The organism is Comamonas thiooxydans, from assembly GCF_002157685.2.
GTDB lineage: Bacteria > Pseudomonadota > Gammaproteobacteria > Burkholderiales > Burkholderiaceae_C > Comamonas > Comamonas testosteroni_H.
The window spans coordinates 229,078-285,416 of record NZ_AP026738.1 but is presented as its reverse complement, the minus strand read 5'-3'; the positions used below and the strand labels follow the sequence as shown (position 1 = coordinate 285,416).

The 56,339-nt window shown below is 65.0% G+C and carries 51 protein-coding genes and 1 pseudogene (2 of these 52 only partly in view); 23 read left to right on the top strand and 29 right to left on the bottom strand.

Annotated features, from left to right (window positions below; translation table 11 throughout):
• Both pntB and CTR2_RS01240 read right to left on the bottom strand, forming a co-directional pair.
• A protein-coding gene (pntB, locus tag CTR2_RS01245; RefSeq protein WP_087085396.1) for a Re/Si-specific NAD(P)(+) transhydrogenase subunit beta crosses the window boundary here: on the bottom strand, positions 1–1,308 show its 5' portion. 108 nt of this gene lie to the left of the window's left edge; only the first 1,308 of its 1,416 coding nucleotides appear in the window; the start codon lies at positions 1,306–1,308; the stop codon falls past the left edge of the window.
• 27 nt (positions 1,309–1,335) lie between these two features.
• Positions 1,336–3,000, bottom strand: coding sequence for a Re/Si-specific NAD(P)(+) transhydrogenase subunit alpha (locus CTR2_RS01240; RefSeq protein WP_254913475.1), 1,665 nt, complete (start codon positions 2,998–3,000; stop codon positions 1,336–1,338).
• Positions 3,001–3,342: 342 nt separating this feature from the next.
• Here CTR2_RS01240 and CTR2_RS01235 point away from each other — a divergent pair, with 342 nt between their 5' ends.
• From CTR2_RS01235 to CTR2_RS01225, 3 genes are all read left to right on the top strand, one after another.
• Positions 3,343–3,981, top strand: coding sequence for an MBL fold metallo-hydrolase (locus CTR2_RS01235; protein WP_087085397.1), 639 nt, complete (start codon positions 3,343–3,345; stop codon positions 3,979–3,981).
• A 92-nt stretch (positions 3,982–4,073) separates the two neighbouring features.
• Positions 4,074–4,556 carry a hypothetical protein gene (locus tag CTR2_RS01230; protein ID WP_238707615.1) on the top strand — a complete coding sequence of 161 codons (483 nt, stop codon included), beginning with the start codon at positions 4,074–4,076 and terminating at the stop codon, positions 4,554–4,556.
• A 125-nt stretch (positions 4,557–4,681) separates the two neighbouring features.
• On the top strand, positions 4,682–5,767 hold the full coding sequence (locus CTR2_RS01225) for a hypothetical protein (protein WP_087085398.1): 1,086 nt from the start codon (positions 4,682–4,684) through the stop codon (positions 5,765–5,767).
• Here CTR2_RS01225 and CTR2_RS01220 read toward each other — a convergent pair.
• Positions 5,764–6,435 (bottom strand): pseudouridine synthase, encoded by a 672-nt coding sequence (locus tag CTR2_RS01220; protein WP_140401086.1) that lies wholly within the window; start codon positions 6,433–6,435, stop codon positions 5,764–5,766. The two genes, CTR2_RS01225 and CTR2_RS01220, sit on opposite strands and share 4 nt — an antisense overlap.
• Before the next feature lie 49 nt (positions 6,436–6,484).
• Entirely contained in the window at positions 6,485–7,399 is a 915-nt protein-coding gene (locus tag CTR2_RS01215; RefSeq protein ID WP_087085399.1) for a LysR family transcriptional regulator, read from the bottom strand.
• A 77-nt stretch (positions 7,400–7,476) separates the two neighbouring features.
• Between CTR2_RS01215 and CTR2_RS01210 the strand changes: the two genes are divergently transcribed.
• Positions 7,477–7,944, top strand: a complete 468-nt coding sequence (locus CTR2_RS01210; RefSeq protein ID WP_087085400.1) for a CidA/LrgA family protein — start codon at positions 7,477–7,479, stop codon at positions 7,942–7,944.
• A gap of 3 nt (positions 7,945–7,947) precedes the next feature.
• Entirely contained in the window at positions 7,948–8,643 is a 696-nt protein-coding gene (locus CTR2_RS01205) for an LrgB family protein (RefSeq protein ID WP_087085401.1), read from the top strand.
• A 95-nt stretch (positions 8,644–8,738) separates the two neighbouring features.
• Here the strand turns inward: CTR2_RS01205 and CTR2_RS01200 are convergent, their stop codons facing one another.
• From CTR2_RS01200 to CTR2_RS01155, 10 genes are all read right to left on the bottom strand, one after another.
• A complete protein-coding gene (locus CTR2_RS01200; protein WP_087085402.1) occupies positions 8,739–9,767 on the bottom strand; it encodes a cyclase family protein in 1,029 nt (342 codons plus the stop codon).
• Positions 9,768–9,827: 60 nt separating this feature from the next.
• The gene (locus CTR2_RS01195; RefSeq protein ID WP_087085403.1) at positions 9,828–10,538 is read right to left on the bottom strand and encodes a DsbA family oxidoreductase; all 711 of its coding nucleotides are present in this window, start codon (positions 10,536–10,538) and stop codon (positions 9,828–9,830) included.
• A gap of 92 nt (positions 10,539–10,630) precedes the next feature.
• Positions 10,631–11,512, bottom strand: coding sequence for a LysR family transcriptional regulator (locus tag CTR2_RS01190; RefSeq protein ID WP_087085404.1), 882 nt, complete (start codon positions 11,510–11,512; stop codon positions 10,631–10,633).
• A 131-nt stretch (positions 11,513–11,643) separates the two neighbouring features.
• The gene (locus tag CTR2_RS01185) at positions 11,644–13,092 is read right to left on the bottom strand and encodes an aldehyde dehydrogenase family protein (RefSeq protein WP_087085405.1); all 1,449 of its coding nucleotides are present in this window, start codon (positions 13,090–13,092) and stop codon (positions 11,644–11,646) included.
• Positions 13,093–13,284: 192 nt separating this feature from the next.
• Positions 13,285–14,622 (bottom strand): enolase C-terminal domain-like protein, encoded by a 1,338-nt coding sequence (locus CTR2_RS01180; RefSeq protein WP_087085406.1) that lies wholly within the window; start codon positions 14,620–14,622, stop codon positions 13,285–13,287.
• Positions 14,623–14,670: 48 nt separating this feature from the next.
• Positions 14,671–15,636 carry a 2-hydroxyacid dehydrogenase gene (locus CTR2_RS01175; protein ID WP_087085407.1) on the bottom strand — a complete coding sequence of 322 codons (966 nt, stop codon included), beginning with the start codon at positions 15,634–15,636 and terminating at the stop codon, positions 14,671–14,673.
• Positions 15,637–15,899: 263 nt separating this feature from the next.
• Positions 15,900–16,859: a Bug family tripartite tricarboxylate transporter substrate binding protein gene (locus CTR2_RS01170; protein ID WP_087085408.1), complete on the bottom strand. Its 960-nt coding sequence runs from the start codon at positions 16,857–16,859 to the stop codon at positions 15,900–15,902.
• 56 nt (positions 16,860–16,915) lie between these two features.
• Positions 16,916–17,827, bottom strand: coding sequence for a 5-dehydro-4-deoxyglucarate dehydratase (gene kdgD, locus CTR2_RS01165; protein ID WP_087085409.1), 912 nt, complete (start codon positions 17,825–17,827; stop codon positions 16,916–16,918).
• Positions 17,828–17,868: 41 nt separating this feature from the next.
• Positions 17,869–18,846 (bottom strand): Bug family tripartite tricarboxylate transporter substrate binding protein, encoded by a 978-nt coding sequence (locus tag CTR2_RS01160; RefSeq protein WP_087085410.1) that lies wholly within the window; start codon positions 18,844–18,846, stop codon positions 17,869–17,871.
• A gap of 306 nt (positions 18,847–19,152) precedes the next feature.
• The gene (locus CTR2_RS01155) at positions 19,153–19,908 is read right to left on the bottom strand and encodes a FadR/GntR family transcriptional regulator (RefSeq protein WP_081034063.1); all 756 of its coding nucleotides are present in this window, start codon (positions 19,906–19,908) and stop codon (positions 19,153–19,155) included.
• A gap of 143 nt (positions 19,909–20,051) precedes the next feature.
• Between CTR2_RS01155 and CTR2_RS01150 the strand changes: the two genes are divergently transcribed.
• The 3 genes from CTR2_RS01150 (at position 20,052) to garD (ending at position 24,150) form a co-directional block, all read left to right on the top strand.
• Positions 20,052–21,347 (top strand): glucarate dehydratase family protein, encoded by a 1,296-nt coding sequence (locus tag CTR2_RS01150; RefSeq protein WP_087085411.1) that lies wholly within the window; start codon positions 20,052–20,054, stop codon positions 21,345–21,347.
• Between the two features lie 50 nt (positions 21,348–21,397).
• Positions 21,398–22,396 carry a Bug family tripartite tricarboxylate transporter substrate binding protein gene (locus tag CTR2_RS01145; protein WP_087085412.1) on the top strand — a complete coding sequence of 333 codons (999 nt, stop codon included), beginning with the start codon at positions 21,398–21,400 and terminating at the stop codon, positions 22,394–22,396.
• Between the two features lie 188 nt (positions 22,397–22,584).
• A complete protein-coding gene (garD, locus tag CTR2_RS01140) occupies positions 22,585–24,150 on the top strand; it encodes a galactarate dehydratase (protein WP_087085413.1) in 1,566 nt (521 codons plus the stop codon).
• A 125-nt stretch (positions 24,151–24,275) separates the two neighbouring features.
• Here garD and CTR2_RS01135 read toward each other — a convergent pair whose 3' ends face one another.
• Positions 24,276–25,814 carry an acetyl-CoA hydrolase/transferase family protein gene (locus CTR2_RS01135; RefSeq protein WP_087085414.1) on the bottom strand — a complete coding sequence of 513 codons (1,539 nt, stop codon included), beginning with the start codon at positions 25,812–25,814 and terminating at the stop codon, positions 24,276–24,278.
• A gap of 362 nt (positions 25,815–26,176) precedes the next feature.
• Here CTR2_RS01135 and CTR2_RS01130 point away from each other — a divergent pair, with 362 nt between their 5' ends.
• From CTR2_RS01130 to CTR2_RS01105, 6 genes are all read left to right on the top strand, one after another.
• Positions 26,177–27,157 carry a YihY/virulence factor BrkB family protein gene (locus CTR2_RS01130; protein ID WP_087085415.1) on the top strand — a complete coding sequence of 327 codons (981 nt, stop codon included), beginning with the start codon at positions 26,177–26,179 and terminating at the stop codon, positions 27,155–27,157.
• Between the two features lie 529 nt (positions 27,158–27,686).
• The gene (locus tag CTR2_RS01125; protein ID WP_087085767.1) at positions 27,687–28,550 is read left to right on the top strand and encodes a branched-chain amino acid ABC transporter permease; all 864 of its coding nucleotides are present in this window, start codon (positions 27,687–27,689) and stop codon (positions 28,548–28,550) included.
• A complete protein-coding gene (locus tag CTR2_RS01120) occupies positions 28,551–29,525 on the top strand; it encodes a branched-chain amino acid ABC transporter permease (RefSeq protein WP_087085416.1) in 975 nt (324 codons plus the stop codon).
• Positions 29,512–30,276: an ABC transporter ATP-binding protein gene (locus tag CTR2_RS01115; RefSeq protein ID WP_087085768.1), complete on the top strand. Its 765-nt coding sequence runs from the start codon at positions 29,512–29,514 to the stop codon at positions 30,274–30,276. Before CTR2_RS01120 ends, CTR2_RS01115 begins: the two co-directional genes overlap by 14 nt.
• Positions 30,263–30,970: an ABC transporter ATP-binding protein gene (locus CTR2_RS01110; RefSeq protein WP_087085417.1), complete on the top strand. Its 708-nt coding sequence runs from the start codon at positions 30,263–30,265 to the stop codon at positions 30,968–30,970. Before CTR2_RS01115 ends, CTR2_RS01110 begins: the two co-directional genes overlap by 14 nt.
• A gap of 55 nt (positions 30,971–31,025) precedes the next feature.
• The gene (locus tag CTR2_RS01105) at positions 31,026–32,201 is read left to right on the top strand and encodes an ABC transporter substrate-binding protein (protein WP_087085418.1); all 1,176 of its coding nucleotides are present in this window, start codon (positions 31,026–31,028) and stop codon (positions 32,199–32,201) included.
• A 63-nt stretch (positions 32,202–32,264) separates the two neighbouring features.
• On the opposite strand, the pseudogene CTR2_RS01100 reads toward CTR2_RS01105, so the two are convergent.
• From CTR2_RS01100 to CTR2_RS01090, 3 genes and pseudogenes are all read right to left on the bottom strand, one after another.
• Positions 32,265–33,028 (bottom strand): annotated as a pseudogene (locus CTR2_RS01100) (SDR family NAD(P)-dependent oxidoreductase).
• Between the two features lie 132 nt (positions 33,029–33,160).
• Positions 33,161–33,967, bottom strand: a complete 807-nt coding sequence (locus CTR2_RS01095; RefSeq protein WP_087085419.1) for an IclR family transcriptional regulator — start codon at positions 33,965–33,967, stop codon at positions 33,161–33,163.
• A 44-nt stretch (positions 33,968–34,011) separates the two neighbouring features.
• On the bottom strand, positions 34,012–34,785 hold the full coding sequence (locus tag CTR2_RS01090; RefSeq protein WP_003059561.1) for a ferredoxin--NADP reductase: 774 nt from the start codon (positions 34,783–34,785) through the stop codon (positions 34,012–34,014).
• Positions 34,786–35,183: 398 nt separating this feature from the next.
• Here CTR2_RS01090 and CTR2_RS01085 point away from each other — a divergent pair, with 398 nt between their 5' ends.
• The 4 genes from CTR2_RS01085 to CTR2_RS01070 all read left to right on the top strand — a co-directional run bounded on the left by CTR2_RS01085 (position 35,184) and on the right by CTR2_RS01070 (position 39,919).
• Positions 35,184–36,386: an ABC transporter substrate-binding protein gene (locus CTR2_RS01085; protein ID WP_087085420.1), complete on the top strand. Its 1,203-nt coding sequence runs from the start codon at positions 35,184–35,186 to the stop codon at positions 36,384–36,386.
• Positions 36,387–36,480: 94 nt separating this feature from the next.
• On the top strand, positions 36,481–38,394 hold the full coding sequence (locus CTR2_RS01080; RefSeq protein ID WP_087085421.1) for an ABC transporter permease: 1,914 nt from the start codon (positions 36,481–36,483) through the stop codon (positions 38,392–38,394).
• The gene (locus tag CTR2_RS01075) at positions 38,391–39,152 is read left to right on the top strand and encodes an ABC transporter ATP-binding protein (RefSeq protein ID WP_087085422.1); all 762 of its coding nucleotides are present in this window, start codon (positions 38,391–38,393) and stop codon (positions 39,150–39,152) included. Before CTR2_RS01080 ends, CTR2_RS01075 begins: the two co-directional genes overlap by 4 nt.
• Positions 39,149–39,919: an ABC transporter ATP-binding protein gene (locus CTR2_RS01070; protein ID WP_087085423.1), complete on the top strand. Its 771-nt coding sequence runs from the start codon at positions 39,149–39,151 to the stop codon at positions 39,917–39,919. The genes CTR2_RS01075 and CTR2_RS01070 overlap by 4 nt, the downstream gene beginning before the upstream one ends.
• 9 nt (positions 39,920–39,928) lie before the next feature.
• Here CTR2_RS01070 and CTR2_RS01065 read toward each other — a convergent pair whose 3' ends face one another.
• The 10 genes from CTR2_RS01065 to CTR2_RS01020 form a co-directional block, all read right to left on the bottom strand.
• Entirely contained in the window at positions 39,929–40,447 is a 519-nt protein-coding gene (locus CTR2_RS01065; RefSeq protein WP_254913477.1) for a YiiX/YebB-like N1pC/P60 family cysteine hydrolase, read from the bottom strand.
• A 68-nt stretch (positions 40,448–40,515) separates the two neighbouring features.
• Positions 40,516–40,944 (bottom strand): DUF4878 domain-containing protein, encoded by a 429-nt coding sequence (locus CTR2_RS01060; RefSeq protein ID WP_087085425.1) that lies wholly within the window; start codon positions 40,942–40,944, stop codon positions 40,516–40,518.
• An 83-nt stretch (positions 40,945–41,027) separates the two neighbouring features.
• Positions 41,028–41,885, bottom strand: a complete 858-nt coding sequence (locus CTR2_RS01055; RefSeq protein ID WP_087085426.1) for an SDR family NAD(P)-dependent oxidoreductase — start codon at positions 41,883–41,885, stop codon at positions 41,028–41,030.
• A gap of 71 nt (positions 41,886–41,956) precedes the next feature.
• Positions 41,957–42,829 carry an HpcH/HpaI aldolase/citrate lyase family protein gene (locus CTR2_RS01050; RefSeq protein ID WP_087085427.1) on the bottom strand — a complete coding sequence of 291 codons (873 nt, stop codon included), beginning with the start codon at positions 42,827–42,829 and terminating at the stop codon, positions 41,957–41,959.
• A 23-nt stretch (positions 42,830–42,852) separates the two neighbouring features.
• Entirely contained in the window at positions 42,853–43,851 is a 999-nt protein-coding gene (locus CTR2_RS01045; RefSeq protein ID WP_087085428.1) for a tripartite tricarboxylate transporter substrate binding protein BugD, read from the bottom strand.
• A 103-nt stretch (positions 43,852–43,954) separates the two neighbouring features.
• On the bottom strand, positions 43,955–45,319 hold the full coding sequence (locus CTR2_RS01040) for an MmgE/PrpD family protein (RefSeq protein WP_087085429.1): 1,365 nt from the start codon (positions 45,317–45,319) through the stop codon (positions 43,955–43,957).
• A gap of 34 nt (positions 45,320–45,353) precedes the next feature.
• Complete coding sequence (locus CTR2_RS01035; protein WP_087085430.1) at positions 45,354–46,550, bottom strand: CaiB/BaiF CoA transferase family protein; 1,197 nt, start codon at positions 46,548–46,550, stop codon at positions 45,354–45,356.
• 171 nt (positions 46,551–46,721) lie between these two features.
• Positions 46,722–47,888, bottom strand: a complete 1,167-nt coding sequence (locus CTR2_RS01030; protein WP_087085431.1) for an acyl-CoA dehydrogenase family protein — start codon at positions 47,886–47,888, stop codon at positions 46,722–46,724.
• 61 nt (positions 47,889–47,949) lie between these two features.
• Positions 47,950–48,840: an HTD2 family dehydratase gene (locus tag CTR2_RS01025; RefSeq protein ID WP_087085432.1), complete on the bottom strand. Its 891-nt coding sequence runs from the start codon at positions 48,838–48,840 to the stop codon at positions 47,950–47,952.
• Between the two features lie 22 nt (positions 48,841–48,862).
• Positions 48,863–49,876: a Bug family tripartite tricarboxylate transporter substrate binding protein gene (locus tag CTR2_RS01020; RefSeq protein WP_087085433.1), complete on the bottom strand. Its 1,014-nt coding sequence runs from the start codon at positions 49,874–49,876 to the stop codon at positions 48,863–48,865.
• Between the two features lie 134 nt (positions 49,877–50,010).
• Between CTR2_RS01020 and CTR2_RS01015 the strand changes: the two genes are divergently transcribed.
• Entirely contained in the window at positions 50,011–50,916 is a 906-nt protein-coding gene (locus tag CTR2_RS01015; protein ID WP_087085434.1) for a LysR substrate-binding domain-containing protein, read from the top strand.
• A 19-nt stretch (positions 50,917–50,935) separates the two neighbouring features.
• Here the strand turns inward: CTR2_RS01015 and CTR2_RS01010 are convergent, their stop codons facing one another.
• Positions 50,936–51,658 carry a Crp/Fnr family transcriptional regulator gene (locus tag CTR2_RS01010; RefSeq protein ID WP_087085435.1) on the bottom strand — a complete coding sequence of 241 codons (723 nt, stop codon included), beginning with the start codon at positions 51,656–51,658 and terminating at the stop codon, positions 50,936–50,938.
• Positions 51,659–51,771: 113 nt separating this feature from the next.
• Between CTR2_RS01010 and CTR2_RS01005 the strand changes: the two genes are divergently transcribed.
• The 4 genes in view from CTR2_RS01005 to CTR2_RS00990 are tightly spaced (at most 48 nt apart) and all read left to right on the top strand, a layout consistent with a single transcriptional unit that may run on beyond the window.
• Positions 51,772–52,710 carry a beta-keto acid cleavage family enzyme gene (locus CTR2_RS01005; protein ID WP_087085436.1) on the top strand — a complete coding sequence of 313 codons (939 nt, stop codon included), beginning with the start codon at positions 51,772–51,774 and terminating at the stop codon, positions 52,708–52,710.
• Positions 52,711–52,758: 48 nt separating this feature from the next.
• A complete protein-coding gene (locus tag CTR2_RS01000; RefSeq protein ID WP_087085437.1) occupies positions 52,759–53,967 on the top strand; it encodes an ABC transporter substrate-binding protein in 1,209 nt (402 codons plus the stop codon).
• On the top strand, positions 53,964–54,911 hold the full coding sequence (locus CTR2_RS00995; protein WP_087085438.1) for a 3-hydroxyacyl-CoA dehydrogenase NAD-binding domain-containing protein: 948 nt from the start codon (positions 53,964–53,966) through the stop codon (positions 54,909–54,911). The genes CTR2_RS01000 and CTR2_RS00995 overlap by 4 nt, the downstream gene beginning before the upstream one ends.
• Positions 54,912–54,931: 20 nt before the next feature.
• On the top strand, positions 54,932–56,339 hold the 5' portion of the coding sequence (locus CTR2_RS00990; protein WP_087085439.1) for a feruloyl-CoA synthase. Its footprint extends 398 nt past the window's final position; the window shows 1,408 of its 1,806 coding nt (coding positions 1–1,408); it begins with the start codon at positions 54,932–54,934; its stop codon lies beyond the right edge, outside the window.

Sequence of the window (56,339 nt, the reverse complement as noted above, 5' to 3'; positions counted from 1 at the left end):
GGAGGCCATGGAGCGCTTCATCACGATGGAGGTCTTGGCCTTCCAGACTTCCAGCACCGGCATGCCGGCGATGGGGCTCTCGGGATCGTCCTGAGCCGCGGGGTTCACGATGTCGTTCGCGCCGATGACGATGGCCACATCGGTCTCGGGGAAGTCTTCGTTGATCTCGTCCATCTCCATCACGATGTCGTAAGGCACCTTGGCCTCGGCCAGCAGCACGTTCATGTGACCGGGCATGCGTCCTGCCACCGGATGGATGGCAAAGCGCACAGCGACGCCTTTTTCGCGCAGGGTTCGGGTGATTTCGTTGACCGTGTGCTGGGCCTGGGCCACGGCCATGCCGTAGCCGGGCACGATGATGGCGCTCTTGGCTTCGCGCAGCATCTCGGCCGTCTCGGCGGCGCTGACCGGTGCCACTTCACCCTGGGGCTCAGCAGCCGCAGCGGCACCGCCCTTCTTGGCGGGAGCGCCGGAACCAAAGCCTCCGGCAATCACGCTGATGAAGTTGCGGTTCATGGCCTGGCACATGATGTAGCTCAGGATGGCGCCCGAAGAGCCCACCAGCGCGCCGGTGACGATCAGCAGGTCATTGCCCAGCATGAAGCCGGTCGCCGCAGCAGCCCAGCCCGAGTAGCTGTTGAGCATGGACACCACCACGGGCATGTCGGCGCCACCGATGGCCATGACCATGTGCACCCCGAACAGCAGCGCAATGGCGGTCATCACGACCAGCGGCAACATGCCGTCCGCCACGGTTTCGGCATGCAAAAACTCGCGGCCGAACCAGATCACCACCAGCAGCGCGATCAGATTGAGCCAGTGACGTGCGGGCAGCAGCAGCGGCTTGCCGCCGATTCTGCCGTTGAGCTTGCCAAAGGCAATCAGCGAGCCCGAGAAGGTGACCGCGCCGATCAGGATGCCCACGTAGATTTCCACCTCGTGAATGGCTTTTTCTGCGCCGGCGAGCTGGATGGAGGTATCGACATAGCTGGCAAAGCCCACCAGACAGGCGGCCAGACCGACCAGGCTGTGCATGAGGGCGACCAGCTCGGGCATCTGGGTCATCTTGACGACCTTGGCCGCATACAGGCCGATACCGCCGCCGACCACCAGCGCGCCGACGATCCAGGCGATGCCGCCGGCATCGACACGCGGGCCGAACACGGTGGCCAGCACGGCCAGCGCCATGCCGATCATGCCGAACAGATTGCCGCGGCGCGAGGTTTCGGGATTGGACAGCCCGCCGAGGCTGAGGATGAACAGGATGGCAGCCCCCAGATAGGCCACCGTTGCGAGACTTTGGGACATGGTGTTTCTCTCTTGTGCTCGTTCTTCTTATTTGCGGAACATGGCCAGCATGCGACGTGTCACGGCAAAGCCGCCAAACATATTGATAGCAGTCAGCACAAGCCCAGCAAAGGCCAGCCAGCGGATCAGTTCATCCGGACGGCCCGTGCCCGCCGTTCCCGGCGGTGCAATCTGTACCAGAGCGCCAATGGCGATGATGCTGGAGATGGCGTTGGTCACGCTCATCAGCGGCGTGTGCAAGGCAGGCGTCACATTCCACACCACCATGTAGCCGATGAAGCAGGCCAGCACGAACACCGTGAAATGGCCCAGGAAGGCCGCTGGCGCGTAGGCGCCGATGAACCAGAAGGCCACGGCGGCAATCGCAAAAATAATGGCCAAGGTCTTGGCCGGCAGCGGGCCGGCAGCGCCATGGCCGTGGCCGCCTTTCTTCTGCTCCACCACGGCCGCGGCCGGCTTGGGGGCTGGCTTGGGCGCCTGGGCAAGGGGCGGGGCAGGCCAGGTGATCTCGCCGTCCTTGACAACCGTCAGGCCGCGAATCGCATCGTCTTCCATATTCACCACGGCCACGCCATCCTTGGCCTTGCACAGCTCTTCGGTCAGGCGCAGCAGGTTGGTGGCGTACAGCGTGGACGATTGCTTGGCCAGGCGCGATGCGAGGTCGGTGTAGCCGATGATGGTCACGCCGTGGCGCACCACGGCCTCATTGGGCACGGTCAGCTCGCAGTTGCCGCCCTGCTCGGCCGCCATGTCGACGATCACGCTGCCGGGCTTCATGCTCTGCACCATCTCGGCCGTGATCAGCTTGGGCGCCGGTTTGCCGGGGATCAGCGCGGTGGTGATGATGATGTCCACATCTTTGGCCTGCTGGGCATACATCTGGCGCTGCGCGGCCTGGAAGCCCTCGCTCATCACCTTGGCATAGCCGCCGCCGCCGGCACCGTCCTCTTCGTAGTCGACCTTGACGAACTCACCACCCAGCGATGTGACCTGATCGGCCACTTCGGCCCGCGTGTCGTTGGCACGCACGATGGCGCCCAGATTGGCAGCCGTGCCAATGGCCGACAGACCGGCCACGCCAGCGCCAGCGATGAAGACCTTGGCTGGCGGCACCTTGCCTGCAGCCGTGATCTGGCCGTTGAAATAGCGGCCAAAGGCGTTGGCGGCCTCGATCACCGCGCGGTAGCCCGAGACACCGGCCATGGAGGTCAGTGCATCCATCTTCTGCGCACGGCTCAGCGTGCGGGGCAGCGAGTCGATCGCCAGCACCGTCACCTTCCTGGCGGCCAGTTGCTGCATCAGATCGGGGTTCTGGGCAGGCCAGATGAAGTCGATCAGGATCTGGCCTTCGCGCATCAGCGCGACTTCCTCCGAGGTGGGCGGGCGCACCTTGAAGAGGATGTCGGCAGCAGCCCAGACCGCAGCAGCGTTGGGCAGCACCTCGGCACCCACTGCGCGATAAGCGTCATCGCTGAAGTTGGCGGCATCGCCGGCGCCCGATTCGATGGCGACCGAAAAGCCCAGCTTGATGAGTTTTTCGACCACATCGGGCACGGTGGCCACGCGCTTTTCCAACGGGAAGGTTTCCCGCGGGATGCCGATGCGTTGGGCGCCAGAGCGTTGGGCGCCAGAGCGTTGGGCGTCACCACGTTGGGCGCCAGCGCCGCTCGGCTGGTTGGAAGAGGTAGACATGCAGAGTCTCCTGGAGTTTAAAAACGGTTTTCCTCCAGACCGACCCGTCCCCTGCCATTCCTGCCCGTGGGAGGAACTTGTATTGCATGGGCATTGGCACGGCCTGAACGATCTTGAAACTGTGTCGGGCCGCTTCCCATGAAGCGACTGCCCGCTGCCTTGCAGCACAAATACGTTTTAGCAGCCCGCACCAAAATGGGGCACTCGCATCCATGCTAGCTCAAATGAGGGATGACGCCAGAATCTGAGCGGGCATTTTTGATGCGCGTGTCATGCCGTGTCATGCTTGCGGGGTTCGCTGACCGCGAGACTACGCAAACGCCCGAAAAATACAAGTCACCCATGTTGCAATATCACACCGTCCCCGTCACCGCCTTTCAACAGAACTGCTCTCTCGTCTGGTGCGACCAGACCATGGATGCGGCCGTCATCGACCCCGGCGGTGATATCGAGCAGATCGAGTGGGAGGTGGAGCGCCTGGGCCTGAATCTCAAGGCCATCTGGATCACCCACGCCCATATCGACCATGCCGGAGGCACCAGCGAGCTCGCGGCCAAGCACGCCTTGCCCATCATCGGCCCGCATGAAGGCGACCAGTTCTGGATCGACGGCCTGCCCCAACAGGGCGCCATGTTCGGCTTTCCCCACTCAGACCCCTTTGTGCCCACGCGCTGGCTGCATGACGGCGACACCGTGACCATCGGCCAGGAAACGCTGAACGTGCGCCACTGCCCCGGCCACACGCCCGGCCATGTGGTCTTCCACTCGCCGCAGATCGACCGCGCCTTTGTCGGCGATGTGCTGTTTGCCGGCAGCATAGGCCGCACGGACTTCCCTCAGGGCAATCATCAGCAGCTGATCGACTCCATCGTGCAGCGGCTGTGGCCCATGGGCGATCAGACGATCTTCATCCCCGGGCATGGCCCGGAAAGCAGCTTCGGCCGCGAGCGCAAGCTGAACCCCTATGTCAGCGGGACCTGAAGCCTGACGACCGAGACTTGCGGAATCAGGTCTTCCGTAGCAGCATGCGCCTGTCACGCCTTGTGACATCACATCTGTTGGAGGGAGTTCGTATGCGCAATTTATGGAAGATTTGCCTGGTTTCAGCCCTGGTCAGCAGCTCATTGCCTAGCCTGGCCCAGGCTCCGGCAGCGGCGCCTGCCGCACCGGCCGCCAAAACAGCCCCCATGCCCGCCAAGCCGGCGGCAGAACCCGCAGCAAAGGCAGCGCCGGCCCCTGCCGCTGCCAAGGCGGACATGCAGACCTTTGTCTGCAAGGATGGCTCCACCATGAGCGCGGCGTCCTCCAAGGGAGCTTGCTCGGGCCGCAAGGGCATTGATCAGCAGGCCACTGCCAAGGCTGCTGCAGGCGCCAAACCGGCCGCGACCGCCGCGCCTGGCGGCGGTGCAGGCAAGGTCTGGGCCAATGAGGACAGCAAGATCTACCACTGCCCCGGCACCCGCTTTTACGGTACGACCAAGAACGGCAAATACATGAGCGAGGCCGATGCCAAAGCAGCCGGCATGCATGGCGCCAACAACAAGAGCTGCAGCTGAACCTGTAGCATCAGACCATCGCGCTGACCTGCGATTGCAGGCAGCGCGATTTTTCATTCACAACAGGCTAGATTGCTTGTCCATCAAACACAAGCAGCTATCAATTCAAAAGGACAATCGCGGGAATGAACTGGTTGGCCGGACTGTGTATCTTGCTGATGGCAGCCTTGCTGCTATGGGCTTTTTCGGCGCTGTTCATCAGCATGCTCGCCGGCCTGGCGGTCAGCGCCCTGCTCTGGCAGCCGCTGCGCTGGTGGCGCCGCAGGCAGTTGCTGCGCGAGCTGGAGCAGAACCCGGCTCTCGATGTCCCGCAGCAGGCCCCTTGCGCCCTGTTCTATCTGCTGTCCGCAGCCGTGGCTCTGCTGGGATGTACCGCCGCACTGGCCACACTGATTCATCTGCCCGATAGCCTTTATTCGCCCGAGCAGCTTTCTCTGATCTGTGGCCTGGTCTTTGCCATCAGTCTTGCCACCCTCATCAAGCTGAGCGGCAATCTCGTCAGCCTGGGTGAGGAGGCCTCTGCCGCTGCCGAGATCAGGGCGGCCTGGTCGCTGGCAGCGGGCATTGTGCCCATGCTGTCCCTTATCACCCTGATTTTCTTCGTACCGCATACGGCGGGCTGGATGGTCTGGCGCGAGCAATGGCGGGGCTATGACAGCACGCAGTTGCGCATCCCCCTGAAGCACAACGATGCCGAGCACCAGCAGGCCTTGTTGCAGTTGGTCCGCCCGATGCTGGAGCAAGGCAGCCGCATCCTGAGTCACCGTGCCCGCTCGCGCAGTGGCGGCAGCTATACCCTGAGCGCCGCCCTGCCCGCACGCTATCGTTTTCATAAAGATGCGCTGGAGTTGCAACTGGCGGGTCTGATGCCGCAGGAGCAACTCAACATGCATCTGCAGGCCCTGATTTCCGTGGTGGAAGGAGAGGTCAGCAGCCTGCCACTGGCCTATGCCCAATGCCAGCCGTCCCCCGATTGGTTGGGCAGACAGCGCTTTTTCGGGCGTGGCCAGCAAGCCATGCAATCGCTGCGCGAATGCGTGCGGACTCGCCAATCCGAGCTGACGACCGCTATTCCATTGCTGCGGGGCAATCTGCAGGAGGTGCAAGTGGGATGGAGTCGCTTTCGCCCCTGGCCGGCTCTGCCGCGCTGGCAGGCAGCGACCTTGCCGGAGGATGAAGATGAGCTGCTGCGGCTCGATACTTTGCGCTAAGAACCACTGAGCGGCAACACATCCAGCCACTGGCCGGGCTCCACCCCTTCAATCGAATAAGGCCCCACGGCCATGCGCACCAGGCGCAGCGTGGGGTGGCCGACGGCTGCCGTCATGCGACGCACCTGGCGGTTCCTGCCCTCGCGGATGATGAGCTCGATCCAGCAATCGGGAATGTTCTGGCGCACGCGAATCGGCGGGTTGCGCGGCCACATCAGGGGCTGGGGCTCTATCAGGCGGGCCTTGGCGGGCAGTGTCTTGCCGTCGCTCAACTCCACGCCCTCGCGCAGGCGCTGCAAAGCAGCCTCGTCGGGCATGCCTTCGACCTGCACCCAGTAGGTCTTCTCCATCTTGTGGCGCGGATCGGCAATGCGGGCCTGCAACTGGCCGTCATTGGTCAGCAGCAGCAGGCCTTCACTGTCGGCATCGAGCCGGCCCGCCACATAGACACCAGGCACATCGATCCAGTCCTTGAGGCCCTGCCACTTGCCCTCGGGCGTGAACTGGCTGAGCACTCCATAGGGCTTGTGAAAGCACAGCAGACGCGTGACCTCGGGCCGGGGCGCGGGCTGGCGCACCACGGTGCTGCGGCGCAAGTTGCTGGAGCGATTGGAAGAGAACGGGCGGGGCATGGCAACGAGCTTAGCAACAAAGACCAGAACTGACATCAAGCATAAAAAAGCCTTGTATCGCTTACCGGACAATGGAAAACAGCTATCAGTTTTGAAAATTCGGAAAAGCAGCACCGAGGAGCGGCTGTGGATAAACCTCACGCACGCAGTTCAGCCAGGCCTGGGCCGCACGCGACAGGTAGCCGGGCCGCCACATCAGCGCCACATCCCAGGGGATCTCGGGTTCCACCAGCGGGCGGCTGGCCACGCGCTGCGGGTCATAGCGGGCAATGACATGCTCGAACATCACGGCCACGCCCACCTGGGCCGCGACCAGATGGCCTATGAAATCCCAGTAGCGTGTCTGCAGCTTGACCTGTGGCGTGAAGCCAGCCGCCTGGCATTGCTGCAGCACATGCTCGTGCAGAGCAAAGTCCGAGGTGTAGAGCACAAACGGCAGGTCGCGCAGATCGCTCCAGCGCATGGGCTGGTCGGAGTCTGGCACCTGCCGGGCCGACAGCACCACGCGCGTCTTCTGGCGTGCCACGGTGTAGCGCTCCAGCGCAGGATCGGGGGCTGAGAACAGGCCCAGCGCCATATCCAGCTGGCCTTCCTGGATCAGCTGGTACTGGGCACGTGCCCCCTGCTCGTTGACCTGCAGGTTCACACCCGGATAGCGCTGCTGGAACAGCGCGATCACCGGCGCCATGTAATGGCCCGTGGTGGGCATGATGCCCAGGGACAGTTCGCCGCGTGTAATGTGATCCACCTCGGCCACCTGGCGGCGCAGCAGCTGGGCCTGTTCAAGAATGTCCAGTCCGCGGTCATAGACCACCTGGCCGGCATCGGTGAGCTGTACGCCCCGCCCCTCGCGCAGCAGCAAACGGCCACCGAACTCATCTTCCAGCGCCTTGACCATCTTGCTGATAGTGGGCTGGGTCACATGCAGGGTTTCGGCCGCGCGGGTAAAGCCATTCTGGCGCACCACCTCAATGAAATAGCGCAGGGCGCGCAAGTCCATGACAATTCCTTTTACGCATGGAAAAAATGAAAATAAGTCATTTTATGAATATAGGTGAAAACCCTAGAATTTCACCCATGTCACAGATTACGGAAGCTGTAGCCCCTCGCGCCCAGGGCTACAGCCATTCTCTTGTCCAAACACTCTGGCAACTGCTCAAGGCCGTGCTGCAAGTGTGCCTGCTCAGCGCCATCTGGATTGCCATGGATGTGCTGCGTCAGCATTTCGGCTGGAGCATGCCGGCCGGCCTGATCGGTTTCGGCCTGCTGGCCGTGGGCCTTTTTTCGGGCCTGGTCAAGGCACGCTGGCTGCAAAGCGGCACCAACTGGCTGCTGGCCGAGATGCTGCTGTTCTTTGTGCCCGCCATGCTGGTGGTCACCGAATACCCTGATCTGATACGCCACCAGGGCCTGCGCATTCTGGCCGTCATCGTGGCCAGCACAGCCTGCGTGATGGCTGTGACTGCACTGGCAGTCGATCGTGTCTATCGCTTCGAGCTGTGGCTGGCAAGGCGCAAGTCCAGCCGCGAAGCCGGCAAGGAGTAAGCCATGCTGTCGAATGAAGTCATCGGCCTGCTGTCGCTGCTGGCCACCGTGGCCTGCTACTGGGTCAACAAGCGCCTGTATCGCAAGCATCCCCACCCGTTGCTGATGCCCATCGTTGCCACTCCCATGGTGCTGATCGGCCTGTCGCTGCTGACCCATGTCAGCTACCCCCAATACATTGCCCAGACACACTGGCTGGTCTGGCTGCTGGGCCCCACCACGGTGGCATTTGCACTGCCGCTGTACGAGAACCGCAAGCTGCTGCGCAAGCACTGGATGTCGATTGCCACCGGAGTGGTCATGGCCAGCCTGGTCTCCATCTCCACCACCATTGCGTTTGCCGATATGTTCGGCCTGTCCGAGGCGCTGCAAAAAGGCCTGGCCGTGCGCAGCATCACGACACCGTTTGCGATCGAGGCCGAGAAAGTGCTGGGCGGCCCCACCGATCTGGCGGCGCTGTTCGTGCTGCTGACCGGGGTCAGTGCCATGCTGCTGGGCGAGACCGTGCTGCGTGTGCTGCCCCGCATCCGCAGCAAGCTGGCCACGGGCGCCAGCTGGGGCGGCGCCGCCCATGGCAGCGGCGTGGCCAGGGCGCGCCAGGCCGGCGAGGTACAGGCCGTGATGGCATCGCTGGTGATGATGATTGCCGGTGCCGTCAACGTGCTGGCCGCGCCCTGGGTACGAACACTGTTTTTCTGACCCTCTGAAACACCGGGTGCCTGCGCCGCTCCCGCATCGCTGCGCGACTAGCACTGCAGGTGCGGGTGCGGCACAGGCCGCGTGGAGTGCAGCACTCAGTGCACCGGAATGGCAATCGGGCGCAGCGGCGCGGCGTCGCCGCCTCGGATCTTCAACGGGTTTCCGATGAATACGAACTCATAAACCTTGTCTCGCGAGAGCCCGTCCAGGGCCACCAACTCCATGATGGGAATGCCTTGCTGCGCCAGCAGGTAGCTGTGCAACGGCACATAGTCATCGTCCACTTCTGAGGGGAAAGTCTCCAGGCTCAGGTTGTCGGCGCCGACAATCATGGCGCCGGCATCCTCTGCCAGAAAGCGCGCGGCATCCAGGCCCAGCCCCGGGGGTTTGGCCATATAGGCCTGGGGTTGGTCGTAGAGCTTCATGCGACCCGTGCGAATCAGCACGACATCGCCCTCCTGCAGCGTCACGTTCTGGCGTGCCAGCGCGTCCTTGAGGTCCTGGCGCGTGATCCGGTACTGGTCGGGAAGCATGTCGACGCCCTTGGCGGCCGCCACATCAATCAGCACGCCGCGCGCCACCAGCGGCGGGAATTTCTCTATGCCCGTGCGCTGCCAGCCCCGGTCGCCCAGGTGCTGGTCGGCGCTGAAGCCGTTCCAGATCCTGCCGCGTATGCCGAAGTGGTTGAGCGCGTCGATGTGCGTGCCCGTGTGGCTGTACATGGAGAACGCCGTGCCCGTGTAGCTGCGCGTGGCGTTCATGTCCTTGCCTACGTTCATGGGGTCGTCCACCACGGTGCCGCGCGGCGTGTGCGTCATCCAGAACTGGTAGTGCGGATCGCCTGCGTCCTGCCAGCTGGGCATTCCCACGTAGTACTCGGTGGCCAGGTCATAGACCTGGCCGCCCGTGATGCGCTGCAGGATGGCAGCGCGCGAGGCGGGCGTGATCAGGTTCAGGCGGCCGATCTCGTCGGCCGGCCCCCAGGGGCTGGTGCCCACGTCCTGGCGGGCGCCGGCCGGGAGCGTGTGGCCACCGTGGGCATGAGCCAGGCCGGAGAACACTGCTGCCATCGCGAGCAACAGGGTGGGCAAGCGCCGGACACGGGCGCGGAAAGAGAAGTTCATGAGTGTTTCCTAGGAGGCGGTGCGCCTTTCGGCGCGAGTGAAAAAGTGAGAGGAAATGGCTTAGCCCACCAGGGCGCGCAGCCGTTCACGCAGCATGTTCAGGGGCTGGGTCTGCAGCGGTGGCAGGCCCTGGGCGATCAAGGTGGGAATGCTGCGCAGGCCCAGGTGCTGAGCCAGTGCGAGGTCCTGGTGAACCATGTTCAAGGCCTCGGCACTTTCCATGCAGCGTGCAAAAGCATTGCGCTCGAAGCCGGTGTGCGTGGCGATGTCCAGCAGCACCTCGGCGTCGCCTATGTTGCGATGGGCACTCATATGGGCGTGCTGTATGGCATCGAACAGATTCCAGTGGGCCTCGTCGCCCTCCAGGATCTGGGCGGCCTGGCAGGCCAGTGCGCCGGCCAGGCCGCTGGGGTACTCAAAGGCTTCGCGGCGCATGCCTTCGATGTCGATGCGCTGTGTGTCGTCATGCCGTGCGCAGGCCTCCCAGTGCCCGAGAATGGTCTGCTTGGCCTGCACCATGGAGCCAAACCTTGCCACCATCTCGGCACGAGAGGCTTGCAGCACAAAGCTGCGCTGACGTACGCGCAGGCCCAGCTCGCCAGCCACCTGGCGCAGGCGCGGCGACATCACATAGCACCAGCCGCAAACCACGTCGTGGAAGAAATCGATGGTGGGAGCTGCCTGCGCTGCCGCGGACAGGACCGGGTCAGAGGCTGGATGGGGTGCGGCCTGCGCGGGCAGAGCGCAGGAAAAATCATGGCATTGCGTCATGCTTGTGTCCTTCATGGCTGATGGACAGCAAGCGTAGGGCGCAGGCCTCGCAGGAGTAAGAGGCCTGCGCTTGAGAAACTCTTAATCCAGCGTCAAGAATCCCCACTCATGGCCACAGGCAGGGCCTCGGCCAGAAAGTCCACAAAGGCGCGCACCTTGGGCTGCAGGTGGCGTTGCGTGGGGTAGACCACGTAGACATGGCGCGGCTGCTCGGCCCAGTCTTGCAGGTCTAACGCCTCCAGCTGGCCCTTGGCGATGGCTGGCCGGGCCAGAAAAGACGGCAGTGCACCAATGCCCATGCCAGCCACCAGCAGCTCTCGCAACATCAGGCTGTTGTTGACGCTGGCTCGTGCTTCGCTCGGAACTTGCAGGCCGTCGTCAGCCTGTGCCAGGCTGTAGTTCAGCAGCGCATGGCCACGCAGCGCGGCCACGCTGGTCGGGCGGCCGTGTTGCTGCAAATAGGCCGGCGAAGCGCACAGCATTTGCGACAGCGAGGCCAGGCGCCGCGCAATCAGCGATGAATCCGCCAGTTCGGCGCTCAGGCGTATGGAGACATCGAATCCCTGGCCCACGGCGTCCACCAGCCGGTCTTCCATGGACAGATCGAGCTGCAATTGCGGATGGCGCTGCATGAAGTGCGCCAGCAGCGGCGCCAGCGTGCTCAGCGCAAACGACAGCGGCGCGTTCACGCGCAGCCGCCCGGTCACCTGCTGAGACTGCGCCCGCACCGATTGCTCCAGCATGTCAAAGCCATCCAGCAGCCGACAGCATTCGGCGTAATAGGCCCGGCCGGTATCGGTCAGACTCATGCGGCGTGTGGTGCGCTGGATCAGCACCGCTCCCAGCTGTGCCTCCAGCGCGCGCAACTGCTTGCTGAGAGCCGCCGAGGAAAGATCGAGTGCGTCGGCTGCCCTGGCAATGCTGCCCAGTTCAACAATGCGCCGAAAGGCGCGCAAAGGGGTGAGCGAATCCATGGAAGAGAAGAGCGAAAACCTGAGCCGAAGCCTAGCAGCTTTCGCAGGGCCGACGCGACCGGCGTGGGCTCGCTCTTCTTCTGAAACGTGGACTGCTCAAGCCCTGCCGCAGGCTCGAACAGCCCCAAGCATCAGGCCAGCGTATAGGCCGTCTTCACCGTGGTGTAGAACTCCTGGGCATAGCGGCCCTGCTCGCGCGGGCCGTAGCTGCTGCCCTTGCGACCGCCAAACGGCACGTGGTAGTCCACGCCCGCCGTGGGCAGGTTGACCATGACCATGCCGGCCTGGCTGTGGCGCTTGAAGTGGGTGGCGTACTTGAGGCTGGTGGTGGCAATGCCGGCCGACAGGCCGAACGGCGTGTCGTTGGACACGGCCAGGGCTTCGTCGTAGTCCTTGACGCGGATCACGCTGGCCACGGGGCCGAAGACTTCCTCGCGGTTGATGCGCATGCCGGCTTCGGTGTCCACGAACAACGTGGGCGCCATGTAGAAGCCTTGCTTGCCGCTGCCCGTGTGGCAGGCCACGCGGGCACCGCCAGCGGCCAGGCGCGCGCCTTCGGCCTTGGCGATCTCTACATAGCTAAGGTCTTGCTCCAGCTGGGCCTGGCTGACCACGGGGCCCATGTCGGTGCCGGCGGCACGCGCATCGCCGACCTTGATGTTGGCCATGCGCGCCTGCAGGGCCTCGATGAAGGCCGGGTAGATCTTGTCGGTCACGATCAGGCGGCTCGATGCCGTGCAGCGCTGGCCCGTGGAGTAGAAGCCGCTTTGGGCCGACAGTTCCACGGCCTGGTTCAGGTCGGCATCGTCCAGCACGATCTGGGGGTTCTTGCCGCCCATTTCCAGCTGCACCTTCTTGCCGCTCTTCACGCAGGCTTCGGCAATGCCGCGACCCACGCCCACCGAACCCGTGAAGCTGATGGCGGCCACATCGGCGTGATTCACCAGGGCCTCGCCGATCACACGGCCGCGGCCCATGACCAGATTGAACACGCCGGTGGGGATGCCCGAGCGATGGATGATGTCGGCCAGGGCCCAGGCACTGCCGGGCACCAGGTCGGCGGGCTTCAAGACCACGCAGTTGCCGAAAGCCAGGGCCGGGGCGATCTTCCAGGCCGGGATGGCGATGGGGAAGTTCCAGGGCGTGATCAGGCCGACCACGCCGATGGGCTCGCGCGTGATTTCCACGCCAATGCCTGGGCGCACCGAAGGCACGGTCTCGCCCGTGAGGCGCAGACATTCGCCTGCAAAGAACTTGAAGATCTGGCCGGCACGGCCGACTTCGCCAATGGCTTCGGGCAGGGTCTTGCCTTCCTCGCGGGCCAGCAGCTCGCCCAGCTCCGCCTTGCGCGCCAGGATCTCCGTGCCTATCTTGTCCAGGGCGTCGGAACGCGCCTGGATGCCCGAGGTCGACCAGGCCGGGAAAGCGGCCGCAGCGGCGGCCACGGCGGCCTGCACATCGGACGCGCCGCCCTGGGCGTACTCGCCGATCACATCGGACAGGTCGCTGGGGTTGGTGTTGGGGCTGTAGGTGGTGGCGGCCGTCCATTGACCATTGATGAGATTGTCGTAGCGGGACATGGAGTTCTCCGTAAGAAAAAGAGGGTCGGTGGCAGTGTGAGAAACGCAGCGGCGTGGCGGTCAGGGCATGACGCTTGCCACTGGCGTGGCCCAGGCCAGGGACACCGAGCAAGGGCCGTCCCGCAGCGAAGGTGTCGTCCCCCTCCCGCGCAGCGAGAGAGGGGGAAGCGGCGCCAGCCGCTCAGGGGGTGCTTAACGAACCATGCAGGGGCGCTTGTTGTCGAACTTCCAGCCGGGGATCAGGTGCTGCATGGCGATAGCGTCGTCACGCGCGCCCAGGCCGTGTTCCAGATACAGGGCGTTGGCGCGCTTGAGGGCTTCGCGGTCCACGGTCACGCCCAGGCCGGGGGTCTTGGGCACTTTCACAAAACCGCCCTTGATCTGCAGCGGGTTCTGCGTGAGGTACTGGCCGTCCTGCCAGATCCAGTGCGTGTCGATGGCCGTGACCTTGCCGGGCACCGCGGCGGCCACATGGGTGAACATGGCCAGCGAGATGTCGAAGTGGTTGTTGGAGTGCGAGCCCCAGGTCAGGCCCCAGTCGCGGCAGGTCTGGCCCACGCGCACCGAGCCGGCCATGGTCCAGAAATGCGGGTCGGCCAGGGGGATGTCCACGGACTGCAGCGACAGGGCGTGCACCATCTGGCGCCAGTCGGTGGCGACCATATTGGTGGCCGTGGGCAGGCCGGTGGCGCGGCGGAATTCGGCCATAACCTCGCGGCCCGAGAAGCCGTTCTCGGCGCCGCAAGGGTCTTCGGCATAGGCCAGCACGCCGCGCATGTCGCGCATCAGACGGATGGCGTCCTTGAGCAGCCAGCCGCCGTTGGGGTCCAGGGTGACGCGGGCCTCGGGGAAGCGTTGGGCCAGTGCGGTCACGGCCTCGACCTCCTGCTCACCGGCCAGCACGCCGCCCTTGAGCTTGAAGTCGTTGAAGCCGTAGCGGGCGTAGGCGGCTTCGGCCTGGCGCACGATGGTCTCGGGCGTCATGGCCGTCATATGGCGCACCTGGGTCCAGTCGTCCGTGCCCAGCTTGTCCTCGCCGGGCTTGACGTAGTCCATGCCGGTCTTGTCGCTGGGGCCCACGAAGAACAGGTAGCCCAGCATTTCCACGCGGTCGCGCTGCTGGCCTTCGCCCAGCAGGGCGGCCACGGGCACGCCCAGGTGCTGGCCCATCAGGTCCAGCAGGGCGGATTCGATGGCGGTCACGGCGTGCACGCCGATGCGCAGGTCAAAGGTCTGCAGGCCGCGGCCGCCGGTGTCGCGGCCTTCCAGGGACTTCTGCAGCTCTTGCAGCAGCTGCAGGTGCTGGCCGATGGAGCGGCCGATCAGCACCTGCCTGCCGTCCTCCAGGGCCTGGCGAATGCCTTCCCCGCCCGGTACCTCGCCCACACCGGTACGGCCCGCGCTGTCGTGCACCAGCACAATGTTGCGCGTGAAGTAGGGGGCGTGGGCGCCGCTGAGGTTCATGAGCATGCCGTCGCGGCCGGCGACGGGAATGACTTCAATGGCAGTGATGGTCGGGGTAGTGGACATAGGAAGGCTCTTCAACAGACGCGGAGGAAAAAGGGGATCACAGGGCGATCACTGCGCGGCAGACCAAGGAACTTCGGCCACGGGATGCCCCGTGGCGATGAACTGCTGCAGGTTGTGCAGCACCAGGTCGGCCATGGCGCGGCGGGTTTCGTGGGTGCCGCTGGCGATGTGGGGGGCCAGCACCACGTTGTCCAGGGCCAGCAGGGCCGGCAAGGGGCGGGGCTCGTCCTCGAACACGTCAAGGCCGGCACCCGCGATGCGCTTGTTCTCCAGGGCATCGGCCAGGGCGGCTTCGTCGACCACGCTGCCACGCGCCACATTGACCAGAAAACCTTGCGGGCCCAGGGCGGCCAGCACCTCGGTATTCACCAGGTGGCGCGTGCCTTCGCCGCCGGCGGCGGTGACGACCAGGATGTCGGCCCAGCGTGCCAGCTCCAGCAGCGAGGGCAGGTACTGGTGCGGCGAGCCTTCGACGGGGCGACGGTTGTGATAGGCCACGTCCATGTCGAAGCCTGCGGCGCGGCGCGCCACGGCGCTGCCGATGCGGCCCATGCCGAAGATGCCCAGGCGCTTGCCGCTGGCGCGGGTGCGGATGCCGAAACGGCTCTTATTCCAGTCGCCGCGGCGCACAAAACGGTCGGATTCGCTGAGGCCGCGCGTGGCATCCAGCAGCAGGGCAAAGGCCAGGTCGGCCACGCAGTCGTCGAGCACGCCGGGCGTGTAGCCCACACGGGCGCCACGGCGTTGAAGGGAGTCGCGGTCCAGCGCGTCGAAGCCCACGCCAAAGCTGCTCACGAAGCGCAGGTTCGGCAGCGCATCGACCACGCCCGCGGGCAGGCCCATGGCGGCCGAGGTGACCAGGTATTCAAACTGCGCGCCGTGCTCGGCGAGGAAACGCTCGCGGTCGGGCTGCTCGGACAGCAGCGTCACTTCATAGGCCTGGGCCAGCTCGGTGTCGAGTTGGGGCAGCGGCATCTTGCCGTACTGGAGAACGCGGGGGCGGGAAGTCGCCATGCCTTGGGATCCTTTGAACTTGCGGGGGCTGTAAGCCCCGGTGAAAAGGGCCTGCGCTGTGGCAGGCCTGCGGAGATGACCAGAGGCCAGCCCACAGTTTTATCTCAGTTATCCGCTGTGCTAGATGTAGAAAAATCCGTTCGAAACTGGCGCGGCCAGAGATAAGGGACACCGAGGAAGGGCCGCCCCGCACCGAGGGTGTCGTCCCCCTCCCGCGAAGCGAGAGAGGGGGAAGGCGCGAAGCGACTCAGGGGGGCCTCATTTCAATCTGCGGTGATCTTTCGCGTTTGGATCAGGGTTTTCCAACGCTCGTTCTCCTGGGCCTGGAAGCGCGTGAATTCTTCAGGTGTGTTGCCCACGATTTCCAGCCCCTGCTCCACAAAGCGCTTGCGGATGTCGGGCTGCTGCACGGCGACAATGGCGGCCTTGGCCAGTTTGGCCCTGACATCCGCCGGCAAGCCCTTGGGAGCGGCCATGCCCTGCCAGGAGTAGACCTCCGCGCCCTTGACACCGGACTCGGCCAGTGTCGGAACATCGGGCAGCACGGGCGAACGCTGGCTACCGGTCACGGCAATGGCCCGCAGCTTGCCGCTACGCAGATGGGGCAGCACGGCATTGACGTTCTGGAAGGAAAAATCCACCTGTCCGCCCAGCAGATCGGTGATCGCCGGTGCTCCGCCCTTGTAGGGCACATGCACGGCTTCTGTGCCCGTCTGCTGCCAGAACAGCTCGGCCGACAGATGGTCCGAGGAACCATTGCCGGAGCTTGCAAAACTGATCTTGCCGGGATTGGCCTTGAGCGCGGCAATCACCTCGCTCACGCTGCGGGCCTTTTGCGTCGGGCTGGCGACGAGCACATTGGGCGCCTGCACGGGAACAGTGATGTAGTCGAAATCCTTGCCAGCGTCATAGGGCACGTTCCTGACCATATGAGGGGTCACCACGAAAGGACCCAGCGAAGCCACCAGCAGGGTGTAGCCATCGGCCGCCGCACGCTTGACCGCTCCCGCTCCGATGGTGCCCGTGGCTCCAGGACGGTTTTCCACGACAAAGGGCTTGCCCAGTTGCTCGCCCATGCTCAGGGCCAGGGCACGCGCCACGGTGTCGGTGGAGCCGCCGGCCGGGAAGGGCACGATGATGTTGACGGGTTTGTCGGGAAAGCTGCCGGCCGCCTGGGCAGCCAGGGCCAGGGTGGCGCCCAGCGTGATCAGTATTTTTTTCATGCCTTGTATCCTGAAGACGCGGGGCCCGGTCCTTCGCCTGGCCCCTGCATCGGGTCTTATTGCGGGCCGAGCTTGTCGATCAGGACCTTGAGCTCCTCCATCTCGGCGGGCTTGAGGTCTGTCAGGGGCGCACGCACGGGACCGGCATCGTGGCCGACCAGCTTGGCGCCGGCCTTGATGATGCTCACGCCATAGCCTTCGACGCGGTTGCGGATCTTCAGATAGGGCATGAAGAATTCCTTGAGCAGCTTGTGCTGCGTGGCCTGGTCGTCGGTGCGCACGGCCTCATAGAACTGCATCGCCGTCCTGGGGATGAAGTTGAAGACGGCAGAGGAATACACGGGCGTACCCAGAGCCTTGTAGGCGGCCGCATAGACCTCGGCCGTGGGCAGTCCGCCCAGATAGGCGAAGCGATCACCCATCTTCATGAAGATGGAGGACATGGTCTCGATATTGCCCAGGCCGTCCTTGAAGCCCACCAGGTTGGGGCAGCGCTCGGCCAGGATGGCCAGGGATTCGGGCGTGAAACGCGAACGGTCGCGGTTGTAGACGATGACGCCGAACTTCACGCTCTTGCAGACCTGCTCCACATGGGCGATCAGGCCTTCCTGGCCGGCTTCGGTCAGGTAATGAGGCATCAGCAGAATGCCGTGGGCGCCCAGTCGTTCGGCCTCTTGAGCATGGGCAATCGCGGTGCGGGTGGGGCCCCCGGCGCCGGCGATGATGGGCACCTTGCCGCGGCAGGTGTCCACTGCGGTCTTGATGATCTGGCCATATTCCTCGCCGTACAGCGAGAAGTATTCGCCCGTGCCGCCTGCCGCGAACAGCGCGCTGGCGCCGTAGGGTGCCAGCCATTCGAGGCGGGCCGCATAGCCCTTGGCATTGAAGTTGCCCTGGGCGTCGAAGTCCGTCACGGGGAAGGACAGCAGGCCGGAACTCATCACGTCTTTGAGGTCTTGGGGTGTCATGGTAATCCTTGAAAAGAGGAGAGCAAAAAAGATCTGGCAGCTCAGTCCAACTGCAGTTGGGCGGCTTGCACCACAGTGCGCCAGCGCGCACGCTCGGCGTTGAAGAACTTGTCGGTTTCGGCGGGCGTCATCGTGACGACCTCGGCACCCTGGCCGGTCAGTCGGGAACGGACCTCGGTGGAGCGGATGGCTGCGAGCAACACCTGGTTCACACGCTGCACCACCGCTTCAGGCGTCTTGGCGGGCAGCACCACGCCCTGCCAGGTGCCCGAAGCAAAACCCTGTGCGCCCTGCTCCGCCAGCGTCGGCACATCGGCAATCAGCGGCATGCGGGTGTTCTTGGAAATGCCCAGCAGCTTGAGCTTGCCGCTTTGCACATGCGGATAGGTGGCCAGCATGCCGTTCATCAGCACCTGGGTCTGACCTGCCACCGTGTCCTGCACCGACTGCACACCGCCCTTGTAGGGCACATAGACCCATTTGGCGCCGGTGATGCGGGCCAGTTCCACGCCAGCCAGATGGGGGGCACTGCCCGATGCGGTGACGGCAAAGTTCAGGTCCTGCTTTTTGGACAGCTCCACCAGCTCCTTGAGATTGCTGGCCTGGACGGAGGGATGCACCACCAGCATATGGGGCGAATAAGCCAGCATGGCCGCACCGCGCAGCGCCTTGGAAGGGTCGAAGCTGAGCTTGGTATAGATCGAGGGAGAGATGGCCAGTGCGCCGAGATCGCAGAGCAGCCAGGTATAGCCGTCGGCCGGTGCGCGGGCTACGAATTCAGCGCCCAGATTGCCATTGGCGCCGGGCTTGTTGTCGATCACCACGGTCTGCTTGAGCTCCTGGGAGATCAGTTGCCCGATGGAGCGCGCAATGATGTCGGAGCTGCCGCCGGGCGGATAGGGAACAACCAGGCGGATGGGCTTGCTGGGCCAGGCATCGGCAGCCAGCAATGTGGACGACAGCAAACCGCCGGCTGCCAGGGCCAGCAGAGAGCGCAGAAAGTGCGAGCGTCGGACCATGGTGAAATGTCTCCTTGTTGTGGTCAGTCATCATACAACTAGGTTTTTTTGAACACCAAGACTTTTTTCTAAGGGTAAGCACGGATCACCGCTGTTTACCAGGCCTCAGCTCGCGCCACCTTCATCCATGAGATACGCCTCAAACTCAATGCTGAAGAGCGTTTCAAGCTATTATTTTTAAAGCACCTTCATATGTTTGATGCAGCGGGGGCACAGCGGCCGCAGCATGTCGCGGGCAGTCCGCCGCGCTTTGCTGCGGACTGCCTTTTCCATCAAGCGCCTGCCCAGGCGCCTGGGACCGCGGACTCAGGACTCTGCGCTCAGGCTCAGACGCTGTGCCAGGCGCAAACGCTCCCGCGAGTTGGTCAGATGGATGCGCATGGCGGCACGGGCCGAATCGGCATCCTGGCGCACGATGGCGGCATAGATCTCCTCATGCTCGCGGTTCACACGACGCAGATAGTCGGGATCGCGTGCCGGCGTATGCATGGAGGCGATGCGATTGCGCGGAATCAGCAGAGTTCCGAAATGCTGCAGGATGTCCTGAAAGTACCGGTTGCCTGTGGCCTGCGCGATGCTCAGGTGAAAGGCCAGATCATGCTCGACGGTGTCGTGCCCCAGGGCGAAATGATGTTCGAACTCCTGCAGAGCCTCGCTCATGACCTGCAGATGGGCTTCGCTGCGGCGCTGGGCAGCCAGACCGGCCGCCTCGGTCTCCAGACTGATGCGCAGCTCCAGCACGGCCAGCACATCGACAGACTCGCTGAGCTCGCGCGCGCTGAGCATGGGGCTTGCGCTCTGACGCGCGGGCAGCACAAACGTGCCTATGCCATGGCGGGTCTCGACCAGCCCTGCGGCCTGCAATTTGGACAGCGCCTCGCGCACCACGGTGCGGCTGACGTCATAGCTGCGCACAAGTTCGGACTCGGTGGGCAGCTTGTCCCCCTCATGCAGCAGGCCCTGGCGGATCTTGTGCTCGAACTCCTCGGACAACAGATTCGCCAGACTGCGGCTGCCCTTGCTGGTTTTGCTGCGCAGCGCGTACCCCTCCGTCAGCGGCAAAGACGGGGTTGATTGGGGTAATTCCGATGTCTGAGTACTCATGAGCCTGATGATAATGGCTTTCAGTTGTACGACAACATACCACAAAGACTCCCTATTTCAACTTCGGCCCGCAGTTCCTGCGCCGCATCAGTCATCTCAAGATGAGCACTTCTCACCAGATCCGCCACATCCGCATCACGCCGATTGCCTTCCGTGATCCGCCGCTGCTCAACGCCGCCGGCATTCATGAACCCTGGGCGCTGCGATCCATCATCGAGATCGAGACCGCTTCCGGCCTGGTCGGCATCAACGAGAGCTATGGCGACCAGCCCATGCTGGATGCGCTGGCCAAGGCCGCACCGGCCCTGGTCGGGCTCTCGCCCTGGGCGCTCAATGAAATGGAGGCCCGTGTCGCCGCCCTGGTCACTCCGCCCAGGCTCACGGCCTCGGAATTTCTGGGTCAGCAGGTCTCGCTGGCTCCTGGCACCCATGTCTCCAAGACCGTGGCCAAGGTGGTCAGCGCCTTCGAGGTCGCCATGCTGGACTTGCAGGGCCAGATGACCCAGGCCCCCATCGTCGACCTGCTGGGCGGACCCGCACGCGACCGCGTGCCCTACTCGGCCTATCTGTTCTACAAATACGCCGAGCATGTGGGCCAGCCCTATGCACCCGACGCCTGGGGCGAAGCCCTGGCGCCGGCCCAGCTCGTGGCCCAGGCCCGGCGCATGATCGACCAGTACGGCTTCCAGAGCATCAAGCTCAAGGCCGGCACGCTGGCGCCCGAGCAGGAGGCCGCCGGCATACTGGCGCTGGCCGAGGCCTTCCCGGGCACACCACTGCGCATTGACCCGAATGGCAACTGGAGCGTGGAGACCAGCCTGAAGATCGTGCAGCAGTTGCGCGGCGTGCTTGAGTATTACGAGGACCCAGCCCCGGGCCTGGACGGCATGGCCGCCGTGGCACGCGAGTGCGACGTGCCCCTGGCCACGAATATGGTGGTGACGGACTTTGCCGAGTTCCGCCGCAATGCCGACATGGGCTGCCCCGTGAAGATCGTGCTCAGCGACCACCATTACTGGGGCGGCCTGCGCGCCACACAGCGCCTGTCCACGCTGTGCCGCACCTTCGACCTGGGCCTGTCCATGCACAGCAACTCCCACCTGGGCGTGAGCCTGGTGGCCATGACACATCTGTGCGCCAGCGTGCCCCTGCTGACCTATGCCTGCGACACCCACTATCCATGGCAGGACGAGGAAGTCGTCGAAGGCGGTCGCCTGCAGTTCGAGCAGGGCAGCCTGCGCGTGCCCACCACGCCGGGCCTTGGCGTGACCCTGGACCGCGAGGCCCTGGCCCGCCTGCACGACAACTATCTGCATTGCGGCATCCGCAACCGCGACGACCTGGGGCAGATGCGCAAGTACGACCCCGCGTTCACCGGCCACCAGCCGCGCTTCTGAACCTGCTTCCACACCATTCCAACGACAAACCCTTCCCGGAGACAAGCACCATGCAACGCCGCACACTCATCCAACATTCCCTCGCCAGCGCCCTGCTGCTGGGCACGGCCCTGGTCGCCATGCCCGCCGCCGCGCAGGGCAACTGGCCCACGGGCAAGCCCATCACCTATCTGGTGCCCTTCCCCCCCGGCGGCAATACCGACACCCTGGCGCGCGTGATTGCGCAGCCGCTGAGCAAGGCTCTGGGCACGCCCGTGGTGATCGAGAACAAGGGCGGCGCCGGCGGCAGCGTGGGTTCGGCCCTGGCGGCACGCGCCCCGGCTGACGGTTACACCATTCTGGGCGGCACCATCAGCTCGCACGCCATCAATGTCAGCCTGTACTCCAAGCTGGACTACGACCCCGTCAAATCCTTCACGCCCGTCGCCATGCTCGGCTCCGGCCCTCTGGTGCTGGTAGTGCCTGCCTCCAGCCCCTACAAGACACTGGCTGACGTGCTGGCCGGCAGCAAGGCCAAGGCCTCGTCGGGCGGCCTGACCTCGGCCTCTCCGGGCAACGGCACCTCCAACCACATGGCGCTGGAACTGCTGGCCTACCAGACCGGCGTGAAGTTCACCCATGTTCCCTACAAGGGCAGCGGTCCCGCCGTGCAGGATGTCATGGGCGGACAGGTGGACATGATGTTCGACACCGCCCTGGTCGTCGGCCCGCACATCCAGTCCGGCAAGCTGCGCCCCATCGCCGTGAGCAGCTCCAAGCGCCTGGAATCGCTGCCCGATGTACCCACGATTGCCGAAGCCGGCGAGAAGGGTTTCGACATGGGCTCCTGGCAGGCCGTCTTCGCCCCTGCGGGCACGCCCAAGCCCATCGTGGACCGCCTGCATGCCGAAATCCTGAAGATCGTGGCCACGCCCGAAGTCCAGGCCCGCCTCAAGAACTTCGGCATGCTGCCATCCAACATGACGACCGTTGAGCTGGCCGACTACCAGAAGGCCGAAGTGAGCAAGTGGGCCAAGGTGATCAAGTCTGCTGGAATTAAAGCGGAATGACCCCCTGAGGCGCTTTGCGCCTTCCCCGTTGCACGGCGCCCCTTCTCGCTTCGCGGAGGGGGACGACGCCTTCGGCTGGGCGCCCCCGCCGCGAGGCGGCTTTTGCTCGGCGTTCCTGAGTTGGGACGTGACGGTTGCGAGGGCTGCACTCCGATGGCGACAGGCCCCTAGAAAATTGAGACATTGCCATGAGTACCCCCGCTCCACTTTCAATCACCATGCATCCGGCCGACAACGTGGCCATTGTTGCCAACGACGGCGGCCTGCCTGCGGGCACCGTGCTGCCGTCCGGCCTCACGCTGCTTGACAAGGTTCCGCAGGCGCACAAGGTGGCGCTGATGGACATTCCCGAAGGCGGTGAGGTACGCCGCTACAACGTGATCATCGGCTATGCGCTCAAGCCCATTGCCGCCGGCAGCTGGGTGCACGAGCGCTTGCTGCAGATGCCCGAGGCACGCTCGCTGGAAGGCCTGCCCATCGCCACCGTCAAGCCGCCCGTGCTGGAGCCGCTGGCAGGCTATACCTTCGAGGGCTACCGCAATGCCGACGGCAGCGTGGGCACGCGCAACATCCTGGCCATCACCACCACGGTGCAGTGCGTGGCTGGGGTGCTCGACTTTGCCGTGCGCCGCATCAAGTCCGAGCTGCTGCCCCGATACCCCCATGTTGACGACGTGGTGGGCCTGGAGCACAGCTATGGCTGCGGCGTGGCCATCGATGCCGTGGGAGCCGAGATCCCGCAGCGCACGCTGCGCAATATCAGCCACAACCCGAACTTCGGCGGCGAGGTGATGGTGGTCAGCCTGGGCTGCGAGAAGCTGCAGCCCGAGCGGCTGCTGCCGCCGGGATCGTTTCCCATCGTCGATGAGCGAGAGCCTGCGCTGGACGTGGTCTGCCTGCAGGACGAGGCCCATGTGGGCTTTATGTCCATGATCGACTCCATCATGCGCCAGGCCGAGCAGCATCTGCGCCGCCTCGACGCCCGTCGCCGCGAGACCGTGCCCGCCAGCGCCCTGGTGGTGGGCGTGCAATGCGGGGGCAGCGACGCCTTCAGCGGCGTCACTGCCAACCCTGCCGTGGGCTTTTGCACCGACCTGCTGGTGGGCGCGGGCGCCACCGTGATGTTCAGCGAGGTGACCGAGGTGCGCGACGGCATAGACCAGCTCACCTCGCGCGCATCCAGCCCCGAGGTGGCCCAGGCCATGATCGAGGAGATGGCCTGGTACGACGCCTACCTGGACAAGGGCCGCGTGGACCGCAGCGCCAACACCACGCCCGGCAACAAGAAGGGCGGCCTGTCCAACATCGTCGAGAAGGCCATGGGCTCCATCATCAAGAGCGGCACGGCCCCCATCACGGGCGTGCTGTCGCCGGGCCAGCGGCTGGCCGACCGCGGCATCAGCAGCGGACTGGTCTATGCGGCCACGCCGGCCAGCGACTTCATCTGCGGCACGCTGCAATTGGCGGCGGGAATGAACCTGCATGTGTTCACCACGGGCCGGGGCACGCCTTACGGTCTGGCACAGGTGCCGGTGATCAAGGTGGCCACGCGCAGCGACCTGGCGCGACGCTGGCACGATCTGATGGATATCAACGCCGGACGCATTGCCGACGGCGAGGCCACGATCGAAGACATAGGCTGGGAAATGTTCAGGCTGATGCTCGATGTCGCCAGCGGCCGCAAAAAGACCTGGGCCGAGCATTGGCAGTTGCACAACGCGCTGGTGCTGTTCAACCCGGCCCCGGTGACCTGAATCCGTACCGCGCGCCGGAACAGATTGCAAAATCCAGAGCACTTTGCGAAGCCGCCATCCGGGTTGCAGACAGAATCACCAGAAACGCTGCCATATGGCAGCGTTTCTGGTTTGCGCATGCTCCCTCAGGCCTGCATGGAGCCCGTCTTCAGATAGCGCTGATGCCAGTCATAAGCCTGGTCGAGCAAATGTGGCGTGTGCTTGCCCGGTGCGTCGCGCAGCGCGCGCTCCAGATACTCGCTCATCGCCACCTTGTAGTCGGGGTGCACGCATTTTTCGATGATCAGACGTGCGCGCTGCACCGGAGCCAGGCCGCGCAGATCGGCCAGGCCCTGCTCGGTCACGATGACCTGCACGTCGTGCTCGGTGTGATCGACATGGGAGACCATGGGCACGATGCAGCTGATCTTGCCGTCCTTGGCCGTGGATGGCGTCATGAAGATGGACAGATAGGCGTTGCGCGCAAAGTCGCCGCTGCCGCCAATGCCGTTCATGATGGACGAGCCCATGACATGCGTGCTGTTGACGTTGCCGTACATATCGGCCTCGATCAGCGCGTTCATCGAAATCAAACCCATGCGGCGGATCAGCTCCGGGTGGTTCGATATCTCCTGCGGGCGCAGCATGATGCGCTGGCGGTAGTAGTCGATATTGGCCAGAAAGCGCTCCATGGCCGCCGGACTCAACGCCAGCGAAGTGGTCGATGCAGTGTCGAGCTTGCCCGACTCCAGCATGTCGAGCATGCCGTCCTGCAGAACCTCGGTATAGGCGTTCAGGTGGTCGAACGGGCCATTGTTCAGCCCCGCCAGCACGGCGTTGGCGATATTGCCAACGCCCGACTGCAGCGGCAGCAGCTCGTGCGGCAGGCGGCCCACTTTCACCTCGTGCTGCAAAAAGTCGATGATGTTCTCGGCAATGCGCATGGAGCCTTCATCGGGTGCCGTGAACGCCGCCAGCCTGTCGCGCTGGGCCGTTGGTACCACGGCAATCACCTTGCTCAGATCGCAATGCAGATAGGGCTCGCCAATGCGGTCGAACGGATGCGCCATGGGGATGGGCTTGCGTCTGGGCGGCACGGCCGCGCCGTAGTAGATGTCATGCATGCCCTCGAGCTCGGCAGGCTGGGCGCTGTTGACTTCGAGAATGATCTTGTCGGCCTGCTCCAGCCAGGTCTTGTTGTTGCCCACCGAGGTCGATGGAATCAGGCGACCGTCTGGCAAGATTCCCGCAACCTCGATCACCGCCACGTCAAGATGACCGAGGAAGCCGAACCACACATGCTGCGCCACATGTGAGAGGTGGATGTCCACATACTGCATGCGGCCCTCGTTGATCTCTTTGCGCACCGTGGGGTCCGACTGATAGGGCAGACGGCGTTCGATGCCATGCACCTTGGCCAGTGCGCCATCGAGTTCGGGTGAGGTCGAAGCTCCCGTCCACAGACTGATGCGGAAGTTGCCGCCATTGGCGTTCTGCGCTTCGATCCTGCGTGCCAATGCCTGAGGCACGGCCTTGGGTGCGCCTGCGGGAGTGAAGCCGCTCATACCCAGTGTCATGCCGGATTGAATCAGGCCGGCGGCCTGGTCCGCCGTCATGATGCGTTCGCGCAAGACAGGGCAAAGCACACGATCTGCAGGAGAAGCGGTGGTGAAGGAAGTCTTCATGAAATGTGTCTCGTCTCGCCAGCTTTCGTGAAGCGGGATGGCTTTTTGTAGTTAAAGAGTTGCACTTTGACTGGTGCAAACCCGGATTGAACTACGACACACAGAGAGTCGCCAAGCGTAGTTGACTAGAGAAAACCCCGATGCGCTTTCTTGAAAGAAGCCGATGAAATTGAATTCATAACTCAAAAAAGTGAGCATTCATCGCTCAACGGATAAAGGATGAAAACTTGAAACCGCTGAAATCGACCACCATGGCAGAGTTGCCAGAATGCTGGCGGAAATTACAAAATATTTGCCTGCACTCACAGCCAGCAGACATAGGCTGACAAAACCACCATGGTTCAGCAACCAGAATTCGACACATGGCTTTTGATACCTACGGCTGGCAGCACAAGCTGCGACGCCTCGCCCACCCCCTGCAACCGCTGATCGACTCCGTACAACTCTGGCTGCAGGCCGACGGTCTGCGCATGAGTGCCGCCATGTCGTTCTACGGCATGCTGAGCCTGGCGCCGCTGTTGCTGGCCGTCGTGGGTCTGCTGGGCTGGTGGCTGGATCGCAGCTATGTGGAAAGCACCTTGATCAGCCAGATACAGAGCGTGGTCGGGGAGCGCGCGGCACAGGTCGTCAAGAGCGCACTGGCCAGCGCCCAGAATGCCAATCAGGGCTCGCTCGCGTCCGTACTCGGTCTGGCGATGATGCTCTCGGGCGCCACCGGTGTATTTGTGGAGCTGCAGGCTTCGCTGGACAAGCTCTGGTCCATGGGCGAAGAGTCTCGCCCGCAGGAAAACAAGCCCTGGTGGAGCATGGCCATCTCACGTCTGTGGGGGTTGAGCTATGTCGTGGGCCTGGGTTTTTTGCTGCTGGTGTCCATGGTGCTTTCGACCGCCATCCAGATGATCACCAAATGGGCCAATGACGAGCTGCAGCTTGTGCCGCTGGGCCCGCTGATGGGGCTGATCAACGAGGGCCTGTCCTTTGGCATTGCGGTGCTGCTGTTCTGGGGTCTGATGCGCATGGGCACCGGCATCAAACCCGTCACCAGATACCTGCTGCTGGGCTCACTGACGGGAGCAGCCCTGTTCACCATCGGCAAACAGGCCCTGGCCTGGTATCTGTCCACCGCCGCCGTGGTATCGGCCTATGGCGCAGCCGGCTCGCTGGTGGTCGTGCTGATGTGGTTTTATTTCACCTCGGCCATCCTGCTGTTCTCGGCCGCCACAGCCAAGGCCTGCAGCAAATCCAAGGTCCAACTGGGCATCCCGTTTGTCTCGCGCAAGCCGTCCAGCGCCATACCCATGGATGTGCAGAGCCTGCCCGAGAACGCAGGGGAGAACATCTAGATCAAGCACAACAGGCTGCCATACATAGACTCTCCGCCATCTTTTCCTCAGCGGAAATGCAAAAGGCCTGCGGATGCAGGCCTTTTGTCAGGGACAAGCCGGAATTACTTTTCCACGAAGGCGCACCTGGGCTCGGGCCGGAGAGCAGCCAGGACTGAGAACCAGGCGGCAACCGCATATCCAGCCTGCTACGCATGCGCCGACTGCGCGGCAATGCGAGCGAAGGCGCGCGCCATGCATACGGATCGCCCGCCCCACTCCCTGCGCAACCCGCCAACACACTGTTTCATGCCTACGCGTGGGCACCGGCCGGTCGGCGCTGCCCATCCAGGGCCCTGTCATCCAGGTTACAGCCAGGCCACCTCAGATCTTGGGGTTTGCCATGGGAATTCCGCTGTGCGGAATCTTCCGGTTGATCACGCGCCGGCCCGCCTCCTAAGCTGGCTCACAGCAAACAAGGAGGCAAGGCAATGCGTGAACAGACCCCGGCCCGGTGGCGGCCGCCGGCAGCGGCAGGCAGGAGGCAGTGATGGACGTCTTCCTGCAGCAAGTGCTCAATGGACTGACGCTGGGCGGCATCTATGGCCTGGTGGCCCTGGGCCTGACCCTGGTCTACGGCATCCTGCACGTGCCCAATTTCGCGCACGGCGGCTTCTACATGATCGGCGCCTTCGTGGCCTTCCAGGCCATGGTGGCCTGGAGCTGGGGCTACTGGGCCGCCATGCTGGTGGCGGCCGTTGCCGTGGCCGTGCTGGGCATCGCCAGTGAGCGGCTGATCTTCCACCCGCTGCGCAAGGCCTCGCCCCTGCATCCCAAGATCGCCTCCATCGGGCTGCTGCTGTTCCTGGAAGCGGGTGCCCAGGCGCTGTGGGGCGCGGACTTCCAGCGCATGCCCACGCCCTACACCTCCATCGTGGAGATGGGCGGCATCACGGCGCCCGCGCAGCGCCTGCTGATCATCGGCGCGGCCTTTGCGCTGATGGTGGCCCTGCACCTGTTCCTGACGCGCACCATCACGGGCGCGACCATCATCGCCATGGCGCAGAACCGCGAGGGCGCATCCATGGTGGGCATCGACGCCAACCGCGTATCCATGCTGACCTTTGCCATCTCGGGCGTGCTCGCGGCCGTGGCGGCCACGCTGTATGCGCCCATCAACCTGGTCTATCCGGCCATGGGCCACCTGGTCATCACCAAGGCCTTCGTGATCATCATCCTGGGCGGCATGGGCAGCATCCCGGGCGCCGTGCTGGGCGGGCTGATCATCGGCTTTGCCGAGAGCTTCGGCGCCTACTACATCTCCACCGACTACAAGGACATCATCGCCTTCGTGCTGCTGGTGGTGATCCTGTCGCTGCGCCCGCAGGGCCTGTTCGCCAAGAGGAGTCATTGAATGAACGGATTCATCGACTCCCGCGTTGCCTGGGGCCTGCTGCTGGCCGCCGGCATCGCCTTTCCCTGGCTGGCGGGCAACGACTACCACCTCACGGTGATGAGCACGGCCTATATCTTCGCCATTGCCACGCTGGGCTTGAACCTGATCACGGGCTACACGGGCCAGCTCAACCTCGCGCACGCAGGCTTCATGGCCGCGGGTGCCTATACCGTGGGCATCCTCACGGTGGACCATGGCTGGCCGTTCTGGGGCGGGCTGGTGATGTCGGGCGTGGTGTGCGCGGTGCTGGGCTACCTGATCGGCATCGTCTCGCTGCGCCTGAAGGGGCACTACTTCTCGATCTTCACGCTGTGCGTGGGCTACATCATGTTCCTGGTGATCGAAAAGTGGGAGGGCCTGACCCACGGCACGGTGGGCATCATGGGCATCCCCGCGCCCGAGTCCGTCGGCGCACTGAGCTTCGAGTCGCCGCTGGCGCTGTACTACCTGGTGCTGGCCTTTCTGGTGGCCTCGGTCTGGGTGATGCGGCGCATCGTCAAGTCGCTGCTGGGCCGCACCTTCGTCGCCATCCGCAACAGCGACGAGCTGGCCGAGGCGCTGGGCATCAACCTCATGCGCAACAAGGTGCTGGCCTTCATGCTCAGCGTGGTCTACGCGGGCGTGGCCGGCGGCCTGTACGCAGGCTTCGTGCGCTTCATCGGCCCCGACATGGCCGGCGTGCACCACACCTTCGACATGATGATCTTCGCCATGGTGGGCGGCATGGGCACGGTGCTGGGGCCGCTGCTGGGCGCCATCGGCATGCCCTGGATCACGCAGTACCTGCAGTTCCTGCAGGAATACCGCTTCATCGTCTTCGGTCCGATTCTCGTGATGCTGGTGATCTTCATGCCCTACGGCGTGGTGGGCAGCTTCACCGCATGGCGCGCGCGACGCAAAGCCAAGGAGGGCAAGCCGCATGCTCAAGATTGACCATCTGACCAAAACATTCGGTGGACTGGCCGCAGTGAATGATGTCAGCACCGTGATCGAGGAGGGTCGTATCAACGCCATCATCGGCCCCAACGGCGCAGGCAAGACCACGTTCTTCAACCTGATCAGCTGCGTGCACAGGCCCACGTCCGGCACCATCACCTTCAACGGCCAGGACGTGACCTCGCTGCGCACCGACCAGGTGGCGAAACTGGGCGTGGCGCGCACCTTCCAGACCACAGCGCTGTTCGACCGCGCCACGGTGCTGGACAACCTCATCGTGGGCCACCGGCTGCGCACGCGCTCAGGCCTGTGGGACGTGCTGCGCGGCTCCAGCCGCCTGCGCGAGGAAGAGCGCGTGTGCCGCGAAAAGGCGCGCGACGCGCTGGACTTCGTGGGCCTGTCGCATGTGGCCGGCAGCATCGCGGGCGACATCACGCAGGAGGAGCGCAAGCGCGTGGCCTTCGCGCTGGCCCTGGCCACCGACCCGAAGCTGATGCTGCTCGACGAGCCTGCCGGCGGCGTCAACCCCGAGGAGACCGAGGGCCTGGCCGAGCTGATCCGCAAGCTGGTGCGCCATGGCATCACCGTGGCGCTGATCGAGCACAAGATGGGCATGATCATGAGCCTGGCCGACAAGATCCTGGTGCTCAGCTACGGCGAGAAGATCGCCGAGGGCACGCCCGAGGAGATACGCCGCAACCCCGCCGTCATCGATGCCTACCTGGGGAGCGAGCATGCTGAAGTTTGAGAACGTGTCGCTGCGCTACGGCAGCTTCCTGGCGCTGGACGGGGTCAGCCTGCATGCCGACCGCGGCGAGCTGGTGGTGCTGCTGGGCGCCAACGGCGCGGGCAAGAGTTCGCTGTTCCTCACGGCCAGCGGCATCCACAGGGCCGCAGGCGGCTCCATCGTCTGGAATGGCAAGGAACTGGCCGGCAGCAAGCCATCGGCCATCGTGCAGTCCGGCGTGGTGCAGTGCCCCGAGGGCCGCAAGCTGTTTCCCCAGATGTCGGTGCTGCGCAACCTGCAGCTGGGCGCCTACGTGCACCGCCGCGACCCCAGTCCCAGCCAGAAGACGCTGCTGGAGGTGATGGAACTGTTTCCCATCCTGCGCGAGAAGCAGCACGATCCGGCCGGCTCGCTGTCGGGCGGCCAGCAGCAGATGGTGGCCATCGGCCGCGCCATGATGGGCCGGCCCCAGGTGCTGCTGCTGGACGAGCCCTCGCTGGGCCTGGCGCCCCTGGTCATCAAGCAGATGTTCGAGGCCATACAGCGGATCAACGCGGCCGGCACCACCGTGTTGCTGGCCGAGCAGAACGCCTATGCGGCGCTGAAGATCGCGCACCGCGCCTATGTGATGGAAAGCGGCCGCATCGTGCGCGAAGGCAGGCCGGCCGAATTGCTGGCCGATGACTCCATCCGCAAGGCGTACATCGGCGCATGACGCCGCTTCTTGCCTCTACCCAAGCCACCACCACCAACGATCCAAGGAGACAGACATGACAGCATTCGCACCTTTCACCCGCCGCAGGGTGGGCGCGCTGGCCCTGGCCTGCGCCGCCGTGGCCGCTGCCGGCCCCGCGCTGGCGCAGGAGGTGGTCAAGATCGGCTACTCGGGCCCGCTGTCGGGGGGCGCTGCGCAGTACGGCAAAAACGTGCTCGACGGCATGCAGATGGCCGTGTCCGAGATCAATGCCGCCGCACCCGAGATCGGCGGCAAGAAGGTGAAGATCGAGATCGTTCCGCTGGACGACAAGTACAACCCGTCCGAGACCGCCATCAACGCCCAGCGCCTGGTGCAGCAGCACAAGACGGCGGCCATCCTTGTGCCGCACTCGGGCGGCATCTTCGCGCTGCAGACCACCAACGAGCGCAGCAACTTCATCGTGCTGGCCTACAGCTCGGTGCCCCAGATCACCAACCGGGGCAACAAGCTGACCCTGCGCATCCCGCCCGAGTTCACTTCGTACATCGACCCGTTCTCCAAGTACGTCATGGGCCGCTTCGGCAAGAAGGTGGCCCTGGTCGGCGCCGACCATGACTACGCCAAGGCCTGGGTCGCGGCCTTCAAGCCCGGCTGGGAAAAGCTGGGCGGCACCGTGGTGGCAGAGAACGCCATGAGCTACAACCGCGCCACCGACTTCTACAGCGGCGTGAGCAAGGCCCTGGCCGACAAGCCCGACGTGCTCTTCGTGGGCGGCGCCTCCGAGCCCACGGCCCTGGTCGTCAAGCAGGCGCGCGAGCTGGGCTTCAAGGGCGGCTTCGTGGTCATGGACCAGGCCAAGCTCGACGAAATGGCGCGCGTGGTCGGCGGCTATGCGCCGCTGGAAGGCGCCATCGGCGTCATGCCGGTCTCCGAGGACACCAAGCCCGAGAACAAGGCCTTCGTGGAACGCTTCGGCAAGGTCTACCCGGGCCGCATCCCGGGCTCCGAGGCCCAGTGGAACTACACGGCCGTGCACGCCACCGTCAAGGCCATGCAGCTGGCCGGCTCGGCCTCGGACACCAAGGCCATCCACGCCAAGCTCGACGAAGCCTACAAATCCCTGCGCCCCGACGTGAACCCCGGCGGCGTCAAGGGCGTGGATGACCGCGGCGGCACGTTGACCACTGAGCGCGGCGCGGCTGTGCGCGACGGCAAGATCGAGGCGGTAATGACGGTGGGGAGCAGGTAGAGCACCGCGCATTTCTCAAAAGACAAAGCGCACCCAAGGGTGCGCTTTGTCTTGGAGTTGCCCTCAAAGAGGGCTGGCGCCCCCGTCCCAAACCAACGCCTGCCTCGTCATGTGCCGCGAGGCATCAGACACCAGGCAGACCACGGCGCCCTTGAGGTCGTCCTCGCCGCCGATGCGGTGCAGCGGCGCGCGGGCAATGAGCTGGCCGCCTAGCTTGTCGATCGGGCCGTTGGCCAGCTTGCTGCGGAAAAAGCCCTGGTAGATGGAATTGGCGCGGATGCTGTAGTGCACCCATTCCGACGAGGCCAGGGTGCGCGCCAGGTGCACGGCTGCGGCCTTGGAGGTGTTGTAGGCCACGGTGTTCATGCCCGGCGGCGTGCCCTTGAAGGCTGCGACCGAGGCCGTGATGATCATGTTGCCCCGGCCCTTGGGGATCCGACCTCGCGCGTGAGGAAGAAGGGCACGGAGACGTTGAGGTTCACGATCTTGTTCCAAGCCTCGCCCGGGTATTCCTCGGCCTTGGCGCCCCAGGTGGCGCCGGCGTTGTTGACGAGAGTGTCGATGTCGCCGCAGCTCGCCAGCACCTCATCGACCAGGGCGAGGATGGTATCGAATTTCTGCAGATCGTTGGTGAAGGTCTCGACCTGGTAGCCCAGGCCCTGCAGATGGGCGCTGGCCTCGGCCAGCTCGTCGGACTTGCGTGCCGTGATGGCGAGCCTGGCACCCACCTCGCCCTGCACCTCGGCCATCTGCAGGCCCAGGCCGCGCGAGCCTCCGGTAATGAGGGTGGTCTTGCCGGTGAGGTCGAACAGTGCTTTCACGCTCAGGCTGGGTGTCTCCTGTCTTGGTTTCCTGATGGTTGAGCAACGCCCTCCATGCTAGGGTGCCGGGGCGGCGCGCGCTGTCGTCTTGGCTACTGCGCGGGCGCCTGGGGACAGCCGGCCAGGTCCGGTCTGCCGTCAGACGCGGTCTATGTCCTGCTGCAGCCGCCGCACCATGCGCTGCAGCGCAGGCACGCCGTCCTGGCGCAGCGCATCGGCCGTGACGAAGCGCGAAGGCCCGCCCAGGCTGACGGCCATCAGCGGCAGGCCGCGCCCCGGCGAGAAGGCCAGGGCAATGGCGTTGACCTCGGGCTGCCAGTCGCCGAACGAGCACGACAGCCAGGGCTGGGGCTGGTTGCCGGCCTCGGGCCACAGCGGCAGCTGGGCCTGGGCCGCGGCCCATTGCTCCGGGGCGTGCGATTGCAGATAGTCCAGCGCGCGCTGGCGCTCGGATGCGGGGCTGGCGGCCAGCCAGGCTCGGCCCACGGCCGTGGTGGCCAGGGGGATGCGCGAGCCCATGTCCAGGTCGCGGTGCATGAAGCGCGCGCTGGGGCAGTGCTCGATGTAGACCATGTTGTGCCGGTCGCGTGCGGCCAGGGCCACCTCGGCATCGGTGGTGGCGGCCAGCTTTTGCATCAGCGGGCGTGCGATCTGGCGCACGTCCAGGCGCGAGAGCATGGCGCTGCCCAGGGCCAGCGTGGCTGTGCCCAGGCGGTATTTGCCCTCTTCGGGCACATGGATGAGGTAGCCCAGCGTGGTCAGCGTGTGCGTGAGGCGCGAGACCGTGGACCTGGGCAGTCCGCAGCGCCTGGCGATGTCCTGGTTACCAAGCAGCTTCTCGCCAGAGCGAAAGCAGGACAGCACGTCCAGCCCGCGTGCCAGCGCGACGATGAAGCTGCGGCCATCGTCGCTTGGCGAAGCCGAAGGGAGAGGCTTGGGTGGCATGGGCCGATTATCGGCAGCCTCCCCTCCGCAGGGTGTCGTGAGCTTTACTTCTCGACGAAGGCGCGCTCAATGACGAAGTCGCCGGGCGTGGTGGTGTTGCCTTCCTTGAAGCCGCGCTTTTCCAGCAGTTCCTTGAGCTCGGACAGCATGGCAGGGCTTCCGCAGAGCATGACGCGATCGGTCTCGGGATTCAGATCGGGCAGACCCAGGTTTTGCGGGAAGGTGCCGTTGTTGATCTGGGCCGAGATACGGCCCTGGTTGCGGAAGGGCTCGCGTGTCACCGTGGGGTAGTAGTGCAGCTTGCCCTTGACGATATCGCCGAGGAATTCATGCTCGGGCAATTCCTTCTCGAACAGCTCCTGATAGGCCAGCTCCTGCACCTGACGCACGCCATGCACCACGACCACGTTGTCGAAACGCTCATAGGTCTCGGGGTCTCGCGCCACGGCCAGCCAGGGAGCCAGGCCGGTGCCCGTGCCGATCAGATACAGATTCTTGCCGGGCAGCAGATAGTCGATCAGCAGCGTGCCTGTGGGCTTCTTGCCCACGATGATGGTGTCACCCACCTGGATGTTCTGCAGCTTGGAGGTCAAAGGGCCTTCGGGTACCTTGATGGACAGGAACTCCAGATGCTCTTCGTAGTTGGGGCTGGCGATGGAGTAGGCGCGCAGCAGGTTCTTGCCATCCACCTTCAGGCCGATCATGGTGAAATGGCCGTTGGAAAAGCGCAGCGATGTGTCGCGGGTGGTGGTGAAGGAGAAAAGACGGTCGGTCCAGTGGTGGACGGACAGCACGCGTTCTTCAAGAAAAGCACTCATGATTCGTCTGAAATAAAAACTCTAAGCAGAAAACCTGCGCGGCAAATGCTGGGCGGTGGCGGGGCACTGCAGGTCAGGGCTGCTAGCGCGTTGGCTGCCGGTTGCCAAGCGGGACAAGACCTATATTGTCCGGCAATTGCATAGAAACGGGTGAATCACCCATCAATGTCTTGAGATCGAATAGTGATAAGCAGAATGAAGCGCTCCGATACCACCCGATCGCCGAAAAACTGGCTGGCCCTTCTTGACTCAGGGAAAACGCTGTTCTAGGATCAGCCTTCACGCGCTTTGAACAAGCGCTTTATTTGTCTATATAAATACTCAAACTGAGCATTATTGGTGGCAGCGACCTTGTGTCCCGGACCGTGGTCGTCCACCGAGCATCGAGGAGAATGACAATGCAGCTGCGCTGGTCCCTGCCCCTGCTGACACTGGCCGCCCTGCCCGCCTGGGCACAGGGCGTGATCAAGATTGGCGAAATCAACAGCTACAAGGCTCAACCCGCGTTTCTGGAGCCCTACAAGAAGGGCATGGAGCTGGCGGTGGAGCAGGTCAATGCCGCAGGCGGCATTGCCGGCAAGAAGCTGCAGCTCATCGTGCGCGACGACAACGCCACGCCGGGCGATGCTGTGCGTGCCGCCGAAGAGCTCTACACGCGCGAAAAGATCGATGTGCTCACGGGCAGTTTTCTCTCGCATGTGGGCCTGGCACTGACCGATTACGCCAAGCAGAAAAAGCGCTTTTTCCTCGCCTCCGAGCCGCTGACCGACAAAATCGTCTGGGCCGACGGCAATCACTACACCTACCGTCTGCGCGGCTCCACCTATATGCAGACCGCCATGCTGGTGGAGGAAGCACTCAAGCTCAAGAAGAAGCGCTGGGCCATCGTCTACCCCAACTACGAATACGGCCAGTCCGCTGTTGCCACCTTCAAGACGCTGATGAAGGCCAGGCAGCCCGATATCGAGTTTGTGGTCGAGCAGGCACCTGCGCTGGGCAAGATCGACGCCGGCTCCGTCGTGCAGGCGCTTGCTGACGCCAAGCCCGATGCCATCTTCAACGTGCTGTTCGCCACCGACCTGGGCAAGTTCGTGCGCGAAGGCAATACACGCGGCCTGTTCAAGGGCCGTGAAGTCGTGGGCCTGCTGACGGCAGAGCCCGAATACCTGGATCCGCTCAAGAAGGAAGCGCCTATCGGATGGACCGTGACCGGCTACCCCTGGTATTCCATCAACACCCCCGAGCATGCTGCCTTCCTCAAGGCCTATCAGGCCAGGTTCAAGGACTACCCGCGCCTGGGCACCATCGTGGGCTACAACGCCATACAGTCGATTGCCGCAGGCCTGCGCAAGACCAAGGGTGACCCCGACACCGAAAAGCTGATTGCGGCCTTCAAGGGCCTGGAAGTCTCCACGCCTTTCGGCCCCATCACCTACCGGGCACAGGACAACCAGTCCACCATGGGCGCCTATATCGGCAAGACCGCCTATGACGAGAAGCTGGGACGCGGCGTGCTGGTCAACTACCACTATGCCGACGGCAAGAACTACCAGCCCACGGACGAGGAAGTGAAGAAGCTGCGCCCCGCGACTGCGAACTGATTCCGCTTCGGCGAAAATGCCAGGCCACCTGCACTGCAGCAGGTGGCTTTTTCATCTCCGAAAACACTATGTCGAGCTTCAGGAGCTACGCAGCATGAGTGCATCCGGCCTGCTGGCCCAGTTGCTCAACGGACTGGCCAGCGCATCGTCGCTGTTTCTGGTTTCGGTCGGGCTGTCGCTGATCTTCGGTGTCACCCGCACCATCAACTTCGCCCATGGCTCGTTCTACATGCTGGGCGCCTTCATCGCCTACAGCAGCGTGGACCGGCTTTCGCCCCATATCGGTTTCTGGCCCGCGCTGCTGCTGGCTCCGCTGGCCTGCGGCGCACTGGGGGCACTGACCGAGACACTGCTTCTGCGCCGCATCTACAAGGCGCCCGAGCTATTCCAGCTCCTGGCCACGTTTGCGCTGGTACTGGTCATCAAGGATGCGGCGCTATGGCTGTGGGGCCCCGAGGAACTGTTCGGCCCGCGTGCCGCAGGGCTTGAAGGCTCGGTGGAGATTCTGGGCCGCCAGTTCCCCACTTACGATCTGTTCTTGATAGCTGTCGGCCCTTGCGTCCTCCTGGGCCTGACGCTTTTACTGACCAGAACCCGCTTTGGCACCCTGGTGCGTGCCGCCACGCAGGACCGCGAAATGGTGGGCGCCCTGGGCGTCAACCAGGCCTGGCTGTTCACCGCCGTCTTCGCATTGGGTACGCTGCTGGCAGGCCTGGGCGGCGCGCTGCAGCTGCCGCGCGAGCCCGCCAGCCTAGAGATGGACATGCTCACCATTGGCGCCGCATTTGTGGTGGTCGTGGTCGGCGGCATGGGCAGCATACCGGGCGCCTTCATGGCCGCATTGCTGGTGGCGGAGCTCAAGGCCGTCTGCATCTGGCTGGGCGTGCAGGAGATCGCGGGCTTCGAGCTGTCGTTCTCCAAGCTCACCCTGGTGGTGGAGTTCCTGGTCATGGCCGTGGTGCTGATCTGGCGGCCCTGGGGCCTTCTGGGCAAGCCCCAGGCACTGGCACGCAACGCTGGCGAGCCCGAGCAGCCATTGCGCCGCTCGGGGCGCGGCGCAACGGCCGCATGGCTGGGCCTGCTCGGCGCGCTGGTGCTGCTGCCGCTCGCGGCAGGCGCCGCCGAAGGCGGCAGCTATGCCACCGTGCTGCTGGCCGATATCTTTGTCGCGGCCCTGTTTGCGAGCAGCCTGCACTTCATACTCGGACCTGGCGGCATGCACTCCTTCGGCCACGCGGCCTACTTCGGCCTCGGTGCCTACGGTGCGGCCCTGCTGGTGCGCGCGCTGGATCTTCCCATGGAAGCCGCACTGCTGCTCGGTCCTCTGGTCGCGGCTGCCGGCGCCCTGCTCTATGGCTGGTTCTGCGTGCGGCTGTCGGGCGTCTATCTGACCATGCTGACGCTGGCGTTTGCGCAGATCAGCTGGGCCATCGTCTTTCAGTGGGATGACTTCACCGGCGGCAGCAATGGCCTGACCGGCGTCTGGCCCCCTGAATGGGCATCGCAGGGCCCGGCGTTCTACTGGCTGGCTCTGGGCATCTGCGCACTGGGCATCTATCTGCTGCGTCGCCTGCTGTTTTCTCCTCTGGGCTATGCGCTGCGCGCATCGCGCGACTCGGCGCTGCGGGCCGATGCGATCGGCATCGACGTGCGCCGCGTGCAGTGGATGGCATTCGTGATCGCCGGGCTGTTTGCCGGCCTGGCCGGAGCCCTGTTTGCCTTCAGCAAGGGCGGTGTTGCCCCCGACGCCATGTCGGTCACCAAATCGGTGGATGCGCTGGTGATGGTGCTGCTGGGCGGCGTGCAGACACTGGCCGGCCCCGTGGTGGGCGCGGCAGCCTTTACCTGGCTGCACGACACCGTGGCACGCAACACCGAATACTGGCGCGCGCTGATGGGGGCGACCATGCTGATTCTGGTGCTGCTGGCTCCGCAGGGCATTGCAGGCTATGCGCAGCTGCTGTGGTCGCGCGTGAGCGCCAAGGACAAAGCAGGAACAAGGACATGAAGCTGCTGCAGGTACAGAACGTCAGCAAGGCCTTTGGCGGCGTGAAGGCCGTGCAGCAGGTCTCATTCGATCTGCAGGCAGGCGAGCTGCTGGCCCTGATCGGCCCCAACGGCGCCGGCAAGAGCACCACCTTCAATATGGTCGGCGGCCAGTTGCTGCCCGACAGCGGCCAGGTGCTGCTCAATGGCCAGAGCATCACCGGCCTGCCGCCGCGCGCCATCTGGCGCAAGGGCGTGGGACGCACCTTCCAGATTGCACAGACTTTTGCCTCGCTCAGCGTGGTGGAAAACGTGCAGATGACTCTGCTGTCGGCCGATCGCAGGATCTTCAGCTGGTGGCCGCGTGCCGCCAGCCACCGGCGTTCCGACGCCCTGGCCCTGCTGGAGCAGGTGGGCATGGCAGCTCAGGCCGATCGCCCCTGCAGCGCCCTGGCCTATGGCGATGTGAAACGAGTGGAGCTGGCCATGGCGCTGGCCCATGATCCGCTGCTGCTGCTCATGGACGAGCCCACTGCCGGCATGGCCCCGGGCGAGCGTGTCGCGCTGATGCAGCTGACGCGCCAGCTGGCGCAGCAGCGCCGCATGGGCGTGCTGTTTACCGAGCACAGCATGGACGTGGTCTTCGGTCAGGCCGACCGTGTGGCCGTGCTGGTGCGCGGCCAGCTGCTGGCCGAAGGCAGGCCGCAAGCCATCCGCGACGACGCGCGCGTGCAGCAGGCCTACCTCGGTACCGGCCTCGTTCTTGAAAAACAGCAATGAATCAAATGCATAGCAACCAGCGCTTGATGGATAAGGGACAGAGCCCGAAATTGCTTGAAGTACAGAGCCTCAACGCCTGGTATGGCGCGGCCCATATCCTGCATCAGGTATCGCTGGCCGTGGGACGCGGCGAGGTCGTGGCGCTGATGGGGCGCAATGGCGCGGGCAAGTCCACCACGCTCAAAAGCATTGCCGCCCTGGTTCCGCGCCGGGAGGGCAGCATTCGCTTCATGGGTGAGGCGATGGAAAAAAAGGCCTCGCACCAGATCGCGCAGCGCGGCCTGGGCTATGTACCGGAGGATCGCCGCATCTTCACCGAACTGACGGTGCTGGAGAACCTCGAGGTCGGCAAGCAAAAGCCTCGCCGCTGGCCCGATGGCCAGGCCGTTCCGCACTGGACGCCCGAAAAACTGTTTACGCTTTTCCCCAACCTGGGCGAGATGCCTGACCGCCTGGGCGGGCGCATGAGCGGTGGCGAGCAGCAGATGCTGAGCGTGGCCCGCACGCTGATGGGCCAGCCCTGTCTGGTGCTGCTGGACGAGCCCTCCGAGGGGGTTGCTCCGCTGATCGTCGAGCAGATGGCACGCACGATTCTCGAACTCAAGGCGCAGGGCATAGGCATCTTGCTCAGCGAGCAGAACCTGCCATTTGCCGAGGTCGTGGCCGACCGTGCCTATGTGCTGGAAAAAGGCCAGATCGTGCACACAGCCAGCATGGTCGAGCTGGCTGGCGACAAGGCCGTGCGCCAGCAATATCTGGGCGTGTAGAGTCCGGGCCTAGTGCAAGGACAGCAAGGGCGTCAGCGGGCGCAGGCGGGATGAGTGCAGCAGCTGGCCGGGCAGCAGGTAGCGCCCGCCGAGCACCGGCAGCTCCACCTTGGTGAACACCACCCCGAGATCCATACCGCCTTGCTGCCAGGCCTGCCAGACCAGCGTGGTGCAATACAGAGCCTCCGCGTCTCCCTGTAGCTGAAACGGCTTGCCCTGCTGCGCCATGGCCCAGGCCACGGCCCGCTCACGTGTGTCGGGGTCGGAAGCGACCTGATACAGGCGATAGGCCTGGGCGCGCCGAGCGTCCAGAAAAAAATCCAGCGAATCCAGCACCACGGCATCCGCCTGACCCGGGCGCTCGGACGGTGTGGCATGCAACACCTGCCACTGACCGGGCCGTCCCACCAGCATGCCCACATGGCTGAAGTCACCACGGTCCACGGCTTGCACCAGGTGGCTGACGTTTTCCGTCCCCCGGCGAAAGATCAGATCGCCAGGAGCAGCCTGCGGCGGCAATGGCGGCATTGCAAAAGCCAGGCCATCACAGCAGGCCCACACAGCGATCACAGCGGCCATTGTCAGCCGCGCAAGCATCACAGCAGCACTTTCCAGACGCCTTCTTCCTGGACCAGATTGATGCGCTCGCGGCGGGTGCTGCCATTGCGATAGCTGACCAGCACCCTGAGCTTGATGACCTGCTCCTCCTCGGAAACTTTTCTTTCCACCACTTCCACCTTGGCCAGGCCGCCCTTGGAGTCGATCATTCCCTTAGCGCCTGTCAACATGCGGCGCAGCTTTTGCTCAAAACTCGCCAGTTGCCCGCTGGAAATATTGCGTGCCGAGATCAGGGCAATGCAGGTGTCGAAATCACCGGCCGCCATCAGCGCGTAAAAGCGCTGGATCAGCTCGTCCTGGCTTTGTTCAGGAGTGGTCGTGGCACAAGCCGACAAGCCCAGGGCCAGGGGCAGCGAAAAGGAGAAATGCAGACAGCAGCGGCGGGAAAGGGAGACAGAAGCAGACACGGACCGGGTACAGCAAAAACAAGGAAGGCCGCAGTGTAGTCGCCACGGCGGCCCTGCTCTTGCGTGCTGTCACGCGCACCGGCTTATTCGACCACCACCGGGCTGAACTCCGGTGGCGCGCCGAAATAGGCGCGCGGCGACGCAGGCTGCGCGCCATCGATGTCCTGAACGCCATACTGGCTGGCCAGTTCGGCCGTATAGAACACGCCGCCAGAGCGCTTTTCCAGGCAGTCGGCATCGCCATGCAAGGCCAGTACCACCCGGCCTATGAATTGCGGCGTTTCGGCGCTGTCGAAGCTATCGCCGTACTTGTCGGGTTCGGCCGCGCAGACGCGTTCGGAACGTTCGGTCCTGACCAGTCCGGGCCAGAGCGAAACCACACTCACGCCAGCAGGCTTGAAATCGTGGGCCATGTCGAAGCTCATCTTGTCCGTGCCGGCCTTGCCCGCTCCATAGGCCGGCCCATGCATATAGCAGCGACTGCCTGCCGACGAGATATTGACCACCAGGCCGCGCGCAGCGATCAGCAGGCCGGCCGCGAAATGGCTGGCCACGTAGGTGGAGCGCAGTCCCACATCGAGCAGTCCGGTCATCTCCAGCGGCTTTTGCCAGAACGGGCCGGGCACGGTCAGCGGATCGGGAATCGCAATCGCACAATTGACCAGAATGTCGAGCCGGCCATGCTCGCGACGCACGCGCTCGAACAGCGCTGCCACCTGAACATCGTCTCCATGGTCACAGGCCACGGCAATGCCGTTGCCGCCGGCAGCCGTCACATCGGCAGCCGTCCTTCCCACCGTGCCGGGCAAGGGCGAGTCGCCCTCCTTCACGCTGCGCCCGGTGACATAGACGGTGGCCCCCGCCGCGCCCAGCGCCAGCGCCACGCCACGGCCCACGCCACGGCTGGCCCCCGTCACCACGCATACCAAAGCCTGGTTCATGCTCTTTCCTTTGTGTCTTGAAGCAGCATGAATCTGGCGCAAACCGCGGCACCCGGCAACGTCTGATAAGACTATGTCTTGCGATGCATGCGCTGCTGTGCCCAGGCGTGACGAGCCAACGTCTGCTGTGCCATGTGGAGCACGGGCGCATCGACCATGCGGCCGTCCAGCACGCAGACGCCGCCGCCCGCCTCAGCCAGCGCCTGGCGCAGGCGCTGCGCGTGGGCCACGGTGGCGGGGTCGGGGTCGAAGACGGCGTGCAGAGGCTGCACCTGGGCCGGGTGAATGCACAGCTTGCCGCCAAAGCCCATGCGCCTGGCGCGTGCCGCGTCCAATGCCAATCGTTCGGGGTTGCGCGTATCCACGGTCACGCCGTCCACGGCCGCGCCAATGCCGGAGCGGCGCGAGGCCAGGACCAGGGCCATGCGCATGGGCAGCAGCTCCTCTTCGTCCTCGCCGCAGGCCATGCCCGCATCGACCTGAAAGTCCAGGTGGCCGAAAGCCAGTCGCACCACCTGGGGCGCGGCAGCCAGGGCATCGGCCGCGTCCAGGCCGGCCACGCTCTCGATCAGGGGCAGCAAGGCCGCTTGCGCCCCCGCAGCCCGGGCCACCGCATGCAGGGTCTGGGCACGCTCGGCCTTGGCAACCATGGCGCCGGCCACGCCCTGCTCCACCAGCTGCGCCAGCACGCGCAGGTCCTCGGCATGCCAGGGTGTGCCTTCGGCGTTGATGCGCACCAGCAAGCGTGCGCGTTCCGCGCCTTCCAGCGCTTCCACGGCCTGGGCCAGCGCCTGGCGGGCGCCGTCCTTGTCGGCCGGGGACACGGCGTCCTCCCAGTCGGCGATGACCATGTCGGCGCCGCTGTCCAGGGCCTTGCCCAGGCGCTCGGGCCGCGTGGCGGGGACGAAGAGAAAGGAAGTGGCCTGTCGCGCCAGATCGTGCATGCGGATGTCCTTGGGAGAGCGGTTTATTCGGCCGAGACGCCTGCGGCCTTGATGACCTTGTCCCAGCGCGCGACCTCGGCCTGCAGGTGGGTGCGCAGGCCTTCCGGCGTGGCCTTGTCGGGCGTGACCAGGTCGGAGCTGAGTTCGGCGATGCGCTTTTTGACGTTCTCGTCCTTGATGGCCACGTTCAGCGCCTTGTTGATGGCCATGACCACTTCCTTGGGCGTGCCCTTGGGCGCGTACATGCCATGCCAGACCTTGACGTCGAAGCCCTTGAGGCCCTGCTCGTCCAGCGTGGGGATGTCGGGCAGCGAGGACAGGCGCTTGGGCGTGGTCACGCCGAAGACCTTGGCGCGCTGGCCGTCCTTGATCACGGGCACGGTCTGCGTGGTCTGGTCGCACAGCAGGTCCACCTGGCCGCCCATGAGGTCGTTCATGGCCGGGCCTGCGCCCTTGTAGGGCACGGTGGTGAGCTTGACGCCCGCCTGGTGCATGAACAGCATGCCGCACAGCTGGGAGACAGCGCCAATACCTGCATTGGCCAGCGAGACCTTGTCCTGGTTCTTCTTCACGTAGTCCATCAGCTCGGCGAAGTTGTTGGCCGGGAAGTCCTTGCGCGACAGCAGGGTCATGGGCACGTCCAGCACCTGGCCGATGTACTCGAAGTCCTTGAGCGGGTCATAGGGCAGCTTCTTGTACAGCGCAGGCGCCGTGGCCATGCCCATGTGGTGGATGAGGATGGTGTAGCCGTCGGCCTTGGCCTTGGCCACGCGGGCCGGTGCGATGGTGCCGCCCGCACCCACGGTGTTCTCGACCAGCACGCTCTGGCCCAGCACCTGGCCCATGGGCACGGCCAGCAGGCGCGCCACCACGTCGGTGGGGCCGCCCGCGCTGTAGGGCACGACGAGGACAACCGGCTTCTCCGGCCAGGACCTGGCTTGGGCGCCGGCGCATGCCGCCAGCGCGCAGGCGGCGGCCGCCGCGTAAACGAGGCGGCGGCGGAAAGGGTTTGTGCTTTGCATGGTTTGTCTCCTGTGCACTTGGGTGAAAGCGGGAGGCGCTCTGTGACGGCGCCTTTCCCATGGATTCGCCGGCCGGGGCCGGCGGGAAGCGAAAAACTCAGCCTCAGTCCAGCAGGCGCTGCACGCGCGGCCATTGCGCGACCTGCCACAGCCGCCCCACGGTAGCCTGCGCAGCAGCGTCCTGCAGGGCTCCGCCATAGGCGATCAGCCGCAGCGCCTTGGCCGTAATTTCCTCGCGCGACAGCGTGTTGCCGGGGTCGCCCTTGGGTTCGTCGACACGGCCCATGAGCAAACGGCCATCCGTGGTCTGCACGCTGACCTTGCCGATCCAGCGCCGGGGATAGGCCGCGTCGACCTCGGCATCAAGCTCCATGCTCACCTTGTCGCGCAGCTCCACGGTTTCCTGTGCCAGATAGTCGCGGTCAAACTCCGTCAGCCCCGCGTGGCCGTGACGCGCCGCCAGCGCCAGCACCGTGCCCATGGAGAACTTGCTCTGGTGCACAGTGCTCGGCCTGACCACCGGGCCCAGCACGTCGATGGCGCCCTGATGCACATGGCAGGTGACCTGGGCCAGGTCGGCGGGAGTCAGGCCGTGGTCCTGCATGACCTGCAGCAGCGCGTCGGCGGCCGGGTGCGTGTGGCGGCAGGAGGCATGCCACTTGAACGAGGTCTCGGCCGTGGCCCAGCGGGAGCCTATGCCGTCCGTGAGGCGCGTGGGATCGGCGTCCGTGGACATGCCGGCCGCCAGGCCCTGCGGCCCGGTGAAGATGTCCTGCGCGCCCGTGAAACCGTCTTTGGCCAGGTACGCCGACATCAGGCCTGCGGCGGCTGCATGGGCCGTGTGCAGTTGCTTGCTGTCGGCGCCCGTGCGCAGGAATTCCCACAGCCCCGCCGACTGCGTGCCGGCCGAGCCGAAAGCATGCTGCATCTGCGCGGGCGTGAGGCCCAGCAGGCGGCCCACGGCGGCCGCAGCAGCCAGCGTGCCGGCCGTGGCCGTGGTGTGGAAGATGCGGTAGTGGCTGCGGCCCAGGAACTCGCCCACGCGGATGCCGACCTCGTAGCCGGCCACGCAGGCGGCCATGAGTTGGGCGCCGCTGGCACCGATGCTCTGGGCCACGGCCAGCGCGGGCGGGAAGACCACGGCGGCCGGGTGGAAGACCGAGCCGTTGTGCACATCGTCCTGCTCGGCCACATGCGAGGCCGCGGCATTGGCCAGGGCCGCCATCATGGGCGAGGTGGTGGCGGCACTGCCCAGGATCTCGCAAGGCCCTTGCGCCGGTCCCTGGGACAGCGCAAAGCGCGCGATGCTCTGCACGGGGCGCGCGCCCTGGCCTGCGAGCACGGAGCCGAACCAGTCCACCCAGAGGTCTTCGGTGCGGCGCTGCACGGCGGCGGGGACGTCGTCCCAGCGCAGTGTGGCAGCGAAACGGGCCAGCGGATGGATGCTCACTTGGGTCTCGTTCTTCATGGAATCACTCCCGCGCATACGCTGCGCACAGCTTTCACAGGGTCGCTTCTTCGGCGTACAGAGCGCGGATGCGCTCGGCCGACCAGCCCAGATGGGCCAGAATGGCCTCGCTGTGCTCGCCCACGGAGGGCACAGCCTCCATGCGGTAGTCAAAGGCGCTGTTGGCGCCCGGCGGTAGCAGCGCCTGTACCGGCCCGACCGGCGTGGCCACGCTGCGCCAGCGCTGGCGTGCGGCCAGTTGGGGGTGGTTCCACAGGCCCGCCATGTCGTTGACGCGCGCATTGGCAATGCCGGCCGCATCCAGGCGCTGCACGACCTGGGCCGCATCCAGCGCGTTGAACACACCCAGGATCAGCGCGCGCAGCTCCTCGCGGTGGGCGTTGCGCTGCGCATTGCTGTCGAAGCGCGCATCAACGGCCAGCGCGGGCTGCAGCAGCACCTGCTCGCAGAAGATCTTCCACTCGCGTTCGTTCTGCAGGCCCAGCATCACCGTGCCCCCGTCACCGGCCTCGAAGGGTCCGTAGGGGTAGATGCTGGCGTGCGACGCGCCGGTGCGCGGCGGTGGCGGCGCGCCGTCGAAGGCGTAGTACATGGGGTAACCCATCCACTCGCCCAGCGCCTCCAGCATGGAGACGTCGATATGGCTGCCCTCGCCCGTGCGGCCTCGCAGCAGCAGGGCCGAAAGAATATTGGTGTAGGCGTACATCCCAGCCGCGATGTCGGCCACCGAGATGCCGGCCTTGGACGGCGCCTCGGGCGTGCCCGTGACCGAGAGAAACCCCGCCTCGCTCTGGATCAGCAGGTCATAGGCCTTCTTGTCGCGGTAGGGGCCGTCGGCACCGTAGCCGCTGATGTCGCAGACGATGAGCTTGGGGTTGTGGGCCTTCAGCACCTCCCAGGACAGCCCCATGCGCGCGGCAGCGCCGGGTGCCAGGTTCTGCACCAGCACGTCAGCGCCTTCGAGCAGTTGCATCAGCGCCTCGAGTGCGTCGGGCCGCTTGAGATCGAGCGCCAGGCTTTGCTTGCTGCGGTTGATCCAGGTGAAGTGCGAGGATTGGCCGTTGACGCGCTGGTCGTAGCCGCGCGCGAAATCGCCATTTCCCGGACGCTCCACCTTGATCACGCGCGCGCCCAGGTCGGCGAGCTGGCGCGTGCAAAACGGTGCTGCCACCGCATGTTCCAGCGAAACGACGGTGATGCCGTCCAGTGGACGAAGATTTTGTTTTTTCATCTTGAAAATCCATTGCGCTTCAGCGCTAGCCTGTGCAACTGGCGCGGCCAAAGACCAGGGACACCGAGGAAGGGCCTGAGCCGGCCGCGCCGCCCCGCGCCGAGGGTGTCGTCCCCCTTGGGGGGCGCCGTGCAACGGGAAGGCGTGTAGCGACTCAGGGGGTACTTCATTTCAGAAGGAACGGGGCAGCCCGAGGATGTGCTCGGCCACATAGGAATAGATCAGGTTGGTGGAGATCGGCGCCACCTGATAGAGGCGGGTCTCGCGGAACTTGCGCTCCACGTCGTACTCGCAGGCAAAGCCGAAGCCGCCGTGGAACTGGATGCAGGCATTGGCGGCCTCCCAGCTGGCCTTGGCCGCCAGGTACTTGGCCATGTTGGCTTGAGCGCCCATGGCCTGGTTCGCATCGAACAGTTCACAGGCCTTCCAGCGCATGAGATTGGCGGCCTCGACCTCGATGAAGGCATCGGCAATCGGGAACTGCACGCCCTGGTTCTGGCCGATGGGGCGGCCGAACACCTGGCGGTCGCGCACGTAGTTGGTCACACGGTCCAGGAACCAGTAACCGTCGCCTATGCACTCGGCCGCAATCAGCGTGCGCTCGGCGTTCAGGCCATCGAGGATGTACTTGAAGCCCTTGCCTTCCTCGCCGATCAGGTTCTCCTCGGGGATCTCCAGATCCTCGAAGAACAGCTCGTTGGTCTCGTGGTTGACCATATTGAGAATGGGGCGCACGGTCATGCCCTTCTTCTCGGCCTCGCGCAGATCGACCATGAAGATGGACATGCCCTCGCTCTTTTTCTTCACCTCGGCCAGCGGCGTGGTGCGCGCCAGCAGGATCATGAAGTCGCTGTGCTGGATGCGACTGATCCAGACCTTCTGGCCATTGACCACGTAGCGCCCGTCCTTCTTCACGGCGCTGGTCTTGATCTTGGTGGTGTCCGTGCCCGTGGTCGGCTCGGTCACGCCCATGGACTGCAGCCGCCATTCGCCCGAGGCGATGCGCGGCAGGTACTTCTCCTTCTGCGCCGTGGAGCCATGGCGCAGCAGCGTGCCCATGTTGTACATCTGGCCATGGCAGGCGCCCGAGTTGCCGCCGCAGCGGTTGATCTCCTCCATGATGACGCTGGCCTCGGTCAGGCCCAGGCCCGAGCCTCCGTACTCCTGCGGGATCAGCGCGGCCAGCCAGCCGGCCTGGGTCAGCGCGTTGACGAAGGCCTCGGGATAGGCGCGCTGTTCGTCGATCTTGCGGAAATACTCGTCGGGAAACTCGGCGCACAGCGCGCGGATGGCATCGCGGATTTCGTGGTGGTTGTTGGAGCTCGTGTGTTCGATCATTTCAAGCCTTCTGACGACAAACGCTTGTCCAGCAAGCGCTATCAGCTATGGGTTTCAGTCTTCAAGCCACGGTGGCCGTGGCCTGCATGGTCAGAAGCCCTTCGTGGTCCTGTGCCCACAGGTCGATGGTCCTGCCGTCCTCGCGCGGCTTGCCGTGCACGCTGAAAGGGTGCAGGTCGAAGGTCGGCCTCAAGGCCCTGAATTCGAACGCGACCACCCTGGCGCCCCGCAGCTGGCGGCGCAGCAGATCGAGCAGCAGCGTGGCAATCAGCGGACCATGCACGATCAGGCCTGGGTAGCCCTCGACCTGGGTCACGTACTGACGGTCGTAGTGGATGCGGTGGCCGTTGAAGGTCAGCGCCGAGTAACGGAACAGCAGCACGTCGTCGGGAACGATGGTGCGGGACCAGGTTTGCTGGCCGTCCAGCGGTGGCTTCTGCGGCGTGGACGCGGGATCGCCCGCTTGGGCAGCGGCGCGGTAGACGATGTCATGCTCCTCGACCAGCGCCAAACCGTCCTGGTTCGAGAAACGGTGTTCGACCAGCACGAACAGCAGCTCGCCCGAGCGTCCGGTCTTGTGCTTCACGCTGCGGATGGTGGAGACGCGCTGCACCTGCTGCCCCACGCGCAGCGGATTGCCCGCTTCCCAGCGCAGCCGTCCGCCGGCCCACATGCGGCGCGGCAGCGGCACTGGCGGAAGAAAGCCACCGCGCCTCGCATGCCCGTCGGGACCAATCTCGCTCTGGCGCGCATGCGGCAGAAAGTACAGCCAGTGCCACAGCGCAGGCACGGCTGAGCCATCTTCAGGCACCGGGTCATCACGATCCAGCGTGGCCGAGAGGGCACGCAGCGGAGCGGCGGTGATGATGTCGGACATGGTCTCGCTGCGCTCCTGCCAAGACTGGAGCTTGGTCAGGGCGGCTGCGTCGATCTGGACAGTGTTCGGGTTCATGGACGGAAGTGCTGGAAGGGATTCAGTTCACCGTGGCGCCGGAGGTCTTCACGATCTGCGCCCATTTGGAGATGTCCTGCTTGAGGACGGCAGCCAGCTCGTCGGGTGTGACTTGACGCTCTGGCGTGCCCGCAAGCTCCACGCCCTGGGCCTGCAACTGGGCGCGCATGTCCTTGTCCGCCATGGCCTGCTGCATGCCTTCGCGCAGCCGGCTCATCACCGCAGGCGGCAGGCCGCGCGGCGCGAACAGGGCAATCCACAGCGTGCCGTTGTAGCCGGGCACGAACTCACCCAGCGATGGCACGTCGGGCAGCACGGGCGAACGTGCTGCGCTGCTGACGGCCAGTGCCCGCAATTTGCCCGACTTGATGTACTGCAGCGTGGACGGCAGGCTGCCGAACAGCAGCGGCAGTTGCCCGCCCAGCACATCGTTAAGTGCGGGCGCCACGCCTTTGTAGGGGACATGCTGCAGTTGCACGCCGGCCATCTGGTTAAGCATCTCGCCCAGCAGGTGGTTGAGCGTACCGTTGCCTGCCGATGCATATTGCAACTCGCCGGGCTTGGACCTGGCCAGGGCCAGCATTTCGGGAACGGTCCGTGCGGGAAAGGATGGATGGGCCAGCAGCACATTGGGCACGGCGCCGATCATGCTCACCGGCGTGAAGTCGCCCACGGGATCGAAGCCCGGCGACTTGTAGAGCGCGGGATTGATGGCCTGGCTGCTGCTGATGGTCATCAGCAATGTATGGCCGTCCCTGGCGGCCTTGGCCACGGCCTGGGTACCGATGTTGCCGCCCGCACCGGGGCGGTTCTCGACCACCGTGCCCACGGACAGCTTCTCGCCCAATTTCTGTGCCACGATGCGGCCCACGATGTCATTGGTTCCGCCCGCTGCCTGGGGCACCACCAGCACGATGGGGCGGGCGGGATAGGAGGCCTGTGCCCAGGTCGGCAGGCCCAGGGTCAGCAGGGCGCCGGCACAGAGGCTGCGGCGCGACACCGATGGAGTGGAGGGCGGGGCGGATCGGACTGGCACGGCAACTGTCTCCTCTTTTGGGGTTGATAGCCCTATGCTCGCTGGCACCTGCTCTGTGCACAATCTCTGATATTGGAATCAAGCCTTTTGTTTTTCCGAAGCCTTGACTTGATTGGTATAAACCATGAACCGCTATGCAATTCGATCTCAAGGATTTAAGACTCTTTGTTTTGATAGCACAGACAGGAAGCCTGACAAGGGCTTCCGAACAGTCTCATCTATCGCTTGCAGCCACCAGCGCACGTGTCAGGGCACTGGAGGAACAGGCCGGCATGCCTTTGCTGATACGAGAGGCTAGAGGGGTAAAACTGTCGGCACCCGGCGAGGCCTTTTTGCACCATGCGCGCGCCATGCTGCAGCATTCGCAGCAATTGCAAGCCGACCTGCAGGAGTACGGCGCGGGCCTGCGCGGCCATGTGCGCGTATTCGCCAACACCACGGCCGTGACGGAGTTCATGCCCGACATACTTGCGGCCTACCTCACCCAGCACCCACACATCAGCGTGGACCTGCAGGAGCGCCCCAATGCCGGCATTGCCACCGACATCCGCGACGGCCGCGCCGACCTGGGCATCGTGGCCGGCGAGGTGGACACGTACGGCCTGCGCGTGCTGCATTTCAGCACTGACCGGCTGGTGCTGGTGACCCCCGACACCGCGCGCTGGGCGGACATGAGCAGCGTGGCCTTTGCCGATGTGCTGCACGAGCGCTTTGTGGGCATGCACCGTGGCAGCACTCTGCAGACTTTTCTGGATCGGCTGAGCCAGCAACTGGGCACCACGCTGAAGCTGCGCATACAGCTTTCCAGCTTCGACTCGATGTGCCGCATGGTCGCGGCAGGCGTGGGCGTGGCCGTGGTGCCCGAGACCGTGGCCCAGCGCTACCGCGGCCTGCCGCGCGTCTGCCGCGTGCCGCTGACCGACGCCTGGGCAGTGCGCCCCCGCTATATGCTGGTGCGCGAGGAACAGCAGGTATCGGTCCAGCTGCAGGAACTGATGGACGCCATCGCTGCCTACCATGAGCACAGCGAGAGCATGTGAGGCTGCGCGAATCTGGCCGCTAGAACGACGCCGCAGCGTGCACACGCGTGCGCAGCCGCGGCAGGTCGATGACGGTGATGCCGCCGTATTCGATCTCTATCTGGCCGGCCGCCGCCAGGCGCCGCAGCGCTGCGTTGCAGCGCTGGCGCGACAGGCCCGAGAGGTTGGCGATCTCCTCCTGGGACACCCGAAGGCGCGGGTCGCTTCCCGGATGCAGCCATGAGTGGAACAGGCCCACCAGCGCGCGCGCCACCTGGCTGTCGGTATCGAGCAAATGGTGGGCCGCGAAGTTGCCCAGGAACCAGTGCATTCGCTCGTTGATCTGACGCAGCAAAAAGGCTTCGAAGCTGCGCTCGCTGCCGCGCAACCACTCGAAGACCTCGGCAGGCATCAAGGCCACGCGGCTGTCGCGCAGCGCGATCACGTCCGCCGTGCGCGCCACTCCGCGCAGCACCGTTCCCTCGCCGAACCAGCTGCCCACCGAGAGACCTCCCAGCGTAACCGAGCGACCGTCGGCGCTGCTCACCGACCATTTGAGCAGCCCTTCGATGGCGCCATACCAGTGTCGGGGCTCATCTCCCATACGGCACAGCGCAGTGCCCGCGGGCAGGTCCACCTCGCGCATCTCGGCACGCACGCGTTCGCGCACGGCAAGGTCGAGCGCGGGAAACCAGGCAGAGCCGGACAGCAGTTCATCGAGGGTGGGACGGGCCGCGGTCGTTGAGCGGTGATGGCGGGCGATGGTGAAGCTCCTTGCGTACTTACCCCGAGGTCAAATGTCATCGCAACGACTGATTCATGCGGGGGTGAAAAAAATAATAGCTGACGACCCAACCCCACGCATCAGGAGACGCCATGAGCAAGCGCAAGGTGATCGTGACCATTGCCCCCACTGGAGGCATGGCCCACAAATCGCAGAACCCCCATCTCCCCACCCAGCCGGACGAGATCGCTGAAGACGTGGTGCGCTGCTGCAATGCGGGCGCCAGCGTGGCGGCCATCCATGCGCGCCGGCCCGACGACGGTGCCACCTGCAATGCCGACATCTACCGCGACATCAACACCCGCATCCGCGCTGCGGGCTGCGACATCGTGATCAACAACTCCACGGGCGGCGGCGTGCACGGCGACATGGTGCGCGAGCTGCAGGGCGGGCGCTGGGAAATCGCCTGGGAGGAACGCATCAAGGGCATGGATGCAGGCGCCGAGATGTGCACGCTGGATGCGACCACTCTGAACCTGAGCTTCGGCGGGCGCGAGATCCTCATGGACACGCCGCTGTCGCGGGGCCGCGAGCTGGCCGTAGGCATGAAGGCGCGCGGCATCAAGCCAGAATGGGAAGTCTTCGCCCACACCCATATCCTGCAGGACGTGACGACGCTGATCGAGGAAGACCACGATGCAGCCCCGCACTTCATCAACCTGGTGATGAATGTCCACCGCAACTTCCAGAACGCCATGCCGTTCTCGCCGCGCTACCTGCAGCAGATGGTGGACGTTCTGCCCGCCAACAGCATCTTCTGCGTCAGCGGCATCGGGCCCTCGCAGCTGGAGGCCAATGTGGCTGCGCTGCTGCTGGGCGGCCATGCGCGTGTGGGTCTGGAGGACAACCTCTACTACCGCCAGGGCGAGCTGGCCACCAATGTTCAGCTGACCGAGCGCATCGTGCGGCTGATCCGCGAGCTCGACATGGAGCCCGCCACGCCCGAGGAAGCACGTCAGATCATGGGACTGCAACGCGGCGGCTCGCCGCTGCCCGCGTTCGCGCCCGCCGCCATGGCACAGGCGGCCTGAGCCGCGCACGGCGCAGCTCAGTTCGCAAAACAACGAGGAGACAGCATCATGAACTTCGCATGCAAGGCCCTGGCCGGCGCCGTGACGCTGGCCGGCGCGGCCACGGCAGCAGCTCAGATTTCGGACGATGTGATACGCATAGGCTTCATCAGCGACATGTCGGGCGTGTACCGCGACTACGACGGACCGGCTGGCGCAGAGGCCATACGCATGGCCATCGCCGACATGGGCGGCGCCATCAACGGCAAGAAGATCGAGCTGGTGGCGGCAGACCACCAGAACAAGGCCGACATCGCCGCCGCCAAGGCGCGCCAATGGTTCGACGTGGAACGCTTCGACATGCTGATCGGCGGCGTGAACTCGGGCGCGGCCATTGCCATGGCGGGCGTGGCGCGCGATAAGCGCAAGCCCTATTTCGTGGTCGGCTCGGGTGCTTCCAGCCTCACCAACGAGCAGTGCTCGCCCTACACGGTCATGTATGCCTACGACACAGTGGCCATGGCTCGCGGAACGGCCAGCGCCGTGCTCAAGAGCGGCGGCAAGCGCTGGTTCTTCGTGACGGCCGACTATGCCTTCGGCAATGCGCTTCAGGCCGATGCTGCCAAGGTGCTCGAAGCCGGCGGCGGCAACGTGGCCGGGGCGGTCAAGCACCCGCTGGGCGCCAGCGACTTCTCGTCCTTCATGCTGCAGGCTCTGGCGGCCAAACCCGATGTACTGGCCCTGGCCAACGCGGGCGGCGACACGGTCAACGCCATCAAATCGGCGGCGGAATTCGGACTGGCGCAGAAGATGAAGCTGGCGGGCATGATCATCACCATTCAAGACGTGCACGCCCTGGGCCTGAAGACGGCACAGGGCATGTATCTCACCGACAGCTGGTACTGGAACCAGAGCCCCGAGGCCAGCGCATGGGCGCGGCGCTTCTTCGACAAGCACAAGCGCATGCCCACCTCCTTCCATGCGGGCGACTACTCCGCCACGCTGCAGTACCTCAAGGCCGTGCAGGCCGCGGGCACGGACGATGGCACCAAGGTGATGGAACAGCTCAGGAAGACCCGTTTCAACGACATGTTCGTCAAGGACGGCTGGCTGCGCGCCGACGGCCTGATGGTGCATGACATGCATCTGATGCAGGTGAAGACGCCAGCCGAATCCAGAGAGCCCTGGGACTACTACAAGGTGGTCGAAACCATCCGTGGCGAAGCCGCCTGGACCACACGCGCCGAGACACGCTGCGCGCAATGGAAGACATCATGAGCGCGGCCGCACCCGCGATACGGCACGTGGCCGTGGTCGGCACCGGCGTGATCGGTGCCAGCTGGGCTGCGTTCTTCCTGGCGCGCGGCCTGGATGTGACGGCCACCGATCCCGCACCCGGCGCCGAGCAGCGCCTGCGCGAAGCGGTGCAGCGCCACTGGCCGACCATGCAACGCATGGGGCTGGCGGATGGAGCATCGCCCGAACGCCTGCGCTTCGACGCCGAACTTGAGCGTGCGCTGGACGGCTGCGACTTCGTGCAGGAAAGCGGCCCCGAGCGCGCCGACTTCAAGGCTGACCTCTATGCGCGCATGGACGCGGCCACGCCGCCGCAGGTACTGCTGGCCAGCAGCAGCTCGGGTCTGCCGGTCAGCGGTATGCAGGTACGCTGCAAGACGCCGCAGCGCGTGGTTCTGGGTCATCCCTTCAATCCGCCGCACCTGATCCCGCTGGTGGAAGTGGGTGGTGGCGATGCCACCTCGCCAGACAGCATCCAGCGTGCCATGGACTTCTACGCAGCGCTGGGCAAGCGCCCCATTCATGTGCGGCGCGAGATCGCTGGCCACATCGCCAACCGCCTGCAGGCCGCGCTGTGGCGCGAGGCCTTTCACCTCGTTGACCAGGGGGTAGCCAGCGTCAGCGACATTGACACGGCCATCGCCCACGGCCCCGGCCTGCGCTGGGCGCTGATGGGGCCATTCATGAACCTGCATCTGTCTGGCGGACAGGGCGGCATGCAGCATCTGCTGGAGCACCTGGGCGGCCCCATCGAAAGCTGGTGGCGCGATCTTGGCAATCCGGCCATGACAGCGGCGCTCAAGGACAGTGTGGTGCAGGGCGTGGCCGAGGCGCGCGGCATGCGTCGCGAGGAGGAGCTGGAGCGCACGCGCGACGAACTGCTGACCGACCTGATACGGGCCAAGGCCCAGGGCTCGCTGTTCTGAGCCCACATGGAGGAGCATGCATGCAAGCCATAGACTTCCTGTCCGACCCGCAGCAGGTCGCCCCGCCGTGCAGCCTGCGCATCGATTCCGACGACGGCAGCTTCGTGCTGCGATCACCCGTGGCGCTCAAGCCCTATGCACGTTGCGTGGGCGAGTGGCTGGAACGCTGGGCGCGCGAGACCCCCGAGGCGCCGGCCCTGGCCGAGCGCACGCCCGACGGCAGTGGCTGGCGCCAGCTGAACTGGAGCGAGCTGCGCGAGGCCGTGGGGCGCTCAGCCCAGGGGTTGCTGGACCTGGATCTGCAGTCCGGCCCGGTGGTCATATTGTCGGACAACGCCATAGATCACGCGGTGCTGATGCTGGCCGCCATGCACGTGGGCCGGGCAGCCTGCTCGCTGTCCAGTGCCTACTCGCGCACGGCGCGCGACTTCGGACGGCTGCGCCAGATGCTTCAGGCACTGCAGCCTGCGCTGATCTACGCATCGGACGCGCGCGTGTACGGACCGGCGCTGGCGGCCTGCGAAACCCGCGTGCCCTGCGTCTTCAGCGCGCATGCACAGCACTGGCCCGGCGGGCTGGATTTCCAGGCGCTCATGGCCAGACCCGAGACGGCCGCCGTGCGCACCGCCTATGAGGGCATCGCGCCCGACACGCATGCCAAATACCTGCTGACCTCGGGCTCCACAGGAACGCCCAAGGTCGTCATCAACACCCACCGCATGCTGTGCGCCAACCAGCAGCAAATGGCGCAGACCTGGCGCTTCCTGGAGCAGGAAAAGCCCGTGCTCGTGGACTGGCTGCCCTGGAGCCACACCTTCGGCGGCAACCACAACCTGCATCTGGTAATGGCACACGGCGGCACGCTTTACATCGACGAGGGCCGGCCCGCACCGGGTCTGATCGAGAAGACGGTGCGCAATCTGCGTGAAGTTCGGCCCACGCTGTGGTTCAACGTGCCGCGCGGCTTCGACATGGTGCTGCCGCTGATGGAGGCCGACGACACGCTGGCGGCGGACATGCTCTCGCGCCTTCGCCTGGCCTTCTACGCGGCTGCGGCTCTGGCCCCCTCGACCTGGAAGCGGCTGGAGGCGGTGGCCCAGCGCGTGCGCCCGGGCCGCCCCCTGTGGCTGACCACGTCCTGGGGTTGCACCGAGACCTCGCCCGCGATCACCTCGGCCCACTGGCAACTCGACGGCGCAGGCTGCATAGGTGCGCCGCTGCCCGGGCTGGAGCTCAAGTTCGTGCCCAACGGCAGCAAGCAGGAAATGCGTGTCAAGGGCGTGTCGGTGTTCCCCGGCTACCGCGACGCACCGCGCGAAACGGCTGCGGCCTTCGACGAGGAAGGCTATTACCGCATAGGCGACGCCGGCTTCGTCGTGGACGAGCTGCGGCCCGAGCGCGGCGTCATCTTCAACGGCCGCGTGGCCG

Coding starts and splice junctions, on each gene's coding strand:
- CTR2_RS01130 (WP_087085415.1), top strand. CDS start 26,177: ATGGCTTTTGATACCTACGGCTGGCAGCACAAGCTGCGACGCCTCGCC.
- CTR2_RS01070 (WP_087085423.1), top strand. CDS start 39,149: ATGAATCAAATGCATAGCAACCAGCGCTTGATGGATAAGGGACAGAGC.
- CTR2_RS01095 (WP_087085419.1), bottom strand. CDS start 33,967: ATGCCACCCAAGCCTCTCCCTTCGGCTTCGCCAAGCGACGATGGCCGC.
- CTR2_RS01015 (WP_087085434.1), top strand. CDS start 50,011: ATGCAATTCGATCTCAAGGATTTAAGACTCTTTGTTTTGATAGCACAG.
- CTR2_RS01080 (WP_087085421.1), top strand. CDS start 36,481: ATGAGTGCATCCGGCCTGCTGGCCCAGTTGCTCAACGGACTGGCCAGC.
- CTR2_RS00995 (WP_087085438.1), top strand. CDS start 53,964: ATGAGCGCGGCCGCACCCGCGATACGGCACGTGGCCGTGGTCGGCACC.
- CTR2_RS01170 (WP_087085408.1), bottom strand. CDS start 16,859: ATGAAAAAAATACTGATCACGCTGGGCGCCACCCTGGCCCTGGCTGCC.
- CTR2_RS01200 (WP_087085402.1), bottom strand. CDS start 9,767: ATGAACTTCTCTTTCCGCGCCCGTGTCCGGCGCTTGCCCACCCTGTTG.
- CTR2_RS01235 (WP_087085397.1), top strand. CDS start 3,343: ATGTTGCAATATCACACCGTCCCCGTCACCGCCTTTCAACAGAACTGC.
- CTR2_RS01055 (WP_087085426.1), bottom strand. CDS start 41,885: ATGAACCAGGCTTTGGTATGCGTGGTGACGGGGGCCAGCCGTGGCGTG.
- CTR2_RS01220 (WP_140401086.1), bottom strand. CDS start 6,435: ATGTCAGTTCTGGTCTTTGTTGCTAAGCTCGTTGCCATGCCCCGCCCG.
- CTR2_RS01065 (WP_254913477.1), bottom strand. CDS start 40,447: ATGCCGCCATTGCCGCCGCAGGCTGCTCCTGGCGATCTGATCTTTCGC.
- CTR2_RS01025 (WP_087085432.1), bottom strand. CDS start 48,840: ATGAACCCGAACACTGTCCAGATCGACGCAGCCGCCCTGACCAAGCTC.
- CTR2_RS01085 (WP_087085420.1), top strand. CDS start 35,184: ATGCAGCTGCGCTGGTCCCTGCCCCTGCTGACACTGGCCGCCCTGCCC.
- CTR2_RS01195 (WP_087085403.1), bottom strand. CDS start 10,538: ATGACGCAATGCCATGATTTTTCCTGCGCTCTGCCCGCGCAGGCCGCA.
- CTR2_RS01005 (WP_087085436.1), top strand. CDS start 51,772: ATGAGCAAGCGCAAGGTGATCGTGACCATTGCCCCCACTGGAGGCATG.
- CTR2_RS01210 (WP_087085400.1), top strand. CDS start 7,477: ATGTCACAGATTACGGAAGCTGTAGCCCCTCGCGCCCAGGGCTACAGC.
- CTR2_RS01215 (WP_087085399.1), bottom strand. CDS start 7,399: ATGGACTTGCGCGCCCTGCGCTATTTCATTGAGGTGGTGCGCCAGAAT.
- CTR2_RS01135 (WP_087085414.1), bottom strand. CDS start 25,814: ATGAAGACTTCCTTCACCACCGCTTCTCCTGCAGATCGTGTGCTTTGC.
- kdgD (WP_087085409.1), bottom strand. CDS start 17,827: ATGACACCCCAAGACCTCAAAGACGTGATGAGTTCCGGCCTGCTGTCC.
- CTR2_RS01150 (WP_087085411.1), top strand. CDS start 20,052: ATGAGCACTTCTCACCAGATCCGCCACATCCGCATCACGCCGATTGCC.
- CTR2_RS01185 (WP_087085405.1), bottom strand. CDS start 13,092: ATGTCCCGCTACGACAATCTCATCAATGGTCAATGGACGGCCGCCACC.
- CTR2_RS01240 (WP_254913475.1), bottom strand. CDS start 3,000: ATGTCTACCTCTTCCAACCAGCCGAGCGGCGCTGGCGCCCAACGTGGT.
- CTR2_RS01225 (WP_087085398.1), top strand. CDS start 4,682: ATGAACTGGTTGGCCGGACTGTGTATCTTGCTGATGGCAGCCTTGCTG.
- CTR2_RS01230 (WP_238707615.1), top strand. CDS start 4,074: ATGCGCAATTTATGGAAGATTTGCCTGGTTTCAGCCCTGGTCAGCAGC.
- garD (WP_087085413.1), top strand. CDS start 22,585: ATGAGTACCCCCGCTCCACTTTCAATCACCATGCATCCGGCCGACAAC.
- CTR2_RS01040 (WP_087085429.1), bottom strand. CDS start 45,319: ATGAAGAACGAGACCCAAGTGAGCATCCATCCGCTGGCCCGTTTCGCT.
- CTR2_RS01000 (WP_087085437.1), top strand. CDS start 52,759: ATGAACTTCGCATGCAAGGCCCTGGCCGGCGCCGTGACGCTGGCCGGC.
- CTR2_RS01180 (WP_087085406.1), bottom strand. CDS start 14,622: ATGTCCACTACCCCGACCATCACTGCCATTGAAGTCATTCCCGTCGCC.
- CTR2_RS01120 (WP_087085416.1), top strand. CDS start 28,551: ATGAACGGATTCATCGACTCCCGCGTTGCCTGGGGCCTGCTGCTGGCC.
- CTR2_RS01035 (WP_087085430.1), bottom strand. CDS start 46,550: ATGAAAAAACAAAATCTTCGTCCACTGGACGGCATCACCGTCGTTTCG.
- CTR2_RS01090 (WP_003059561.1), bottom strand. CDS start 34,785: ATGAGTGCTTTTCTTGAAGAACGCGTGCTGTCCGTCCACCACTGGACC.
- CTR2_RS01110 (WP_087085417.1), top strand. CDS start 30,263: ATGCTGAAGTTTGAGAACGTGTCGCTGCGCTACGGCAGCTTCCTGGCG.
- CTR2_RS01175 (WP_087085407.1), bottom strand. CDS start 15,636: ATGGCGACTTCCCGCCCCCGCGTTCTCCAGTACGGCAAGATGCCGCTG.
- CTR2_RS01075 (WP_087085422.1), top strand. CDS start 38,391: ATGAAGCTGCTGCAGGTACAGAACGTCAGCAAGGCCTTTGGCGGCGTG.
- CTR2_RS01190 (WP_087085404.1), bottom strand. CDS start 11,512: ATGGATTCGCTCACCCCTTTGCGCGCCTTTCGGCGCATTGTTGAACTG.
- CTR2_RS01030 (WP_087085431.1), bottom strand. CDS start 47,888: ATGATCGAACACACGAGCTCCAACAACCACCACGAAATCCGCGATGCC.
- CTR2_RS01205 (WP_087085401.1), top strand. CDS start 7,948: ATGCTGTCGAATGAAGTCATCGGCCTGCTGTCGCTGCTGGCCACCGTG.
- CTR2_RS01145 (WP_087085412.1), top strand. CDS start 21,398: ATGCAACGCCGCACACTCATCCAACATTCCCTCGCCAGCGCCCTGCTG.
- CTR2_RS01115 (WP_087085768.1), top strand. CDS start 29,512: ATGCTCAAGATTGACCATCTGACCAAAACATTCGGTGGACTGGCCGCA.
- CTR2_RS01045 (WP_087085428.1), bottom strand. CDS start 43,851: ATGCAAAGCACAAACCCTTTCCGCCGCCGCCTCGTTTACGCGGCGGCC.
- CTR2_RS01160 (WP_087085410.1), bottom strand. CDS start 18,846: ATGGTCCGACGCTCGCACTTTCTGCGCTCTCTGCTGGCCCTGGCAGCC.
- CTR2_RS01105 (WP_087085418.1), top strand. CDS start 31,026: ATGACAGCATTCGCACCTTTCACCCGCCGCAGGGTGGGCGCGCTGGCC.
- CTR2_RS01125 (WP_087085767.1), top strand. CDS start 27,687: ATGGACGTCTTCCTGCAGCAAGTGCTCAATGGACTGACGCTGGGCGGC.
- CTR2_RS01050 (WP_087085427.1), bottom strand. CDS start 42,829: ATGCACGATCTGGCGCGACAGGCCACTTCCTTTCTCTTCGTCCCCGCC.